This window comes from Shewanella saliphila, assembly GCF_014648295.1.
GTDB lineage: Bacteria > Pseudomonadota > Gammaproteobacteria > Enterobacterales > Shewanellaceae > Shewanella > Shewanella saliphila.
Genome location: NZ_BMQV01000026.1, coordinates 1 through 57,671, shown reverse-complemented (window position 1 = coordinate 57,671; position 57,671 = coordinate 1). Strand labels below are relative to the sequence as shown.

The 57,671-nt window shown below is 41.9% G+C and carries 46 protein-coding genes, 3 tRNA genes and 3 pseudogenes (1 of these 52 running past the window's edge); 23 read left to right on the top strand and 29 right to left on the bottom strand.

Going from position 1 to position 57,671, the window contains the following annotated elements:
- From IEY48_RS12925 to IEY48_RS12915, 3 genes are all read left to right on the top strand, one after another.
- Window positions 1-332 carry the end of a pyridoxal phosphate-dependent aminotransferase gene (locus tag IEY48_RS12925; RefSeq protein WP_188920935.1) on the top strand. 883 nt of this gene lie to the left of the window's left edge, so only the last 332 of its 1,215 coding nucleotides appear in the window; the start codon falls outside the window, past its left edge; its stop codon occupies window positions 330-332.
- 109 nt (window positions 333-441) lie between these two features.
- Window positions 442-1,029, top strand: a complete 588-nt coding sequence (gene yfbR, locus IEY48_RS12920; RefSeq protein ID WP_188920933.1) for a 5'-deoxynucleotidase — start codon at window positions 442-444, stop codon at window positions 1,027-1,029.
- A gap of 8 nt (window positions 1,030-1,037) precedes the next feature.
- Window positions 1,038-2,399 carry an anti-phage deoxyguanosine triphosphatase gene (locus IEY48_RS12915; RefSeq protein ID WP_188920931.1) on the top strand — a complete coding sequence of 454 codons (1,362 nt, stop codon included), beginning with the start codon at window positions 1,038-1,040 and terminating at the stop codon, window positions 2,397-2,399.
- A gap of 177 nt (window positions 2,400-2,576) precedes the next feature.
- Here the strand turns inward: IEY48_RS12915 and IEY48_RS12910 are convergent, their stop codons facing one another.
- The 5 genes from IEY48_RS12910 to IEY48_RS12890 form a co-directional block, all read right to left on the bottom strand.
- Window positions 2,577-3,497: a carbohydrate kinase family protein gene (locus IEY48_RS12910; protein ID WP_188920929.1), complete on the bottom strand. Its 921-nt coding sequence runs from the start codon at window positions 3,495-3,497 to the stop codon at window positions 2,577-2,579.
- A 5-nt stretch (window positions 3,498-3,502) separates the two neighbouring features.
- Window positions 3,503-5,023, bottom strand: a complete 1,521-nt coding sequence (locus IEY48_RS12905) for a mannitol dehydrogenase family protein (protein WP_188920927.1) — start codon at window positions 5,021-5,023, stop codon at window positions 3,503-3,505.
- A 126-nt stretch (window positions 5,024-5,149) separates the two neighbouring features.
- Window positions 5,150-6,865, bottom strand: coding sequence for a purine-cytosine permease family protein (locus tag IEY48_RS12900; RefSeq protein WP_188920924.1), 1,716 nt, complete (start codon window positions 6,863-6,865; stop codon window positions 5,150-5,152).
- Between the two features lie 159 nt (window positions 6,866-7,024).
- Entirely contained in the window at window positions 7,025-7,987 is a 963-nt protein-coding gene (locus tag IEY48_RS12895) for a sugar-binding transcriptional regulator (RefSeq protein WP_188920922.1), read from the bottom strand.
- 22 nt (window positions 7,988-8,009) lie between these two features.
- The gene (locus IEY48_RS12890) at window positions 8,010-8,681 is read right to left on the bottom strand and encodes an HAD family hydrolase (RefSeq protein ID WP_188920920.1); all 672 of its coding nucleotides are present in this window, start codon (window positions 8,679-8,681) and stop codon (window positions 8,010-8,012) included.
- 673 nt (window positions 8,682-9,354) lie between these two features.
- Between IEY48_RS12890 and adhE the strand changes: the two genes are divergently transcribed.
- Window positions 9,355-11,952, top strand: coding sequence for a bifunctional acetaldehyde-CoA/alcohol dehydrogenase (adhE, locus tag IEY48_RS12885; RefSeq protein ID WP_188920918.1), 2,598 nt, complete (start codon window positions 9,355-9,357; stop codon window positions 11,950-11,952).
- Between the two features lie 58 nt (window positions 11,953-12,010).
- Here the strand turns inward: adhE and IEY48_RS12880 are convergent, their stop codons facing one another.
- The 5 genes and pseudogenes from IEY48_RS12880 to IEY48_RS12860 all read right to left on the bottom strand — a co-directional run.
- Complete coding sequence (locus IEY48_RS12880) at window positions 12,011-12,703, bottom strand: aspartate/glutamate racemase family protein (protein ID WP_188920916.1); 693 nt, start codon at window positions 12,701-12,703, stop codon at window positions 12,011-12,013.
- A 97-nt stretch (window positions 12,704-12,800) separates the two neighbouring features.
- Complete coding sequence (locus IEY48_RS12875) at window positions 12,801-13,361, bottom strand: hypothetical protein (RefSeq protein WP_188920915.1); 561 nt, start codon at window positions 13,359-13,361, stop codon at window positions 12,801-12,803.
- A 438-nt stretch (window positions 13,362-13,799) separates the two neighbouring features.
- Entirely contained in the window at window positions 13,800-14,063 is a 264-nt protein-coding gene (locus IEY48_RS12870) for a hypothetical protein (protein WP_188920913.1), read from the bottom strand.
- Between the two features lie 269 nt (window positions 14,064-14,332).
- On the bottom strand, window positions 14,333-14,878 hold the full coding sequence (locus tag IEY48_RS12865; RefSeq protein ID WP_188920911.1) for a hypothetical protein: 546 nt from the start codon (window positions 14,876-14,878) through the stop codon (window positions 14,333-14,335).
- 1,554 nt (window positions 14,879-16,432) lie between these two features.
- Window positions 16,433-16,600 (bottom strand): annotated as a pseudogene (locus IEY48_RS12860) (integrase); the annotation flags it as partial.
- Between the two features lie 26 nt (window positions 16,601-16,626).
- On the opposite strand from IEY48_RS12860, the pseudogene IEY48_RS12855 reads away from it, so the two are divergent.
- Window positions 16,627-16,857, top strand: a pseudogene (locus tag IEY48_RS12855) (IS5/IS1182 family transposase); the annotation flags it as partial.
- 128 nt (window positions 16,858-16,985) lie between these two features.
- Here IEY48_RS12855 and IEY48_RS12850 read toward each other — a convergent pair.
- Together IEY48_RS12850 and IEY48_RS12845 are read right to left on the bottom strand one after the other, a co-directional pair.
- Window positions 16,986-19,232 (bottom strand): S41 family peptidase, encoded by a 2,247-nt coding sequence (locus tag IEY48_RS12850; protein ID WP_188920908.1) that lies wholly within the window; start codon window positions 19,230-19,232, stop codon window positions 16,986-16,988.
- Window positions 19,233-19,308: 76 nt separating this feature from the next.
- Window positions 19,309-19,932, bottom strand: a complete 624-nt coding sequence (locus tag IEY48_RS12845; protein ID WP_188920906.1) for an ATP-binding cassette domain-containing protein — start codon at window positions 19,930-19,932, stop codon at window positions 19,309-19,311.
- Between IEY48_RS12845 and IEY48_RS12840 the strand changes: the two genes are divergently transcribed.
- The gene (locus tag IEY48_RS12840) at window positions 19,881-20,195 is read left to right on the top strand and encodes a hypothetical protein (RefSeq protein WP_188920943.1); all 315 of its coding nucleotides are present in this window, start codon (window positions 19,881-19,883) and stop codon (window positions 20,193-20,195) included. The genes IEY48_RS12845 and IEY48_RS12840 overlap by 52 nt on opposite strands.
- Before the next feature lie 390 nt (window positions 20,196-20,585).
- Here IEY48_RS12840 and IEY48_RS12835 read toward each other — a convergent pair whose 3' ends face one another.
- From IEY48_RS12835 to zwf, 4 genes are read right to left on the bottom strand one after another with little or no spacing between them, the layout of a single operon-like run.
- Window positions 20,586-21,230 (bottom strand): bifunctional 4-hydroxy-2-oxoglutarate aldolase/2-dehydro-3-deoxy-phosphogluconate aldolase, encoded by a 645-nt coding sequence (locus IEY48_RS12835; RefSeq protein ID WP_160052430.1) that lies wholly within the window; start codon window positions 21,228-21,230, stop codon window positions 20,586-20,588.
- A gap of 19 nt (window positions 21,231-21,249) precedes the next feature.
- On the bottom strand, window positions 21,250-23,076 hold the full coding sequence (edd, locus tag IEY48_RS12830; RefSeq protein WP_188920904.1) for a phosphogluconate dehydratase: 1,827 nt from the start codon (window positions 23,074-23,076) through the stop codon (window positions 21,250-21,252).
- 11 nt (window positions 23,077-23,087) lie between these two features.
- Window positions 23,088-23,786 (bottom strand): 6-phosphogluconolactonase, encoded by a 699-nt coding sequence (pgl, locus tag IEY48_RS12825; protein ID WP_188920902.1) that lies wholly within the window; start codon window positions 23,784-23,786, stop codon window positions 23,088-23,090.
- Window positions 23,787-23,795: 9 nt separating this feature from the next.
- The gene (zwf, locus tag IEY48_RS12820) at window positions 23,796-25,265 is read right to left on the bottom strand and encodes a glucose-6-phosphate dehydrogenase (RefSeq protein ID WP_188920900.1); all 1,470 of its coding nucleotides are present in this window, start codon (window positions 25,263-25,265) and stop codon (window positions 23,796-23,798) included.
- A 339-nt stretch (window positions 25,266-25,604) separates the two neighbouring features.
- On the opposite strand from zwf, the gene IEY48_RS12815 reads away from it, so the two are divergent.
- Both IEY48_RS12815 and pyk read left to right on the top strand, forming a co-directional pair.
- Window positions 25,605-26,459 carry a MurR/RpiR family transcriptional regulator gene (locus IEY48_RS12815; protein ID WP_188920898.1) on the top strand — a complete coding sequence of 285 codons (855 nt, stop codon included), beginning with the start codon at window positions 25,605-25,607 and terminating at the stop codon, window positions 26,457-26,459.
- Window positions 26,460-26,778: 319 nt separating this feature from the next.
- Complete coding sequence (gene pyk, locus IEY48_RS12810; protein WP_188920896.1) at window positions 26,779-28,218, top strand: pyruvate kinase; 1,440 nt, start codon at window positions 26,779-26,781, stop codon at window positions 28,216-28,218.
- 832 nt (window positions 28,219-29,050) lie between these two features.
- Here pyk and IEY48_RS12805 read toward each other — a convergent pair.
- The gene (locus IEY48_RS12805; protein WP_188920895.1) at window positions 29,051-31,327 is read right to left on the bottom strand and encodes an acyl-CoA dehydrogenase; all 2,277 of its coding nucleotides are present in this window, start codon (window positions 31,325-31,327) and stop codon (window positions 29,051-29,053) included.
- Window positions 31,328-31,338: 11 nt separating this feature from the next.
- Window positions 31,339-31,980, bottom strand: a complete 642-nt coding sequence (gene psrA, locus IEY48_RS12800; RefSeq protein WP_188920893.1) for a TetR family transcriptional repressor PsrA — start codon at window positions 31,978-31,980, stop codon at window positions 31,339-31,341.
- A gap of 194 nt (window positions 31,981-32,174) precedes the next feature.
- On the opposite strand from psrA, the gene IEY48_RS12795 reads away from it, so the two are divergent.
- Window positions 32,175-34,043: a M2 family metallopeptidase gene (locus tag IEY48_RS12795; RefSeq protein WP_188920891.1), complete on the top strand. Its 1,869-nt coding sequence runs from the start codon at window positions 32,175-32,177 to the stop codon at window positions 34,041-34,043.
- Between the two features lie 56 nt (window positions 34,044-34,099).
- On the opposite strand, the gene smrA is transcribed toward IEY48_RS12795, so the two are convergent.
- Window positions 34,100-34,702 carry a DNA endonuclease SmrA gene (gene smrA, locus IEY48_RS12790; protein WP_188920889.1) on the bottom strand — a complete coding sequence of 201 codons (603 nt, stop codon included), beginning with the start codon at window positions 34,700-34,702 and terminating at the stop codon, window positions 34,100-34,102.
- 127 nt (window positions 34,703-34,829) lie between these two features.
- Here smrA and IEY48_RS12785 point away from each other — a divergent pair, with 127 nt between their 5' ends.
- Both IEY48_RS12785 and IEY48_RS12780 read left to right on the top strand, forming a co-directional pair.
- Window positions 34,830-35,432, top strand: coding sequence for a YybH family protein (locus tag IEY48_RS12785; protein WP_229786443.1), 603 nt, complete (start codon window positions 34,830-34,832; stop codon window positions 35,430-35,432).
- Window positions 35,432-35,914 (top strand): YchJ family protein, encoded by a 483-nt coding sequence (locus IEY48_RS12780; protein ID WP_188920887.1) that lies wholly within the window; start codon window positions 35,432-35,434, stop codon window positions 35,912-35,914. The genes IEY48_RS12785 and IEY48_RS12780 overlap by 1 nt, the downstream gene beginning before the upstream one ends.
- On the opposite strand, the gene IEY48_RS12775 is transcribed toward IEY48_RS12780, so the two are convergent.
- From IEY48_RS12775 to IEY48_RS12765, 3 genes are all read right to left on the bottom strand, one after another.
- Window positions 35,911-38,148: a bifunctional diguanylate cyclase/phosphodiesterase gene (locus IEY48_RS12775; RefSeq protein WP_188920885.1), complete on the bottom strand. Its 2,238-nt coding sequence runs from the start codon at window positions 38,146-38,148 to the stop codon at window positions 35,911-35,913. The two genes, IEY48_RS12780 and IEY48_RS12775, sit on opposite strands and share 4 nt — an antisense overlap.
- A 331-nt stretch (window positions 38,149-38,479) precedes the next feature.
- A complete protein-coding gene (locus IEY48_RS12770; RefSeq protein ID WP_188920883.1) occupies window positions 38,480-38,770 on the bottom strand; it encodes a DUF406 family protein in 291 nt (96 codons plus the stop codon).
- Window positions 38,771-38,871: 101 nt separating this feature from the next.
- Window positions 38,872-39,369 (bottom strand): VC2046/SO_2500 family protein, encoded by a 498-nt coding sequence (locus IEY48_RS12765; protein WP_188920881.1) that lies wholly within the window; start codon window positions 39,367-39,369, stop codon window positions 38,872-38,874.
- A gap of 125 nt (window positions 39,370-39,494) precedes the next feature.
- Here IEY48_RS12765 and IEY48_RS12760 point away from each other — a divergent pair.
- The 4 genes from IEY48_RS12760 (at window position 39,495) to IEY48_RS12745 (ending at window position 41,131) form a co-directional block, all read left to right on the top strand.
- Window positions 39,495-39,579: transfer RNA gene (locus tag IEY48_RS12760), tRNA-Tyr, on the top strand.
- Window positions 39,580-39,676: 97 nt separating this feature from the next.
- Window positions 39,677-39,761, top strand: a tRNA-Tyr gene (locus IEY48_RS12755).
- Window positions 39,762-39,789: 28 nt separating this feature from the next.
- Window positions 39,790-39,874, top strand: a tRNA-Tyr gene (locus IEY48_RS12750).
- A gap of 195 nt (window positions 39,875-40,069) precedes the next feature.
- The gene (locus IEY48_RS12745) at window positions 40,070-41,131 is read left to right on the top strand and encodes a PLP-dependent cysteine synthase family protein (RefSeq protein ID WP_188920879.1); all 1,062 of its coding nucleotides are present in this window, start codon (window positions 40,070-40,072) and stop codon (window positions 41,129-41,131) included.
- 117 nt (window positions 41,132-41,248) lie between these two features.
- Here the strand turns inward: IEY48_RS12745 and queE are convergent, their stop codons facing one another.
- Complete coding sequence (queE, locus tag IEY48_RS12740; protein ID WP_188920877.1) at window positions 41,249-41,917, bottom strand: 7-carboxy-7-deazaguanine synthase QueE; 669 nt, start codon at window positions 41,915-41,917, stop codon at window positions 41,249-41,251.
- A 204-nt stretch (window positions 41,918-42,121) separates the two neighbouring features.
- Here queE and queC point away from each other — a divergent pair, with 204 nt between their 5' ends.
- Window positions 42,122-42,838 (top strand): 7-cyano-7-deazaguanine synthase QueC, encoded by a 717-nt coding sequence (gene queC, locus IEY48_RS12735; protein WP_188920875.1) that lies wholly within the window; start codon window positions 42,122-42,124, stop codon window positions 42,836-42,838.
- Window positions 42,839-43,008: 170 nt separating this feature from the next.
- Window positions 43,009-43,590, top strand: a complete 582-nt coding sequence (gene rrtA, locus IEY48_RS12730; protein ID WP_188920939.1) for a rhombosortase — start codon at window positions 43,009-43,011, stop codon at window positions 43,588-43,590.
- A 26-nt stretch (window positions 43,591-43,616) separates the two neighbouring features.
- Here the strand turns inward: rrtA and IEY48_RS12725 are convergent, their stop codons facing one another.
- Window positions 43,617-44,111: a hypothetical protein gene (locus IEY48_RS12725; RefSeq protein ID WP_188920873.1), complete on the bottom strand. Its 495-nt coding sequence runs from the start codon at window positions 44,109-44,111 to the stop codon at window positions 43,617-43,619.
- Window positions 44,112-44,464: 353 nt separating this feature from the next.
- Here IEY48_RS12725 and trhA point away from each other — a divergent pair, with 353 nt between their 5' ends.
- The 3 genes from trhA (at window position 44,465) to IEY48_RS12710 (ending at window position 46,634) form a co-directional block, all read left to right on the top strand.
- The gene (gene trhA, locus IEY48_RS12720) at window positions 44,465-45,148 is read left to right on the top strand and encodes a PAQR family membrane homeostasis protein TrhA (protein WP_188920871.1); all 684 of its coding nucleotides are present in this window, start codon (window positions 44,465-44,467) and stop codon (window positions 45,146-45,148) included.
- Between the two features lie 100 nt (window positions 45,149-45,248).
- Window positions 45,249-45,593: an MGMT family protein gene (locus IEY48_RS12715; RefSeq protein WP_188920869.1), complete on the top strand. Its 345-nt coding sequence runs from the start codon at window positions 45,249-45,251 to the stop codon at window positions 45,591-45,593.
- Between the two features lie 42 nt (window positions 45,594-45,635).
- Entirely contained in the window at window positions 45,636-46,634 is a 999-nt protein-coding gene (locus tag IEY48_RS12710; RefSeq protein WP_229786442.1) for a DUF3108 domain-containing protein, read from the top strand.
- Here IEY48_RS12710 and IEY48_RS12705 read toward each other — a convergent pair.
- A complete protein-coding gene (locus tag IEY48_RS12705; RefSeq protein WP_188920867.1) occupies window positions 46,620-47,396 on the bottom strand; it encodes a class II glutamine amidotransferase in 777 nt (258 codons plus the stop codon). The two genes, IEY48_RS12710 and IEY48_RS12705, sit on opposite strands and share 15 nt — an antisense overlap.
- 259 nt (window positions 47,397-47,655) lie before the next feature.
- Between IEY48_RS12705 and fadE the strand changes: the two genes are divergently transcribed.
- From fadE to IEY48_RS20435, 3 genes are all read left to right on the top strand, one after another.
- On the top strand, window positions 47,656-50,103 hold the full coding sequence (fadE, locus tag IEY48_RS12700; RefSeq protein ID WP_188920865.1) for an acyl-CoA dehydrogenase FadE: 2,448 nt from the start codon (window positions 47,656-47,658) through the stop codon (window positions 50,101-50,103).
- An 89-nt stretch (window positions 50,104-50,192) separates the two neighbouring features.
- A complete protein-coding gene (locus tag IEY48_RS12695; RefSeq protein ID WP_229786446.1) occupies window positions 50,193-50,627 on the top strand; it encodes a PaaI family thioesterase in 435 nt (144 codons plus the stop codon).
- A 3-nt stretch (window positions 50,628-50,630) separates the two neighbouring features.
- The gene (locus IEY48_RS20435; RefSeq protein ID WP_229786440.1) at window positions 50,631-50,822 is read left to right on the top strand and encodes a hypothetical protein; all 192 of its coding nucleotides are present in this window, start codon (window positions 50,631-50,633) and stop codon (window positions 50,820-50,822) included.
- Here the strand turns inward: IEY48_RS20435 and IEY48_RS12690 are convergent.
- The 4 genes and pseudogenes from IEY48_RS12690 to dapA all read right to left on the bottom strand — a co-directional run bounded on the left by IEY48_RS12690 (window position 50,819) and on the right by dapA (window position 57,389).
- Window positions 50,819-53,914 (bottom strand): efflux RND transporter permease subunit, encoded by a 3,096-nt coding sequence (locus IEY48_RS12690; protein ID WP_188920862.1) that lies wholly within the window; start codon window positions 53,912-53,914, stop codon window positions 50,819-50,821. The two genes, IEY48_RS20435 and IEY48_RS12690, sit on opposite strands and share 4 nt — an antisense overlap.
- A complete protein-coding gene (locus IEY48_RS12685; protein WP_188920860.1) occupies window positions 53,911-54,993 on the bottom strand; it encodes an efflux RND transporter periplasmic adaptor subunit in 1,083 nt (360 codons plus the stop codon). The genes IEY48_RS12690 and IEY48_RS12685 overlap by 4 nt, the downstream gene beginning before the upstream one ends.
- A gap of 415 nt (window positions 54,994-55,408) precedes the next feature.
- Window positions 55,409-56,500 (bottom strand): annotated as a pseudogene (bamC, locus tag IEY48_RS12680) (NlpB/DapX family lipoprotein); the annotation flags it as partial.
- Between the two features lie 7 nt (window positions 56,501-56,507).
- Window positions 56,508-57,389 carry a 4-hydroxy-tetrahydrodipicolinate synthase gene (gene dapA / locus IEY48_RS12675; RefSeq protein ID WP_188920855.1) on the bottom strand — a complete coding sequence of 294 codons (882 nt, stop codon included), beginning with the start codon at window positions 57,387-57,389 and terminating at the stop codon, window positions 56,508-56,510.
- Window positions 57,390-57,671: the final 282 nt, after the last annotated feature.

Here is a 57,671-nt window from a genome sequence, read left to right as displayed (position 1 = left end):
CCATTAATGAGTTAATCTTACCTAATGGCCGCTTAACCGTTCAGCGCGACGCGGTTTATGAGCTATTAAACCAAATCCCAGGCGTGAGCTGTAAAAAACCTAAGGGCGCTTTGTATGCCTTCCCCAAATTGGACATGAAAAAGTTTAATTTACGTGACGATGAACGCCTAGTGCTCGACTTATTGAAGTCCAAAAAAATATTACTGGTACAAGGCACTGCCTTTAATTGGCCCGAGCCAGACCATTTGCGCGTAGTATTTTTGCCTCACAAAGAAGACCTCACCAAAGCCTTAGTTGAGTTTGGTGACTTTCTTGATGATTACCAACAATAATCATTAAGCCTCAAACATAAGCGACTGAACAGTCGCTTTTTTTTATCCTAAAGCTCAGGTAAGCTGACAATATACAGATTATTGTTGATTGAGCGCAGTAAGGAGTCTCATGAGTCATCTATTTGCCCACTTAGCCCGAATGAAGCTAATTCAACGCTGGCCATTAATGTACAACGTTCGCCGCGAAAACGTTCAGGAACATTCATTACAAGTCGCCATGGTCGCGCACGCCTTAGTGATTATCAGTAATAAAAAATTCGGCACCCAGTTAGACCCAAACCAAGCGGCTACTATTGCTATTTATCACGACGCTAGCGAAATCTTAACTGGCGACTTACCGACTCCAGTTAAGTACTTTAATAAAGAAATCGAAGCAGAATATAAAAAAATTGAAGCCATTGCTGAACAGCGTATGCTTGAAATGGTACCCGATGAATTTAAAGACGATTACCGCAGTTTGTTTATTAGCCAAGAGGCCGATCCACAGTACAAGGCCATTGTAAAAGCTGCTGATACACTATGTGCCTATTTAAAATGCTTAGAAGAACACAAAGCCGGTAACAGTGAATTTAACAGTGCTCGTAAGCGTTTAGAGCACATGCTTGATGATAACCCTAACCCAGCTGTACGCTATTTTATAGACTGTTTTATCCCAAGCTTTACCCTAAATTTAGACGAAATTAATCAAATGCTGTAAGGAAACTTATGTCCGAAACCACAACACAGCAAGACAATATTTGGCATCACCGCCTATTAGGTGAAGATAAGCAACGTCGTAATGATCACCGCAGTCCATTTCAGCGCGACCGCGCGCGCATATTGCATTCTGCTGCGTTTAGACGCTTACAAGCTAAAACCCAAGTGTTGGGTGTCGGCATGAACGACTTTTATCGCACTCGGTTAACCCACTCGTTAGAAGTGTCGCAAATTGGTACCGGTATTACCGCACAATTACGTCGTAAATATCCAGAGTTTAAGCCGTTACTTAACTCCATGAGTTTGATTGAATCGATTTGTTTAGCCCACGATATTGGCCATCCGCCTTTTGGCCACGGTGGCGAAGTAGCGCTCAATTATATGATGCGTCATCACGGTGGATTTGAAGGCAATGGCCAAACCTTCAGAATTTTATCGCGCTTAGAGCCTTACACACCATCCTGGGGAATGAACCTCACACGGCGCACCTTGCTTGGGATCATGAAATACCCAGCCATGCATTCGCAATTGTTTATCAATCTCAATAGACCTGACATTGCTAATCATAGGCAATTAAAGCCATCGGACTGGCCGCCAGTAAAAGGGTTGTTTGATGATGACCTGCCAATTATTGATTGGGTATTATCGGCATTGAGCGACAATGATAGGCAATTGTTTATTAGCAGTGAGCAAAGCAGTGTCAACACCCAATACCCTCACCTCAAAACGCGGTTTAAGTCGTTAGATTGCTCGATTATGGAATTGGCTGACGACATCGCCTATGCCGTGCATGACCTAGAAGATGCCATCGTGATGGGCATTGTCAATCAACGCCAATGGCAACATGATGTGGTCGACCAACTGCACAGTATTGAAGATCAATGGCTCAAATCAGAAATCGCCAACATTGGTGAAAAGCTGTTTTCCCACGAGCATCATCTACGTAAAGACGCCATTGGCACCCTGGTCAATGGTTTTGTCACCGCCATTAGCATCAAGACCAATGACGACTTTGAAGCCGAGCTACTCAAATACAATGCAGAGTTGCAGGCCGATTTTGCCTTGACCCTTCATGTACTCAAACAGCTGGTGTTTAAATACGTCATTCGTAAGCCTGAAATTCAAATGCTCGAATACAAGGGGCAACAAATTATCATGGAGTTATTTGAAGCTTTTGCATCGGATCCTGAACGTTTATTGCCGCTCAATACTCGAGAGCGTTGGTTAATCGCCACCGCTGAGCAAACTAACCCTATGCGTGTTATTGCCGATTATATTTCAGGGATGACAGATGAGTTTGCAGGTAGGTTACACCAACAGTTATTTGGTTCAAAAACCGCAGGCATTTTAGATTTAAACAACGAGCACTAATGTCACTGGCTAAAAAGAAAAAAAGCGCTTGGTTATTTATAACTAAAAACCAAGCGCTACTGGGTTAAATAAAGGGGAACTAACCCAAACGACACTGACACTTCACTTTTACATACAACAACTGTTTACATACAACTGGTTACATACAACTCTTTATATCACCGCCAACATCACTAATTATGCGGGTTGCATAAACGCGTTAATTTGCTCAAGCGTTAACACCGGTGTTGCACCAGCAGATTGCGCAACCATCGCACCCACAGCGCAAGCAAAATCGATAGCATATTGCGGGTTATTGTCACTGCACAATTGATACAATAACGAGCCTAAAAACGAGTCACCGGCTCCCACAGTATCAACCACATTGACCAAGTAGCCTGAGTTGTAAAACTTCTGCCCATTAACACTTAACAACGCACCATGACTGCCTTTAGTTACACACAAATACTGGGTTTGTGTTTGCGCAGCAATGTAATCTAAGTTTTGCTCTAATGAATTAAACGGCGAGCCCATTGCTTTAGCAATTTCGTACAGCTCATCATCATTTAATTTAATAAAATCAGCTTGATTCATTAGCTTAACAATACTGTCGATATCATAATGTGGCGCACGTAAATTAACATCAAACACGGTGAAATTGGCACGGTTAACTAACTCCGTTAACGTCGCTAATGACACCGGGCTACGACCAATTAGACTGCCAAATACCAATACATCAGCTTGCTTAACCTGGCTTATAATGGTGTCAGTTAATGCCACATTGTCCCAGGCGGTATCAGCCACGATGTCATATGACGCAGAACCATTTTTGTCTAGCGTCACCTGAACCGTACTGGTGCTTTTTAGCGGGTTAATCGCAATACAATCACGATTAACCCCACGCTCATCGATAAATGCCAGTAATTCATGGCCTAATTGATCATCGCCTACGGCACTGATCATTGAGCCCTTAATGCCTAACGCATTCAGCCTGACACACACATTCAATGGTGCCCCGCCCACTCGCTTACCGTCTGGGAAACAATCCCATAAGACTTCACCAAAACAGCTGATATTGATGTCAGCTTTGGCTTTATGATTAATTAATACGCTGCTCATTATCATTAACTCTTTGCTTGTAAACGGGCTTGCATTATCGCTTTAATATCGCTGTTTGGTGCATACAAATCAGCAATAGCTTTAAGATACTCTTTGCAGAATGTGGCTTGATTATTTAAATCACCAAATAAATCGGTTAGCTGTAAAAATGCCAGAGGATCTTGCTCTGTTTTACTCGCAAATTGATGCAACTGCGCGGCCATTTGATCGTTAATTTCTAATGCTTCACCTTGTTGATTAACCTGTTTATCGCTGTATAAGCACCAGGTTGCAATCACTAAACACGCTAAAGACGTATCACGATTTAACGCAATGTTTTCGTTAATTGATGCAATGATAAACTTAGGTAATTTTGCAGAGCTTTCTAAACAAATACGCGCCAAACTGTCTTTAATGTTTGGGTTAGCAAAACGCTCAATTAAGGTGTCTTTATACTGGTTTAAGTCAATCCCGGGTAATTGTTCAATCAGTGGTGTCACTTCATCGTCCATAAACTTGCGTAAATAGGTGGCAAATAATGGATCAGAAACCGCCTCATCAATCGTGGCAAAGCCATGAATTGAACCCAACAAACCTAAAACAGAGTGACCGGCATTGAGTAAACGGATTTTCATTTTCTCAAATGGGGTAACATCAGCAACAAACTGCGCGCCAGCATTATCAAACGCTGGGCGACTATCACTAAAGTTGTCCTCAATGACCCACTGAGTAAAAGCTTCACAGGTGATTGGCCATTCATCATTAATGTGTAAGGTTTTGGCCACATATTCAATATCGGCTTTGGTCGTAACAGGCGTAATACGGTCAACCATTGCATTAGGGAACGCAACATTTGCTTCTATCCATTGACCCAGCTCAGCATCAATTTTACTGACAAATGCTAATAACATTTTGCGGATCATATCGCCGTTATGTTGAACGTTGTCGCAAGACTGAACGGTAAAGGGTTTCATGCCCAATGCTTTGCGCTGCTTCAACGCAGCAGTGATATAGCCAAATGCCGTAATTGGATCATGAAAATTCGCCATATCATGGATAATTTCAGGGTTAGTATAATCAAACTCACCCGTTGCAGGGTTAAAGTTATAGCCACCTTCAGTAATGGTTAACGAGACAATTTTTGTATCTGCATTAACAAGTTTATCAATGACTTGTTGTTTGTTTTCAGGCGCAAATAAAAAATCAATCATCGAGCCAATCACTTGATGATCTATCTGACCATTAGGATGACGAACAGTAAGGCTATACAAGTAATCCTGTTTAACCAGCACATCACGTAAACCACGATTGGCTTCTAATAAACCCACACCACAAATGGCCCACGACTCTGAGCCTGGTGTTTTGAGTAATTCATTAACATACATAGCCTGATGAGCACGGTGAAAACCACCCACACCAATATGCACAATACCTGCAGTAAGTTTACTGCGATCGTATTTCGGCACATCAACATCAGCAGGTAAAGTAGAAAGAGATTGTTGGTTTAGCGTATTCAATGATGCGCTGTTAAGTTGAACGTTCTGCATGAGCATGTGCCTCATAAAAAATAAACGACGTCGTGTTAAATCAGTAAATAACACACTAAACTTAAGACGATTAATAAAAAGTATTAATACGCCTTAAGTCGTTACAGTAATGAATAAATAATAACATTAGACATTCAGTTTTTTATGGCGTTTTAATGCCACGTATGAACAACTGAAATAAATGATAGTGCAAGCAAAACATACGCTTTCGAATAATGTTTTGTTGTCTGCATAAACATCCATATCTGGACTAAAGAACATGACATTAACCGCCAACGTTGTAATGGTTATTAATGATACAAATGCAAAACCATTTAATAATTTAGTGACTTTACTGCTGTCATCAATCGTCTCTTTATCATTTATCGCCATAGCTTCTTGATACTCAGCAATTTGTTGCTGCTCATTTTCATCAGCGATGATCGCATCGGTATAATCTCGATCTGCACCGTATTTTTTAGCCAACAAGGTATAAGTCACAATGGTGAAGAACCAGGTTGGGATAAATAAGTAATAAAACGAAATAACATCTAAGCTATTTAATCCAAAACCAAAGACTAAAGCCAAAGCCCAAGTGGCAATTGCAGGTGTACTTTTAGATAAATTTTGATATTTAGCCCAATAACGCGTCAAGCCAATTTTAGGGAACAACACATGTTCAGCAAACACAATGCCGCCAACGGGTACAACAATTAGGCCTGCATAGGTTAATAGCGGCAACATTTGAGTAAATACAAATGGGAAACAGGCAATCACAACCGTAACCAGGCCAACGATGGCAGTAGTGCGTTCACGAGATTGATTGACAAAGATAGATTGCGCTGCAAGGCCTGCACGGTACAAGTTAGCGTTTGCCGTCGTCCAACCCGCAATGATAATAATCACAAAACCAGAAAACCCTAAAGCATGGTAAGCAACATCACCCGGATCGAGCTGTGTAATGGTGGTTTTTAATAATACTGCAGTACCTGCGCCCATGATGCCAGCTGAAATCCATGCAATGTAGTGACCAAAAAACATCCCAACGCCTGAAAATAAACCATAACTTTTACGTTTAGCAAAACGGAAAATAGCCATGTCGATTAAACCAAAATGGGTAATCGAGTTAGCAGCCCAGGCAAAGCCTATCACTTCAAGTAAGCCAATGCCTTTTTCGCCTTCATCATTAACCCCAGTCCATATTGAACTGTCACCAATAGTCATAAAATCTTGCCAACCACCTAAGGTTGTCGTACCTATTACATGGTTTGATAACGCAGGAAATAGACTGAATGAGCCCGCAATAAAGATAACAAACAACCAAGGAGCACAAATTTTAGAAAAATCAGCAACCGTTGAAAAACCATACATAGCGACCACGACCACAATAGAGCCGACAGCCAATACAATCATCACAAACCATAAACTGCTTGGGTACCAATTTAATTGGGCGGGAATATCAAACAAGAAACGAACCGCGGTGGATGACACAGTGATCATCGCGGCGGATATCACCGAGAAAATAACCACGTTAGCCCAGTTATAGAGCTTGGTCATTGAATCGCCGGCAATTTTATTTAAATAGTTATAGAGACTTAAACGTGTTTCTACTGCAATAGGCGCAGTTAATAGCCACCAAGAACACATGGCTAATAGGTTACCAATTAGTAACCCTAAAAGAATATCAACCGTAGATGCGCCTAAGGCAACAAAAGTGGCACCAATAACAAATTCGGTTGCGGCCACATGCTCACCGGCATACAAACCCGCAAAATGTTTCCAACCGTGGAGCTTATTTTTGGCAACTGGAAGCTGCTCTTCATTCATTTTGTCAAATGAATGGGAGTGTTGACTTGTTGTCATTATTTTTATGTTCCTGTTTTTTCTCAGGTAAATTAATCCCTCACCCAAATACGATGATAAAATTAAACAACTTACCTTTTTGACTATTTACTATTTCGTTTTATTAGAAATAATAACCCCATTTTTTCTCTTGTACTCATGTTGGTTGTACAACACAAATTATTTAATTTTTTGTAATATTTTTTCCGCAGTATATTCATTGGTGATTAATGAATTAATTAACCCACCTTTTAATGCCGCATAAATGGCATTCACTTTATTTTGTCCCGCGGCAATTCCGTATACCGGTTTACTAGCATTAATTTGTAACGGTGCACTCATCACTAATTCATTGATTGCGTTTTTAATTAATTGCCCTTGCTGGTCATACACCCAACTGATAATTTCACCTGCAGCGTTATCGTTGACTAATTCATTCGCTTTTGCCTGGTCAATAAAGCCATCAATCATTAATGGTGAGTTATCTCCCATTTGGCCAATACCCACAAACGTCGCATCGGCTTGCTGGGCTAACGCTAAAATACTTTTTACGGGCGTTATCCCATGTAATAGCTGTTTTTCAGCAACCGAATGGGCAATCACCGGCAACGGCATCGGGTAATGTTTAGCCTGTACCCTGTTAGCCATACTCACCACAATATCAAATGCAGAAGCAGACCCATCTGACATCATATTGCCGAGCAACGACACAATTTTATGTTGTGGACATTGCATTGACGGTAACTCATCAATACAGGCTTTCAGTGCCCGGCCAGTCCCAAACGCTAAGGTTTTAGGTGTGTCTGATTTTAAGTAACGCTCTAACACTGCAGCACTGGTTTGCGCTAAGCCATGGGTTGAGCTTTGGTCAGCAGGATCGCTTGGTACAATTTCGCATTCCAGTAAATTAAAGCGCTGCTTTAATTGCTCAGCTAACTCCATGCATCGACTAATTGGATGGTCGAGGCGCACTTTAATCAACCCTTCACTGACAGCCAGTGCCACTAGTCGTTGTGCTGATTGTCTTGATACTTCTAACTTTTGCGCAATTTCGTCTTGGGTGTTTTTAGCTACGTAATATAACCATGCCGCTCTTGCTGCATCTTCTAAGCGTGCTAATTCTGAATTAGACTTATTGTCCATTTTATATATATCCTATTCAGTCTTAACGCATCAATGCGGGCATAATTGCCGAAAAATCATCCCAGTGTTTCAACTCTGGTACTTGCGAAAATACCTGCAACACCGTTTGATTATCTGGGCTCATATGACCGCCACCCACATAATGTATTACCGGCATATTAGCTGCAACAGCGGCTGTTACACCAAAAAAGCTGTCTTCAATGACCAGGCAATGCTCTGGTTTAACGCCCATGCGCTCTGCTGCATGTAAAAATAAATCAGGTGCAGGTTTACCCCGCTTAACTTCACTTGCTGTAAACACACAACCACTAAACACATCGGTTAACCCAACCACAGACAACGCTTTGGTGGTTCTGGGTAAACTGCTACTTGTCGCAATACAAAAAGGGACATTCAACTGAGCCAATACCTTATTAAAGCCGGCCGTTAGGGTGAGTTGATGTTCAAAAACAGCTAACAGTTGCTCGCGATACTCTAATTCAAATTGTGGCGGTAACGTGAGTGACAATAAATCTTCAATTTTTTGAGCCACAGTGGCAAATTTGCAACCTAAAAAATGTTGCTGCACAAATGCCATATCAATCTCAGCGCCTAACAATGCCAATTTATCGATAAGCACATTAGCACTGATCACCTCACTGTCGATCACAACACCATCACAATCAAAAATCACCAGTTGTGTGTGGTTGCTCATAGATCCGCCTTAATGAATAGAGTAAAAACAATGCCCTATAGTACATTGGCTCAGTGATAATTCGGTAACTTTACTGTCGATCAGTCTGGTATGTGCAATCGTTGTACAAAATAATAACGAACGACCATACATTAACACCTTTAATTAAGCTTTTGCCCTAACCGTGAGCATATGCCCTCTTGTTGAGCATATTCCCTTTTCTTCATATTGATGTCAATCACATTTCTTCAATTAAATAAGCAAAACAAGGTTTAGCCATTGCTTATATTGAGTAGGCAGTAATAAAATATTATTTAAATTCAATTGTGTAATATTTCAATTTTGTTAAAACACTCACAATAAACTGCTAGCAACTGATTAAAAATCACTCTATCTTAAATAGAGAACAATGATAAAACCTGCTTAATATCGCGTAAATTGGCTCTCATGGTCACAGGAAAATGCACCATTGTTGCACATCACAAATTGCCGTTTTAACGCTAAAGGCTGCATAGATAAACGCTTAATTTAAACCGCTAAACGATTAATAACAGGCTTAACATGTTGTAATAAAATTACACTTATCGACAATTTGTGGCCATTATCACAACAAAACAACACAAATAGCTGTAATTTTATTAACAAAGAATATTTTGCAAAAACGATTTGTTGAATATTTTTAGAGGAAATCATTATGACTGTAACCAATACTCAAGAGCTTGACCTACTGGTAGAGCGCGTTGCCAAGGCACAAGCTGAATTTGCTAACTTTAGCCAAGAGCAAGTAGACAAAATTTTTAGAGCCGCAGCTTTTGCCGCGGCTGATGCCCGTATATCTCTCGCTAAAATGGCGGCCACAGAAACCGGAATGGGTGTGCTTGAAGATAAAGTGATTAAAAACCACTTTGCGTCTGAATACATCTATAACAAGTATAAAGATGAAAAAACCTGTGGCATTTTGTCTGAGGACTTAACTTTTGGCACCATTACGATTGCAGAACCTGTCGGGATTATTTGCGGTATTGTGCCCACAACAAACCCAACCTCAACCGCTATTTTTAAAGCCCTTATCAGTTTAAAAACCCGTAACGGCATTATTTTCTCTCCGCACCCAAGAGCTAAAAACTCAACCACAACCGCTGCAAGAATTGTATTAGATGCCGCAGTAGCGGCAGGTGCGCCAAAAGACATTATTGGCTGGATAGATCAACCCAGCGTGGCGTTATCGAATCAATTAATGACTCACGAAAAAATCAACCTCATTTTAGCCACTGGTGGCCCTGGTATGGTGAAAGCCGCCTACTCTTCTGGCAAACCCGCCATTGGTGTTGGCGCAGGTAACACGCCAATAGTTATTGATGAAACAGCAGACATTAAACGCGCTGTGAGTTCAATTCTAATGTCTAAAACCTTCGACAATGGTGTGGTGTGTGCCTCTGAGCAAGCTGTTATCGTAGTTGAAAGTATATATAAGCAAGTCAAAGAGCGCTTTGCTCACTACGGCGGCTATATGTTGTCTAAAGCAGAAACTGCAGCAATGCAAAACGTCATTCTTAAAAATGGCGGACTTAACGCCGACATCGTTGGCCAGAGCGCAGTCAATATCGCCCTTATGGCTGGCATTACCGTACCAAGCCACACCAAAGTATTGATTGGTGAAGTCACAGACATTGATGATGCTGAAGCATTTGCCCATGAAAAATTATCACCGCTTTTGGGTATGTACAAAGCTAAAGATTTTAATGAAGCCATGGATAAAGCTGAAGCATTAGTTACCTTAGGCGGTATTGGCCATACCTCTGGTTTATATACCGATCAAGATACCCAAGAAGCACGCGTGAAAGCCTTTGGTTTTAGAATGAAAACCGCGCGTATTTTAATCAACACCCCAGCCTCTCAAGGCGGCATTGGTGACTTATATAACTTCAAGTTAGCACCATCGTTAACCTTAGGTTGTGGTTCATGGGGCGGTAACTCAATTTCTGAAAACGTTGGCCCAAGTCACTTAATCAACAAAAAAATGGTCGCCAAGAGGGCTGAAAACATGTTGTGGCACAAGCTTCCATCGTCTATCTATTTCCGCCGTGGCAGTTTACCGATTGCCCTTGAAGAGTTAAGCGACAAAAAACGTGCATTAATTATTACTGATAAGTTTCTGTTTAATAATGGCTATTGCAACGAAACCTTGAAGATTTTAAAAGCACAAGGGTTAGAAACAGAAGTCTTTTACGAGGTAGAAGCCGACCCAACATTAGCCATTGTTCGTCAAGGCGCTAAAGTCGCTAACAGCTTCCAGCCCGATGTGATTATCGCATTAGGTGGTGGCTCACCTATGGATGCGGCGAAAATTATCTGGGTTATGTACGAACATCCAGATGTCGATTTTGCAGACTTAGCCTTACGCTTTATGGACATCCGTAAACGTATTTACAAATTTCCTAAAATGGGCCGTAAAGCCAAAATGGTTGCCATTCCAACCACATCAGGTACAGGTTCAGAAGTGACACCTTTTGCGGTGGTAACCGATGAAGTGACCGGTAAAAAGTACCCAATTGCTGATTATGAGCTCACACCAAGTATGGCCATTGTAGACCCAAATCTTGTGATGGACATGCCTAAGTCATTAACCGCGTTTGGCGGTATTGATGCAGTAACTCACGCATTAGAAGCGTATGTCAGTGTCATGGCAAACGAATACAGTGACGGTCAGGCATTACAAGCACTCGATTTGCTGGTGAAATACTTGCCAGATGCCTACGAGCTTGGTGCTAAAGCCCCTGTCGCCCGTGAGAAAGTCCATAATGGTGCCACCATTGCAGGTATTGCATTTGCCAACGCGTTCTTGGGGGTCTGTCACTCAATGGCGCACAAATTAGGTGCTGAGTTCCACTTAGCCCATGGTTTAGCCAATGCCCTGCTCATCTCTAACGTTATTCGTTTTAACGCGACAGACATGCCAACCAAACAAGCGGCATTCAGTCAATACGATCGTCCTAAAGCATTGTGTCGTTATGCTGCGATTAGCGAACACTTAAAATTAGGTGGTAAAACAGACGAGCAAAAAGTTGAAAAGCTAATTGAGAAAATCGAAGAGCTTAAGAAAGTCATTGGGATCCCAGCCTCTATTCAAGAAGCCGGTGTTAATGAAGCAGACTTTATCGCCAAGTTAGACGAGTTAGCAGAAGATGCGTTTGACGATCAATGTACTGGTGCAAACCCTCGTTACCCACTCATTAGCGAGATTAAACAAGTGCTACTAGACAGCTTCTATGGCCGTGCTTATAAAGACTAATTTTCTGGCTAAATATTAATACACAACGCCTTAAGTACCACCGCGCTTAAGGCGTTTTTTATGTTAAAGCCATCAATACCGCGCTATTAGCATGGATTTGAGTGGTATCGTATAACGGTACTTGGGTATGTTGCTGCTTCACTAACAAGGCAATTTCTGTACAACCTAAAATCACCGCTTGTGCGCCTTGAGCAAAGAGTTTATCGATAATGGCTAAGTAAGCTTGCCTTGATTGGGGGTTAATTTTGCCTAAACATAACTCTCGATATATCACGTCATGAACACACGTTTGATCCACTGGATTAGGTACTATCACTTCAATGGGATAATTGTCGCTAATCCGCCGTTTGTAAAAGTCTTGCTCCATAGTAAATCGAGTACCTAACAAACCAACTTTAGTGACGCCATCAGCAAGGAGAGCATTAGCGGTCGCATCAGCAATATGCAAAATCGGTATTGAGATTTGCGCCTGGATCTCATCTGCCACTTTGTGCATGGTATTGGTACAAATCAGCACAAAATCAGCACCACCTGCTTCCACCGCTACAGCCGCATCAGCTAATATCTTGGCGGTTTCATCCCATAACCCTTGATGTTGCAGAGCTTCAATTTCAGCAAAATCGACGCTGTACAAACATATCTTTGCTGAGTGTAAGCCACCTAACTCAGCCTTAATCCCTTTGTTAATCGCCTGATAATAGCTTTGCGTCGACTCCCAACTCATACCGCCAATCATACCAATGGTTTTCATGCTTATTCCTGTGATGTGAATTTGATGATGCTTAAACAGATTTCACCAAGGCTTCTTTTTATAAACTGTTACCCTGACTCGACTTAATTTTTAAAAATTACTCATCTAACCCAAACTTTTTCCGAATGCGTTTAGCCCATGACGGCCTTTGTATTTTGTAGCTGTATATACTCTCTGGCACAATGATATTCGGGTTGGCTAATACAAGTGCATCAAAAAAAGCACGTCGATCAAATCCACGATAGTTTGAGTACATTAGTTGCCTATGTTCTCCATTTTTGAGCACTATCACGTTTGACGTAAATTCATGCCCTGTATGGCTGATTTGCTTTAATTGCGTAATGTCAGAAACCTTGACTTGCCAGCTCACATCACCAAAGGTGGGATCAAAATAAGACAAAGTGGTTGGCGTGACACACACCCTAATTTGTTTATTTTCAAACCAAAACCATAATGCTAATCCAAGTAATATCGCTTCAACAACCCAAATGGCGATATCAACAACCTCAAACAGTTGTGCTAACGCATGGGTATCGTTCGTTAACCTTGGTAGATATTTGTGAGCTGCTACGTATAAAAGGAGTGCCACGACAGCATTTAAAATCAGTAACAATGCTGACGAACGTTGTTTCTTTGTATAAATGAAGTAAGTTGTCATGTTTACCCTTTATGAGAAACTAGGTTTTACTATTACCCTGACTAAATTTGGTTTTTAATTTGAGTGCAAAACAGAAAATACCTACTTTAACAATGAGTGCTCGCCTATTGACTAATAGAAGGCTCATATGTGTAATACGAAATTATCTTTTATTATTACGATGAATAAATTTATAAATTGAACTGTAACCAGTTACAGCATAAAACAAAAACAATGAGCCAATTAATATTTGAGAAATATGGCTTAACATTTCTGTTATTCCGCCAAAAATTGGAAGAATTAAACTCCATATCCCCATCAATATAAATGGTATACCTAGTAGAGCTCCCAGAAAGCGCATAATTAACTTTTTAGTTACCACAAATATACGTCCTCCGATGACGTATAAGTATCCCAACAAGCAGAGCGAGGGCATTTAGTGGTTTGTTATAAGCATATTTAGTGATTACCATCTGATCCAGCACCACTGCTATCTCTTGGACCTCCGCCAAAATTCGAATGCTTGCAGACTGCTTGATCTTGGCTTTTGTTAAACTGCCACAAAGCAATAGCAGCAAAATATGGGATTAACCAGACAAGAACAATCTGAGCAGATTTTTGCACATTATCCAAATCCCCTCTTTTAGCTAAGAAGACAGATATGACAAGGCTTAACACAAAGTAAATGGCTAGGGCAAAGTATATGATAAAAAGTAAATCCATCCCGTACTTCCTCGGCTTATTAGAAAAATAATGTCGCCCATGATTTTTAATGGCGTTTGTACTGTTTTCATCAATGCTTATTTTTATAAACGTTCACTGCCCCACTAAATTAAAAAATGGCCTACGGCCACTAACGTCGTGTCGCTTCACCCACACCAGACCAAGAGGAAACCAACGGCTGTTCCCTCTTGGATCTCCCAGCCGCCACGTCATTTTCTGCAACGACCTCAAGTTCAGAGTTGAATTTAGGCATTTCAAGCTGAGGCATCTCACTCATTTATGGACAAAAACGTTTTAGCGCTTAACCATAGATAGTTTATTGTATTTTTTTTGATTAAACAAAGAGGGATGTAGTTAGGCTGCTTTTGGTCGGCTTTTAACAAATTTATATAGCCATTATTATCGTGAATGAGTGAAGCATACGACTCATGAATTAATATATGATTATGCTTGGTTGGATGGACCTTTATTGACATTGAGACCGACTTAAAGGGGCTTGGATTTGTAGGTGCTCCCCTTACTCTCGGTCCACGTTTAGAAAAGTTAAAATTTAATATATCATCTTCAGATGGCGATGCCGTTCCATCACTTGTAGATCCCAGCCCCAAATTTAACACCCTTGGTGCGATAGCAGTATAACCTTCACTCTGAAGACCAATTTCAAGAAAAACATCGTTATTATTTATATTAGAATTTAGGGTACAGTCAACTCCTTCTGTCGCTAAATACTCCCCTTCATAATTATGATTACACCCCAATAATGACAAACCTAAGACTGACAAACCTAAGACTGTAACTGAGATTACCTTTTTCATTGAAAACACCTCAACCTGAAAATCGTATAGCATTTGTACAGTGCGCATGCGCACTTATTGGGATTAACACGCATGTGAATTTGCCACGTAAAAGAAGACTAAATACAAATTATTATTCAATATACTTACAATAACTTACTTCAAATACCCCAAATATACCAGCCGACTACATGTGCATGGGAATTCTGCTTGAAAGATTAAACATCATTGGCTGTATTTTTGGGTACTATTACTCAATATTTGATTTTGCATAATTAGGAGGGAAACAAACTTTGGGGAAATGAGTCACCACCCTAAACCGTTTATGGACAGAAACGATTTAGATGCTAAGCTCTAATTAGTGAGTTTCGGATTAAAATTTCTATGGTTTAACGTTACGAGCATGCGCTCGAACTTTTGAACGTCGCGGGGGACAGTAGGCCCCGAATGACAAATATTGTTATGTGTGAATTTGAAATAGAAGCTCCCCGCCAGATATTTTTATATTGCCAAAATTACCGGTAAGCTCAAATCCACTATCGACTACCTGCAATGTATCAATGTTGCCATAATCAATTGAACCGTCTGGATCAATTGATGGTATTACAACTGATTTGGGCTTTAAACCAGATACGGAAACTGCATTAGTGAATTGAAGTATTGCTTTTCAGTAGCACGTATATTCATTTAACTTTGGCTCGGCATAATATCTGGACTCAGGCCAGATGCTGGCCTCAAGCTCAAAGCAAAGACAGTTATTCTCATAACTCCAATCTAAAACGAAAGAGTCAGTGAGATTGATACCTTTTAATACTTCCATTTGACTCCAACCCATAGTCATTCACATATAACGCCCCGCTATTAAGTGAACTGTAAATTTAGGTACAAGGCAACTGATAATCGAGATGACTAACCATACAAGGTGAAATGTTGTTATTTCAAAGCCTCTCTCGAACGAAAACGATTCGGATATAACCAATGCTATTCCCATATAACCACCAAATGTAAATGTATAAACACTCGGTAATATCAGCGCATAAGATAACTTTTTTTGAACGATTAACGATATCGCATACGAAACAATAAAGCATATTGTAAATGGGAGCAGTCCAATAAAAATGCTATTCCTTATAATAATAAAGGTTGACGATAACGCTAAAAAAGCGCCTGCTAACACAGCAAAAAATATGGTGACTATATTTAATGTTTTAAGTATACGACTATCCATATGGTTCATTTAACGTTTAGTATTTAGGCGTTGCGTATTTATCTCGTTAGACCAGTGAAAACACGCACAGTTAACTATCTGTATGCAAATAACTTATCAGTTTTCAATTAAATACACCATACTGAAAAACGCGTATGTGAATTGACTTAAAAACCCTCAAAACTAATTAAGTTTGAATATGACGCTATACCCATCCAGTTTCGCTCACTCATGATGAACTCTATATGGATTGGATAAACTGGGTCAACTAAGGATTAGGAAAGCGAGATAACTATCCATTCCAAAAACGTATTGGGGCACAGGCTTTTCAGGAGAAAAGCCTGTATCAGCAAGCCTCAGCAGTCTGTTTACTCTGAGAGCCTCAGAGCGTCTTCCAGTTCCACTCCAAGGTAACGAATAGTGTTATCTAGCTTCGAGTGCCCCAGTAAAATCTGTACCGCTCTGATGTTTTTTGTTTTGGCATAGATCAAGGTTGCTTTAGTACGGCGCATGGAATGAGTGCCATAGTAGTCCGCATTCAATCCAAGTTTTACTGCCAGAGTTGAAGAAGCTCCCACGCAAGAACAAGCTGGCCATCCGTTACGAATACCTGAAGGCCAGTATCCAAGCCAAGGTTGAACATCCATTTAGGATAGTTAAATGTCAGTTTGGTTTCGTCAAAGCCAGGTACAAGGAACTGGTTAAAAACGACAGTCAGCTGGTGATGTTATTCAACTTGGCGAACCTAGTGGGAGTCGACCAATTAATAAGCGCACAGGCGAGATCTACCTAAAATGGGAAAATTGACTTAAAACAGGTCCAAAATCAGCCTCATAGAGACGATTTTTAGCTGAAAATAAGAAAATAGAGCCACAGGACGTCGATAATGATGGCCTTGGGGCTCATGTAGGGAGAATCTGACTACTTAATCGCAGCTTCCCTAGTTCTAATTACCTCAATAGCCTTTTCCACTAACTCATCCCTACCTTCTTTCACTCCTTCTATGGTTTGCTTCACCTCAAAATCAGGAATAATACCTACTCTTTGAGTTTCTCCACCGTCAGGATAATAAACTCCAAGACCGGAAAAAGTCGTCCTTAATAGACCCGGCAGAGCAAAGCTCACAATGTTGCCATCTGCACCTGACGTTTTACTCCCTATTATCGCAGTGTCTCTACCCGCCCGAAATGCCATCGCAGTAAACTCAGCTTGACTTTGCGTGTTTTCATTCACTAAGACAACTAGCTTTCCTTTAAAAGTCACTTCCGACGGTTTAAGAACCGCTACATTACCAACGCCAAACTCACCCGGGTTATTTATGTTTGGATAAGTGAATTTCGCGAATGCTCTTTTATCTTCCACGAAAAATGAACCCAAGCTATACATTGATGGAGTGTTAGGATAATTTCGAATATCAATTATAATGCCTGCCGCATCCTTGAATTGATTTTTTATAGAATCCACATCCTTTTTTTCAATGGTGGCCAACGTAACGTAACCAATATCCCCATCGATAGTTTCATAGCTTTTTTCACCCTTAGGTTTGCGATACAACTGGAAAACGTGCAACTCTTCCTTTTTGAATAATTTTAGCGACGTATTACCCATTAACTTGTCGCGCCTAAAGCTTATATCTATTTTAGCCTTATTCGACCTCAACAAATCAGGAGCAATATCTCTTAGCCTTGAAGCTTCATTTGATGCAGGGTAATAACGCAGCTTATCCCTAACCAACTCTTCCACGGCGACACCATCGATCTCTGTAATAACATCACCTATAGACAGGCCGCTCAGGCGGGACATATCGCTGATATCACGCTTGTTTTCTGTGTAAAAATCCACCACAACAAGCTCACCCTCAACAAACCTTGTGAAAACTGGTGGGTAAAATTCACCTCGCATTTTTTCAACTTCACCGCGACCAGCCCATAAATTAGCATGCGTATCCTTAAGCTCACCCATTAAAGATAGCGCCACTTTTTCATAATCTAACCGATTTTTTGCCCCTAGAAACAATGGAATATATTCAGCGAGAACACTACTCCACTCCTTATCAGTCAAATGCTTATACGGAAAAAAATATTGAACCAAGTTCCAATACCGGTATAAAGCTAATAATCTAAACCCATCATCTGGATACGGCATATTAGAATAAGCTTTTTCATTTGAAAAAATGACCCTCCGCCTGCTGTTTGTGGTTACATAAAAGCTCGCGCCTTGTCTCCGCCCCTCATAAACCGAGTTCAATTTTTTGATTAGTTCTTTTGATAGACCAAATTCATAAAACCATCTATGATCTGGCTTCAGAACAGACTCCTGATTTGTCACTTTACAATCAATACACGGAGTCACCTTACCTAACCGATCGATCCAACCTACCAGACTCTTGTCTCTCTCCTGAACATCCACAACTGAAAGATAATCTGGAAGAAACCTAAACAATTCATAATCCCAGTTATAATCTCCCCCTCCCACATTTGGATGGTGATATTTCAGAAACCCCCACACCCTCCCTAAAAGGTCTAAGTTTATTAGTGTTGCCTCATCCACCCCAGACAAAACCAACATTGAACCAGAATCAAATTCGTCATCCTTATATGCGCGAGGAGTCTCACGTAGTTGAGAACTTGTTAATGGTTTATCGTCTATCAGTATCTGAAGATCATCGAACCAAACTTTCCCATTACCCGATAACACACCACCAACTGTAATCGCAGAGGCATTTTTGAGTTCAACATCCAAACTAATCTCAAAATCCCTCCAATCATTGTCACCGAATAATTTCTGCTCTCGCATATTACTAAAGGCTTGATCAGGGTGAACATTAAGCATCAACCCCACCCATCCATCAGTAATACCCTCAGTTTTCACAGCCCCCCTCAACTTAATGTTTTGCCCCTTCGCTTGGAGCGCCAACCAATAACCAAAGGAGCCAGCGTTAGGTTTACTTCCTTTAAACTCAACCGAAACTGATCGCTGCCCACGTTGAAAAACCTTATCATCAACCGAAAAGCTATACCCAGCCTCCCCTCCAGATACCCTCCACCCACTACTGGGGAACTTATCGTAGGTTTCGAAATCTAGGTCAGGTAAACGAGGCTTAGCCATCCCTCCGAAAGCCGCTAACAAAGAAAGCAACAAAACCATGATACGTATATTTTTTTCCATTTTATTAACGTCCTGAATCCTTTACTTCTTCTTATACTAAAACCATAGTAATCACTTTAAGAGCAGATCAAAAAAACTATATGTTCACCACCCTATCACCAACGGTGCTCAATACACCATTGCTTAACTCGTAAATTGTATCGGCCTTAGAAAGAGTTTCCTGCCTATGGGCGATACACACTCGAGTCATATTTAACCGAGCTACTTGTTCGCTAATGCGACTCTCATTCCCCTTATCGAGGTGGCTTGTCGCCTCATCCATAAAAAGAATACTAGGCTCTCTATAAAGAGCCCTGGCTAACAACACCCTTTGTAACTGGCCACCAGATAAGCAGGACCCCATGTCTCCAACTAAGCTATTATACCCCATAGTCATACACTCAATCTCACCATGAATAGCCGCGTAACTAGCTACCTTTTCTACCTTAAGCAAGTTTGGAGAAGTGTCAAAAAACGTAATATTATCTAACACCGAACCTGCAAAAAGCGTGTCGTTCTGAAGCTCAGCGGAGATCACCTTCCTATAGTTTTTCAACCCTAATTGAGTGATATCTTTACCATCAAACAATATCTTTCCGGAGGTAGGAGGCATTAGCCCGAGCATAATCTTCATCAATGTAGACTTTCCCGAACCTGAAGGACCTGTTATTGCTATCGACTCTCCAGCGCTCACAGTTAGATTCAGGTTTTTCAACAGCATTGGAGAACCCGCGCCGTATTGAAAAGAAACGTCAATTAGTTCTAGACGACCTTCAGGAGGTCTTGTGGTTTATTCAACTGACTCTGGGGCATAAACGAGTTAGTTGTCTTGATTTTAAAATGTTCAAATTTAACTCTGAACTTGAGGACGTTGAAGAAAATAGCGTGAGTCCTGACATGGATGTCAGGCTAGCTTTCGAGGTACAGGATGTACCATCGGAAGCGTTAGCATTTTCGAATAAGGCCAAAGCTGGCTATAAATGAAGTTAAAAGCTGGATCAAACCACGTCGCGAAATTATCGCTTTTCAGATAATTTTGATGTGGCGGCTGGGAGTTCCAAGAGGGAACAGCCGTTGGTTTCCTCTTGGTCTGGTGTGGGCGAAGCGCCACGACGTTAGTGGCCGTAGGCCATGAGTACATAAGTACATAAGTACAAAACGTAAAAACTAACACCTGGATCCCGGCTCAAAAGCATTACCGTGAAGACGATTACACTACCCTGCGTAAGTTAAAAACTTACGGCCTTTGCTATGGTGTGGCGAAGCCCCAAAATATTAGTGGCTGTAGGCCATATGCTAGCGACGATATGAAACAAAAAGCCATAAAAAAACCAGCTAAAGCTGGTTTTTAGAGTTGTGTCATTACAAGGTTAATTAAAGGGCGGCTAGCGCGTCTTTACATAACTGTGTAATACGATCCCATTCTTCATTGTCTACTGCATCTGTTGGTGCAATCCAACTACCGCCAATACAATCTACATTCGGCAAAGCCAAATAGTCTTTGTAAGTGGCTGGGCTGATGCCACCTGTTGGACAAAAACGAATGTCTGCTAGTGGACCAGAGAATGACTTAAGTGCATTCACGCCGCCTGAAGCTTCAGCAGGGAAAAATTTGAAGTGAGTGTAACCTAACTCCATTCCCACCATGATTTCAGAAATACTGGCAATACCAGGGATTAATGGCACAGTGCCCTTTTTAGCCGCTTTTAATAAATCAACCGTGGCGCCAGGGGTAATAATAAACTGCGAACCTGCTGCAACCGCTTGGTTAAGCTGAGCTTCATTTAAAATAGTGCCTGCACCCACAAGGGCTTCAGGTACTTCTTTTGCGATTTTGGCAATGGCTTCAAGTGCACAAGGAGTGCGTAAGGTCACTTCTAATACACTGATCCCGCCAGCAACGAGTGCTTTAGCTAAAGGCACTGCATGTTCTAGCTTGTTTATCACCATAACCGGAACTACTGGGCTACGTTTAAACACTTCTTGTGGTTGAAGTAACCAGTTATTAGGCTCAATCATGTTACCGACTTCCTTATTTTTAATATAATTCATCAATCGCGCTAGTGCTGCGAGCACCTGTTTCTGGGCTGCTTAAGCTGCGACGTAACGCACCAAACAATTCACGACCCATGCCGTACGCTGAATGGTGTGAATCCACAATCCCTGCGGTGCGGTTAGCAAGCGTTTTCTCATCAACTAACAGAGTTAATTCACCTGTAGTGGCATCGATACGAATAACATCGCCATCTTGCACTTTGGCAATTAAGCCACCGTCTAATGCTTCTGGTGTTAAATGAATCGCGGCAGGAACTTTACCTGATGCGCCAGACATACGGCCATCTGTTACCAATGCAACTCTAAAACCTTTATCTTGTAAGGTGCCCAAGAATGGTGTGAGTTTGTGTAGTTCTGGCATGCCATTGGCTTTAGGGCCCTGGCCTTTAACGACAACAACGCAATCACGGTCTAACGAACCAGACTTGAATAACTCGTCAATTTCATTTTGATCGTTAATCACAACCGCTGGCGCTTCAATGACACGATTCCCTGCAGGTACTGCAGAAACCTTAATCACCGCGCGGCCTAAGTTACCTTTAAGTAGGGTTAAACCACCGTTACTTTGAAAAGGCGTATCAAGATGCGTTAATACTTCTTTGTCTAACGATTCAGTGACTCCATCAACCCACTTTAACTCGCCATCGATAATACGAGGCTCTTGGGTATAACGACGTAAACCGTAACCAGCAACAGTATTCACATCTTCATGAATTAAGCCGCCATCAAGCAATTCTTTAACCAATAACGCCATACCGCCAGCAGCATGAAAATGGTTAATATCAGCATGACCATTTGGATAAACACGGGCCAATAATGGTACAGCAGCAGATAAGTCAGAAAAGTCATCCCAGTTAACGATAATGCCAGCTGCACGTGCAATAGCCACAATGTGCATGGTCAAGTTAGTTGAGCCGCCTGTTGCCAGTAATGCAACGATACCGTTAACGACTGATTTTTCATTAACCACTTCACCAATGGGGGTGTATTGCGTGCCCATAGAAGTTAAACGGCACACTTGTTTAGCGGCCATTTTGCTTAACTCATCACGTAAAGGATCATCTGGGTTTACAAACGATGAACCTGGTAACTGTAAGCCCATCACTTCTAACATTAACTGGTTAGAGTTAGCTGTACCGTAGAAGGTACAAGTACCGGCACTGTGGTATGACTTTGATTCAGCTTCTAGTAATGCTGCGCGGTCTACTTTACCTTGGGCAAATTGTTGACGAATACGTGCTTTTTCTTTGTTTGGGATGCCTGATTTCATTGGGCCTGCTGGCACAAATAACATCGGTAAATGACCAAAACTCAATGCGCCAATCAACAAACCAGGTACGATTTTGTCACAAATACCCAGCAGCAATGCACCGTCAAACATGTTGTGCGATAGCCCTACTGCGGTCGACATAGCAATCACTTCGCGGCTAAGTAGACTTAACTCCATACCAGGTTGACCTTGAGTGACACCGTCACACATGGCTGGTACACCTGCTGCAACTTGTGCAACACTGCCCACATCCATACACGCTTGTTTAAGCATGTTCGGGTAGGTTTCATAGGGTTGGTGTGCAGATAACATGTCGTTAAATGCCGTCACAATACCAATGTTAGCCTTGGTCAATTGGCGCAGTGAATCTTTTTCAACTGGCTGGCAGGCTGCAAAACCATGGGCAAGGTTGCCACAGCTTAATGCGCTACGGTGAACGCCTTGAGCTTTAGCATCGTCTAGCGCAGATAAATAGCTTGAACGCGACTGTTGGCTGCGTGCAATAATTCTATCTGTAACGGCTTGTACTACTGAATGCATGGTAAAACTCCTTACGCGCTATAGAACACATCAACGGGCGTTTTACGCTGCGCTAATACGGCTCTAATGGGCATTTGGGTAACATCATCGTTTTCAAGTGCTTGATGATATACAGTTAATTTGGGCTCTCCGACAAGATGCAAATAAATCTGACGACTATTCAAAATGGCATCTTTAGATAAGGTAATTCGAGCATGTGGGGCTGTTGTCGGATTAACAGCAGCACATAAATCTTTGGTGGTCAGTGCATTGTCTAATTCTGCGCTGCACGGAAACCATGAACATGTGTGACCATCGGTACCCATACCAAGCACAACCACATCAAACGGACGTGGAAAATTGGCCAATGACTCGCTGGTCATGTCACAGCCTGCTTCTGGGCTAGCAAACATGTTTTTAAGACCACGAAATTTGGCGCTTGCTGCACGGTTTTGCAATAAATGCTCACGTACTAATCGCTCGTTTGAATCTTGCTCATCTGCATTAACCCAGCGCTCATCGGCTAATGTGATATAAACATCACTCCAGTCAACCAGCTTTTGGCTTAACAGCTTAAATAGCTTAAGTGGTGTTGAACCACCTGAAACCACTAAACTGGCTTTGCCACGAGTATCAACCGCGTCTTGCAATTGCTGTGCAATTTTGTCGGCTAACTTAGCTTCTAAGTCCGCGGGTGTATCAAATGATTTAAATACGGTTTCTTTAATCATGTCTATCCCCTACTCGTCCCAAGAACGACCGTCTTTAGTGATTAACGCCACTGACGCGACAGGTCCCCATGTACCGGCTGGGTATGGCTTTGGCTTTTCGCCGCTTTGTTCCCAAGACTGGATAATTCCGTCAACCCAAGTCCATGCTTGCTCAACTTCGTCACGACGCACGAACAAGGCTTGGTTGCCTAACATGGCTTCGAGTAATAAACGCTCGTATGCATCGGCAATACGTTCGTTTTTAAAAGTATCGGTAAAGCTTAAGTCTAGCTTAGTGGTTTGCAGACGCTGCTTTTGCTCAAGACCTGGCACCTTGTTCATCATCTGGATCTCAACCCCTTCATGAGGCTGTAAACGGATGGTTAACTTGTTAGGTGGCAGATTACGATAGCTGGCACGATATAAGTTGTGTGGTGGGTTTTTAAAATACACCACAATTTCGCTACTCTTGAACGGCATACGCTTACCGCTGCGTAAGTAGAATGGCACGCCAGCCCAACGCCAGTTATCAATATCGACACGTAATGCCACAAAGGTTTCGGTGTTTGAATTAGTGTTTGCGTCGTCTTCTTCTAGGTAACCAGGGACAGGTGAGCCTTTTAAAAAGCCTGCACTGTATTGACCACGAACAGTATTTTCATACACGTTGTCTTGGTTAATTGGGCGCAGTGACTTAAGCACTTTTACTTTTTCATCACGAATGCTGTCAGCGTCAAGATTAACGGGTGGATCCATTGCAACAAGGGTTAACACTTGTAATAAATGGTTTTGGATCATGTCACGCATCTGGCCTGCGCCATCAAAGTAACCCCAACGTCCTTCTATACCCACTTCTTCGGCAACAGTGATTTGGACATGATCGATTGTCCGGTTGTCCCACTTTGATGCAAACAATGAGTTAGCAAAACGTAGCGCTATTAAGTTTTGTACTGTTTCTTTACCTAAGTAATGGTCAATACGGTAAACCTGGTTTTCGTTGAAGAACTCGGCCACTTGATCGTTAATCACATGCGATGATTCTAAATCGGTACCAATGGGTTTTTCGAGTACGACACGAGTATCAGGCTTAATCAAATTTTGCTCGTGTAAACAACGACAGATTGCACCGAAAATTGAAGGCGGCGTTGCGAAGTAGTTCACCATGACGCGTTTACTTGGCTCAAGTAAATCATGGAAGGCTTTGTAACCCTCGGGTTCAGTAAAATTGGTGCCGATATAATGACAACGACTAAGGAAGCGTTCTAGCGTGGTTGGGCAGATTTCATCTTTAACAAAGGTTTTTAATGCTTTAGTGACAATGGCGATGAATTCGTCGTGAGTGAATGCGTCTTTTGCAACCCCAATGACCTTAGTTTCTTTATCGAGTAACTCTGCTTTGTCTAGCTGATATAAAGAAGGTAATAATTTACGCCTAGCTAAGTCACCTTTTGTACCGAAAAGTACGAAGTCACAAGCCTTGGCTCCAATTGATTTGCCCATTGCTGAAAGCTCTCCTGATTATGTGTGTGCGCCATGTTCGAATTCGGTCGATGAATAAAAACACACTTTTGTTGTAATATAACAACAGAATCTAATTTTTGCATCTTTAATTTGCAAATATTGCATCATCTACAACCTAGTCATTCATGGCTAATATCTGGTATGATTTTCAGCCTAAAACGAGGCTTAGGAACCATTTAACCGTGATCTATGTCTTGAAAAATAACAACAGGATCGTGTAAAAGGTAAAAAAATAACTTAAATCACGAAATTCCTGTAAGTTATGGTATAAAACTTACATTCCCTACTCAACTAGCTACTATAAGCGGATGCTTGCATATGAATACCCTAGAAAAGGTTCAAAAAAGCCTTACCCAATTTAGTAAATCGGAACGAAAAGTTGCCGAAGTCATATTAGCCTCACCGCAAACAGCTATACACTCTAGTATCGCGACCTTGGCCAAAATGGCTGATGTGAGTGAACCTACCGTTAACCGCTTTTGTCGTCGACTCGATACCAAGGGTTTCCCTGATTTTAAGTTACATTTAGCTCAAAGTCTTGCTAACGGTACACCTTATGTTAGTCGACATGTTGAAGAAGATGACTCGCCAGATTCATATACAACAAAAATCTTCGAATCTTCAATGGCATCGCTCGATACCGCACGTCAAAGTCTTGATACAGCGGCAATCAATAAAGCCGTTGATGTATTGACCCAAGCCAAAACAATTTCGTTTTTTGGACTGGGGGCTTCTTCTGCTGTTGCCCACGATGCGCAAAATAAGTTCTTCCGTTTTAATGTACCAGTGATTTGTTTCGATGATGTGTTAATGCAACGTATGAGTTGTATTAATTGTAACGAAGGTGACGTTGTGGTGCTTATCTCGCACACAGGTCGCACCAAATCATTAATTGAAATCGCCCGAATTGCCCGTGAAAACGGCGCAGCGGTGATTGGTATTACCGCTCGTAACTCGCCATTGTCACTTGAGTGTACGCTACCTGTCACCATGGAAGTACCTGAAGATACCGACATGTACTTACCTATGGCGTCACGTTTAGCGCAGTTAGTGACAATCGATGTGCTAGCAACAGGCTTTACATTACGCCGAGGCCCACGTTTTCGTGACAACCTAAAACGCGTAAAAGAAGTGCTAAAAGAATCTCGTATCAACAAAGATTTGACCATTTAAGCGCTAAAGGTACGTAAAAGCTGTTAAATTATTACACTTAGACGATGTATTTGATCTTCACATTTAACCGCAAAAAATGAGTTTAAAAATCAATGAAAGCCTGCTGGATAACCCCAGCAGGCTTTTTTTATTGTAGAAATCACTTATCTGTCACATAAATTACACACTAAAAAACGTGTTTTTGTTTGTAACTTTACTACATTAATTAAGAATGTCTGTTAATATATATGCATCATTTAAGTACTAAGATTACTAAGCTACTTTAATAACCAAATTCTATTTAACAAAAATCTTTCTTTTCATTTTAACGGAGTATCTCATGTTCCGCAGAACTAAAATCGTTACAACACTTGGGCCAGCAACTGACCGCGATGATAATTTACGTAAAATTATCGCAGCAGGAGCTAACGTTGTTAGACTTAACTTCTCACATGGTTCACCAGAAGATCATTTAAAACGTGCTACAGATGCACGTAACATCGCGAAAGAGTTGGGTAAGCATGTTGCCATTTTAGGTGACTTACAAGGCCCTAAAATTCGTGTTTCTACATTTAAAGATAACAAAAAAATCATGCTTAACTTAGGTGACGCATTCATCCTTGACGCTGAACTAGCAAAAGGTGAAGGCGATGAAAGCCAAGTGGGTATTGATTACAAGCAATTACCAGATGATGTGGTGATTGGTGATATCTTAATGCTTGATGATGGTCGTGTTCAATTACGTGTAGAACGTGTTGAAGGCCGTAAAGTGTTTACCACTGTGACTGTTGCGGGTCCTTTGTCTAATAACAAAGGTATCAACAAAAAAGGCGGCGGCTTAACCGCTCCTGCGTTAACAGAAAAAGACATGGCAGACATTAAAACGGCTGCAATGATTGATGTTGATTACCTAGCAGTATCATTCCCACGTACAGGTGCTGATTTAGACCTTGCACGTAAGCTTGCTGTAGAAGCAGGTAGCAACGCATTAATCGTCGCTAAAGTTGAACGTGCTGAAGCCGTTGAAACAGACGAAGCAATGGATGATGTGATTAAAGCATCAGACGTTGTGATGGTTGCTCGTGGTGACTTAGGTGTTGAAATTGGTGATGCTGCCCTAGTTGCAGTGCAAAAGCGTTTAATTCAACGTTCACGCCAGTTAAACAAAGCGGTGATCACTGCGACCCAAATGATGGAGTCAATGATCACTAGCCCAATGCCAACTCGCGCTGAAGTAATGGACGTGGCTAACGCTGTATTAGACGGCACTGATGCGGTAATGCTGTCAGCAGAAACTGCTGCAGGTGACTTCCCAGAAGAAACCGTCATGGCGATGGCAAACGTATGTTTAGGTGCAGAATCACACCCTAGTGTGAAAGTGTCTAAACACCGTATGGATCAAAGCTTCTCTTCTGTTGAGGAAACCATTGCGTTATCGACTATGTATGCCGCTAACCACTTAGCTGGTGTAAAAGCGATTATCTCGTTAACTGAATCTGGCGCGACAGCTAAATTAATGTCACGTATCAGCTCTAGCTTACCGATTTTTGCTCTATCACGTCACCAAAAGACTTTAGCCAGCATGGCGCTTTACCGTGGTGTGCAACCTATTAAGTTTGACTCAACAGCATACCCAGCTGATGAGCTAGCTAAAGAAGCGCTAAACTGCATGGTTGAAGCGGGTTACTTAGCCAGCGGCGACATGGTACTGATGACGAAAGGCGACGCGATGGAAACCATCGGCGGCACCAACACTTGTAAAGTACTTGTTGTAGCTTAATAAACCCATTACGAGCCACACAGAGCGTTTAATCGCGAGTCTGTGGGTCTAAAAACAAAGCCAACCTCGCGGTTGGCTTTTTTATTGCCCTTAATCAATGGACGTTAGTCTCTGCCGTTAGCTTCTGTCGTCATCCAGTAACGTACCCAAGCTGTTTATCAAAACAGTCAACTTGCATTGCACATTCGGCAACCTCTGTCACTCGGTTCATCGCCCTCGCCTAATCAATATGACTCAATAGCCGCCGTTAATCACTTCAGTGAAGAATATAAACCATTAATAAAATGTTATACCATTTCCATTAATTATGTGACCAATCAGAGTCACTCAGATTGTTCAGTTTGAGGCGCATTGTTGAAATAATGGTTATTCCCTTCTAAGACAATGCAACAAAGAAATGAACGGTCTGAGTGTCTCCTGCAAGGCGGGTTTCTGTGCCTTCTATGCTGCTTAATAGCATTTTGACGTACGACTGCATGGATGCAGAAGGTAGAGCAACGCAGGAGCAGTTGCCGACGACTGCATGGATGCAGGAGGTAGAGCAACGCAGGAGCAGTTGCCGACGACTGCATGGATGCAGGAGGTAGAGCAACGCAGGAGCAGTTGCCGACGACTGCATGGATGCAGGAGGTAGAGCAACGCAGGAGCAGTTGCCGAGAGCAACTATGTCTTCAATCCTATTACTTGCCTAGAAGGCACAGAATTCCCGCTGAATGACCAGATAATTAGTGGAATTGGTATTAATGCCGTGTTTTATGATCCACCGGATAGCGGCAATAAAAAAGCCCCGACTGAGTCAGGGCTTAATGTTTACCACACGATGTTACATCATTTACAGCTTTTCAAAATCATTGACGTTGATTGCTGCCAAGCGTAACTCATCTGCTTCTAGTAGTTGCTGATGTTCAGCTTGGGTAATGATGTCTTTTTCAAGCGCAACATCAAACAGCTCAAGCATGGGTAACTTAGACTTTAAGTGACCACTGCGTTGTGCTTTTTTCAGTTTTTTATACAGATCTTTAGCGGCATATTTTGCTAAGAATGCATTTTCAACTTCCGCAATACCGCTAGTGTCACCCTCAAACTCGCCGCACAAGAACGTAATTCGATTACGAGCAGGCCCAGGTTTAAGCATGCCTTTACACACATCAACGGCAGACTTGTCGCTTGGTGCATTAAAGTGATTACCCAGTGGGAAAATCAACACACGTAATAATACTCCAGCAATTTTACTTGGGAAGTTACGAATAGCATCTTCTAGTGCTTTTGCTGCTAAGTGTAAACGCTCAGTCATAGCGTAATGCACTGCCGGTAAATCATCTTGTTGACGGCCATTGTCTTCAAACAATTTCAATGTCGCTGAAGCAAGATACAATTGGCTTAATACATCACCCATACGTGCAGAAATCATTTCTTTACGCTTAAGGTCGCCGCCCATAATCAACATCGATAGGTCAGTCATAATCGCAAGTGCAGACGAAATACGCGTCATGTCACGGTAATATTGCTGAGTGGGTCCGCTAACTGGCGCACTAGCAAAACGACTGCCGGTTAACGCACTGCCCAATGAACGTAGAGCATTACCAATGGCATATCCCATATGGCCCAGCAGTAATGAATCGAAACGATCGAGTGCCGATGTTTCATCTTCCATCGCGGCGGCTTCCATTTCTGCCAATACATACGGATGGCAACGCGTTGCACCTTGACCAAAAATCATCAATGAACGGGTTAGAATGTTTGCACCCTCAACCGTAATCGAGATTGGGTTAGCCATAAATGCATGACCTAAATAGTTTTTAGGCCCTAATTGAATCCCCTTACCAGACTGAATATCCATTGCATCTTCAAGCACATCACGGCCTAACTCGGTCATGTGGTACTTAGCAATTGCAGTCACAACTGAAGGCTTCACTTTTAAATCGATACCTTGAGTGGTTAAACGACGTGCGGCTTCAAGCTGATAAGTATTGGCAATAATACGTGCCATGGCTTCTTGCACGCCTTCAAAATTACCAATAGGCATACCAAACTGCTGACGAACATAGCTGTAAGCTGTGGTGGTTTTAGTCGACACATGGCCAGATGCTGTAGCAAGTGCTGGTAATGAAATACCGCGTCCCGCTGACAAACATTCAACCAGCATACGCCAGCCTTTACCGGCATATTGAGGGCCACCAATAATCCAGTCTAACGGGATAAACACATCTTCACCGCTAGTAGTACCGTTCATAAACGCCATCATTAATGGGTTATGACGACGGCCAATTTCTACGCCTTCGTGATCGGTTGGGATTAATGCACAGGTAATGCCTAAATTTTTAACATCACCTAATAAACCATCAGGGTCGCGCATTTGGAACGCTAAGCCTAATACCGTCGCAACAGGTGCAAGGGTAATATAACGTTTGTTCCACGTTAGGCTTAAACCTAATGTTTCTTCACCTTCAAACTCACGACGACACACAATACCCAAATCAGGGATTGCGCCTGCATCACTGCCCGCTTCAGGACCCGTTAATGCAAAACATGGAATGTCTTTACCCACAGCAAGAGACGGTAACCAACGCTCTTTTTGCTCTTGAGTACCATAATGAGTTAATAACTCACCAGGGCCTAAAGAGTTAGGCACCATTACCGTTACTGCTGCACTGACACTGCGCGTGGCAATTTTAGCAACGATGGTTGAGTTGGCATAAGCAGAAAACTCGCGGCCACCGTATTTTTTAGGAATGATTAAGGCAAAGAAGCCTTGTTCTTTAAAGTATTGCCACAACTCTGGCGGCAAATCTTTGCGATTATGAACAATGTCAAAATCATCGATCATGGTTAAGGCTGTTTGAACTTGATTATCGATAAAGTCTTGTTCTTCAGCTGTTAATGTTGGTTTGCCGTAACCGTGTAAGGTATTCCAGTTTGGTTTACCGCGGAAAAGCTCACCTTCCCACCACACATCGCCCGCTTCCATTGCTTCTTTCTCGGTAGTCGACAAAGGCGGCAATACTTTTTTGAAGAACGTAAACACAGGACGCGTAATAAACTGCATCCTGATGTTACGTACACCAAAGAGGACAATGATTACGATAAGTAACAGTATGACGATACTCATTTTATACCTTCTTAATTGTTTAGCACAGGGACAGCCACACCGGCCGCCATATATGGAATAACTTTACGAATAATTGCTTCAGTGTTGTTGTGCTCACCATAATCGGCTGCTGCAATTTCATTTAACGCGTCTGCTGAAGCCATGGTGAATACGATAGTCCCCAGGGTGAAATGCAAACGCCAAAACATTTCTGCTGGCGGAATATGCGGTGCACTTGCGACAACCGCTTTCACGAATGTGGCTAAGTGTTCACCATAATGCGTGGTAATAAACCAGCGTAAATGGCCCTGGCTTTCAATGTAGCCTCGACCTAACAACTGTAAAAAGATGATTGTGCCGCCATTACGCACTTTATTCAGTTCTAATAACGGTTTAATTAAAGCAGAAAATATTTCGTTTAGTGATGCATCTTCAGGTGCATTGTGTAAACGTTTAATCTCTATAGCAGCGCTTGGCATAAACACATCTAAGTATCTTGCTAATACTGCACGGATTAATTCTTTTTTCGAACCAAAATGGTAATTGACTGACGCTAAATTCACTTCAGCTTTACTGGTGATCAGTCGTAACGAAGTTTCAGAAAAACCTCTCTCAGCAAACAACTTTTCAGCTGCATCGAGTATTCTTGTTTTTGTATCAGTACGGCTTGCCATCCCATGACCCAAGTTAATTTAAACACCCGTTTAAATTAATCATTGAGCGCACAGATGTCAATCGAAATTGTTGGATTTTTTGTGTTGAGTAAAGAAGATAAACTGCAATAACTGCAACAAATTGGTCACTATTATGCAATGTTGATCATTTTTGGGTAAACTAACGTCGATAAGAAAAACAAGGATGCCAATAAATGAACTTCCCTTTAAAACAACCGTCTCAAATTGCACTCATCGTGTCACTCGTGTTAGGTCTGAGTGCCTGTAATGACACTCAAGAATCTGTTAACACGTCAGCAGCAGATCAACCGCAAGTAACAAGTGAACCAAAAATTGACAGTGCGGCAGCGATTACCTTTATTAATCAAGCTGAAGCCGATTTAGCTGCGTTATCTGTTGAAGCCAATCGCGCGGAGTGGATTTACTCAAATTTCATTACTGATGATACCGCAGCATTGTCTGCCGCCATGGGCGAAAAAATTACCTCAACATCTGTGCGTTATGCTACTGAAGCGGCAAAATATGCTGATGTCGCACTCGATGCGGTTAACAGCAGAAAACTCAATAGCCTTCGCAGTAGCCTGGTATTACCTGCTCCGCTAGACCCTGCCAAAAACGCAGAGTTAGCCAGTATTGCTTCAGAGTTAAACGGTTTATACGGCAAAGGTAAGTATTGCTTTGCTGATGGTCGCTGTTTAACTCAACCTGAATTATCTAATTTAATGGCTGAGTCGAAAGACCCTGCGGTGTTGCTTGAAGCATGGCAAGGTTGGCGCGAAATCGCCAAGCCAATGCGACCTTTGTTTGAACGCGAAGTTGAACTCGCCAACGAAGGTGCTAAAGATCTGGGTTACGCTGACTTATCTGAACTTTGGCGTAGCCAATATGACATGAAGCCTGACGAGTTTTCTGCAGAACTGGACCGTTTATGGGATCAAATCAAACCACTGTATGACTCATTGCACTGTTATGTACGTGGTGAATTGAACGAACAATACGGTGATGACGTTGCACCTAAAACAGGCCCTATTCCAGCTCATTTACTTGGTAATATGTGGGCACAACAATGGGGCACCATATATAACAGTGTTGCGCCGGAAAATGCCGACCCGGGTTATAACGTCACTGAGTTATTGGCCAAAAATGGCTATGACGAAATCAAAATGGTGGAACAAGCTGAAGGCTTTTTCACTTCATTAGGATTTGACGCGCTACCAGAAAGCTTTTGGCGTCGTTCATTGTTTGTTCAACCGCAAGACCGCGATGTGGTATGCCACGCATCAGCATGGGATTTGGACAACCTCGATGATATTCGCATAAAAATGTGTATTCAAAAAAGCGCTGAAGACTTTACCGTCATTCACCATGAGTTAGGGCATAACTTCTATCAACGCGCTTATAAAAATCAGCCGTTTATCTTTAAAAACTCGGCCAATGATGGTTTCCACGAAGCCATTGGTGACACCATTGCATTGTCAATTACGCCTAAGTATTTACAACAAATTGGCTTGTTAGACACAGTACCTGACGCCTCTAAAGACATTGGTTTACTCTTACGTCAAGCTCTAGATAAAATTGCATTTATGCCGTTTGGCTTAATGATTGACCAATGGCGTTGGCAGGTGTTTAACGGCACGATTAAGCCAGAGCAGTACAACCAAGCCTGGTGGGATTTACGTGAAAAATACCAAGGCGTAAAAGCCCCTATTGCGCGCACTGAAGCTGATTTTGACCCGGGCGCTAAATACCATGTACCAGGAAATGTACCGTACACACGTTACTTTTTAGCCCATGTATTGCAGTTCCAATTCCACAAAGCTTTGTGTGACATTGCTGGCGACACAGGCCCTGTTCACCGTTGCAGTATTTACGGCAACGAAGCCGCTGGTACTAAGTTGAATGAAATGCTTGAAATGGGTGCGAGCCAACCCTGGCCAGAAGCCCTTAATGTTGTCACAGGCACTAAGCAAATGGACGCCAAAGCAGTATTAGATTACTTTGCGCCATTACAAGTGTGGCTTGATGAGCAAAACAACGAGGCTAACCGTCAATGCGGTTGGTAACAGCTTCATTGTTATGAGCTATCAATAAAAATGGGCGCTGATTAAGCGCCCATTTTTTATCGAAAGCCACTGCCTTTTCGATTCAACTCACTGTTTTCAAGTTTCTTTTGTTGGGACTTCTTCAACATCACAAATACAGCCCCCACACCGCCTTGATTGCGTGTAGCAGAGTGATAAGCCGTCACAGGTTCAATTTGTTGTAGCCAGTGACACACGGCTGATTTCATCAGTGCTGGATACGGTTTACTTTTATAACCTTTGCCATGAATGATTAACACATTGCGCTCACCACGTTCATAGGCACTCAATAGGCAATTAATCATGCTGTCGCGCGCCTGATGCAGCCGATATTCATGGAGATCTAACACCGTTTTAATCGGGTACTTGCCCAACCTTAATTGTTTAAATACTTCGTCTTGAATACCGTCGATTTTATAACTGACCATTTCATCTGGCTGCAAAGGATGAATCAAATGCGGATCAGTCGGTAATAACTGTAACAATTCGTGTTGCTCGGCGGCGGCTCGCTTTGCCAATTGAGCCTCTGTTACACTAACTGGGTTTGACCATGTCTGCGCAGCGATGCTTTGACGCTCTGACTTTAAGGGGGTGACGTCTGCCATTTCTTGTAAAAATAAATCATCTTCTTTTAACGACATGGTTTACCTCCTACATACTTTGTAAAGATTATGCGCTTTGGCAAAATCATTGAATAATTTATAGTGATGAAAACGGTAACGCATTACTGTAGTTTGTTTTACCTATTATAAAAAAGAGAAACACTCATTGAAGAAAATATTGATCCGTTTGAATACACTAAGAATTACTGGGGCTTTACTGGCCTTAGGGTTATGCATTACCACGTTAAACTCTGTCGCGGCAGATGCTGTATCGAATAAGACCCTGAACGCTAATTTTACCCAATTAGCCGATGCATTTGAACATTTAGATCTTTCTAGCATAGAACAAATTTATACTGAAGATGCGGTATATATTTCAGAAACCCAAGATAAAGGTATTATTCACGGTAAAGCGAATATTGTCAGTTTGTATACGCGTTTTTTTGACAAAATTAAACGCAAGCAAGCCAAACTAGAAGTCGACTTTAGGGTTGTTGTGCGTCATATAGATAAAAATACCGCAACCGACATAGGCTATTATTTAGTGCGTTTTCACCCGGGTGCAGATTCAGGCGAGCCGGTGAGTGAGTTTGCAGGTAAGTTTGTGACCATTTTTGCAAAAGACAGTGATGGCCAATGGCGTATTAGCGTTGACTCAAACACTCACGCAACCGCAAAATTTTATTATGATGCTAAACCTGTTCCTAATCTCTACTACGGTCGCCAATTTATCAACTCGCCCAACACCGAGACGAGTACAAAGCCATAATGACAACACAGATTACCCCTGCTGATTTATGCCCGTGTGGCAGCCAGCAATCTTACCAACAATGTTGCTTGCCTTTGCATGTAAACCAATTGGTTGCTCAATCTCCGGAGCAGCTGATGCGTTCGCGCTATTGTGCCTTTGTGGTGGCTCAATTTGATTATTTGCTAGTGACGCACCATCCAGATTACCGCCAAGGCTTAACCATTGAACAGTTAGCTCAAAGCAATACCCATTGGTTGGGTTTGCAAGTGATAAGCACGAAACAGTTAGCCACTACTGGCGAAGTGACCTTTAAAGCCTGGTATATCGAAGACAAGCAGATAGACGCCATATACGAGCAGTCTAGTTTTGTTTTGCAGCAAGGACGTTGGTTTTATACTGAGGGCAAACAAATGCACACGAAATTACCCGAAAGAAATGAACCGTGCATTTGTCATAGTGGTAAAAAGTTTAAACAATGCTGTGCCAAGTTAACCCATTAATGCTCGATGGGTACCCAGGTAGCATGGTGCTCAATAAATTGCGCAAATTCGTTAACACGAATAGCCGGACTGTATAAATACCCTTGAGCATGATGACAGGCACTTGAGCTTAAAAACGCTTCTTGCTCTTTGGTTTCAACCCCTTCTGCGGTCAGCGAAATATTCAATGCATTGGCCATCGCTATAATGGCGCTGACAATTTCACGGCTTTCACGGCTCGATGAAATATCCATAATAAACGAACGATCGATTTTTAACTTTGAAATGGGAAATTGTTTCAAGTATTTCATTGAACTATAACCCGTACCGAAGTCATCGATCGCCAATCCCACACCCAGTTCAGCTAATTCATGACACAAATTAATGGCATAGCGAATGTCACCCATTAACTCGGTTTCGGTGATTTCAAGCACCAAGGTTTTTGGCTTGATACGATAACGAGTCACTAAACGCCACACTTGCTCATATAAATTGCCACTAAAAAACTGTCTCGCTGACACGTTTACGTGCATCGCAATATTAACGTCTTTGTGTTGCCATAAATTAAGTTGCTTACATGCCGACTCTAGTACCCATTCACCGATTGGATTTATCATGCCCGTTTGCTCGGCAATTTCAATAAATGCACCAGGATAAAGCACGCCTTTTTTAGGATGATGCCAACGGATTAACGCCTCTGCACCTATGTATTGATTGGTTTTTAAATCCATTAACGGTTGATAATACAGCTCAAACTCACGCCCGCGGATTGCTTGATGTAAATCGCGTTCAATCTCTGCGTTAGTGGTAAATTCACTCAATAAATCTGCATTGAAGAACTGGTAATGCATTTCTGACTTATTTTTAGCGTGTTGTAAGGTAATATCGGCACAGGATAAAGGCGTAAATAATCCCGCCACCGATTTAATATCAACCACGGCAAGTGCTGTTTTCGGCTCAATTTTCTCACGTGATATCACCGATGGCGCAGCAAGGTTTAAATATAAACGTTTAATCACTTGCTCAAAATCAGATAGTGCCTGAGGATTATCATCTTCGCTTTCAGGTAATAAAATGGCAAATTCGTCGCTACCAATTCGTGCCACATCGATGGCATTGGCGGCGCTGGCAAAATGTTTTAAGCGACGGGCAATTTCAACCAACAACGCATCACCCTGCTCATGGCCGTGGGTATCGTTAAACCGTTTAAAGCTCAGTAAATCAATGAGTATTAACGTGCCATCAACGGCACGCTCTAATTGCGGAATAAAATAACTGCGGTTATGTAAACCGGTAAGATTACAATGCCAGGCCAAGCGCTCTAACTCTGCTTTATGCAAGTATTCCGCTGAATTGTCGTAGCTTGATACCAACGCATAGTGTTTACCAAGCTCAGTCACAAAAGGAGAAAAGTGATAATTCATCCAATAATCACTGCCATCGGCACGTTTTAGCTTTAAGTTACCCTTAACCACTTCATTATTGCGTATTTGGCTAATAATGCTGCTGTATAGCAGCTGGTTACTTTTGAATATATCGAGATTTTTCGCACTGTGATGTTCAATGGTATTTCTGGGTGATCCGGTCATTTTTTCATGGGCACCATTCACATACTCAACAATCCCAGTATCGGTATTGATTAGCATCACGACATGCTCAGATTGCTCTGTTGCATTACGTAATAAATATATTTGCTCATTACTGTCATAGGTGTGGCGCGTCGCCAATGTCAGCGCAAGTTGGTCAGCACATTGAATTGCAAATTGAATCGCTGATTTGAGCCATTTGGTGTCTTCACAATGCTCAATCGATAATACACCTTCAATATGGCCATTAATACGAATAGCCACATCAACACTGGTGATAATTCCATGTTGTTGGTAGTAATCTGAAAATTGATTGATAAGTAATTGCTGCTGTGGTTCGCTTGATAAAATATATCGGTGAGAACGTAATTCAGTGAAAAATTGAGGAAGCAGTTTGTCTATTTTGCGTAATGCAGGGGTGTGGTTTAATGACGGTGCTATTTGGCTGGCAACAAGGTTGTGTGAACACACAAAGTGGTCATTGGGATTTACCTCGGCCGTGTCAGTGTCAGTGTCAGTGGTCAGTAACCAAACCGACACAAAAGACGCGTCAAAGTGTTCCTGCAGCAATTGACATACCAATGCTGAAGTCTGCGAAAAATCACCTTGTTGTTTAGCACTGGAATTTACAATTAATTCCAATAAGTGCTGTTTCTCTTGTTGATTCATTTAAATCCCGAAACATGGCTTCTTTACTGATTTATCTGATTGTTAATCATTTAAAATGATTTTTATTCTTAATGGGTTATAAAACATACCAGATAAATAACAGTAAACTATGGGAGCGAAATCCGCATCAAGGCACCGATACCACTATAAATAAGTTATAGCTACTATACCTTTGTTTAATTAACGGCAGATTACACTTGTTATCCACAAACAGCAATCCATTTTGTCGTGACTTATTCCTTTTCGCTTGCGTCAGAAAAGCATAAAACATTATATACAATAGCTATTTAGCTTATATGCTTAACTAAACAAACCCACTGATTTTGTGTTTTTACAGTGCGTGTTCTAATTGAAAAATCATTTTTTCTACACTAAAAGCAAACTGCAATGACAGCGTAACGCTATCTGCTTGCTGCTCAATATTAGCTTTAGTGTCGCTAAAGCGTTCGAGTGCGGCTTGCTGCAATGCTTGCGCTTGTGCTAATGCATTGTCACCATTAAGGTTAACTTGTAATAAGGTGTCATCAGCTTCTACTACCGCGCCAATATCAACGTAGCTTCCGCAGTCGGTGCAACTATCATTAACAGAATCAGATTGTTGCTGTTTAATTTGTTTAATCATTTTGTCACCTCGGGTGCATGGTTTAATGCACACATGCTAACGTAAACTTTACGAACATTTATTTGCCAAGCTCACAAATAAGTAAAAAAAAGACTTGTTTGTTAAACATATTGCTGGGCAATGGTTTGGCTTATTTTACGCTGTGTCGCTAATTGATCAATGAAGTGCATGTCTTCAATCACAGTATGTTGTTGGTAACTGTTCAATGCTTTGCGTTTAGTTAACTCATCACAGTTGCTTAATACTTCGACCATGGTATCGGGTTGCGGCCCTCTTATCACAATGGCTTCTGGCGTTAATGCTTGTTGTAATTGAAATTGACGAGCACCCTGCTGTTGAAATAGCGGCGCGTTATCGGTGACGTGAATATCGCTTGAAACATCAGCAACTAGAGGTTGTGCTGGAGGCAATGAAAACTGTTTGCGTAATTTTTGATCTACATTAAGATCCTTGTCTAACTGAAATTGAGCCATGTCACGGGCATCTGCCGATAACATAGCCAATAGTAAACCAAATTCACCACGACGATTTTGTTCAACCGCCCCGTTTAATCGGCTGCCTATTTGTAACTCATTGACTAATGTTGACTCAATTTGCATATAAAAACATCACTACTCTTGTGCATTGATATTTTATCGACCAAATAAATCAAAACTTTAGAATTTTTTTCAATTTTAGGCTTTACATACAAAGGGTTTGTGAATACTATGGCGGCCGCAATTGAGGAGGGGTTCCCGAGTGGCCAAAGGGATCAGACTGTAAATCTGACGGCTCAGCCTTCGAAGGTTCGAATCCTTCTCCCTCCACCATTTGCGTTGTTATAAGATGTACCCGTTTTAGCGATTTCGATGACTAAAACAAAAGCGTTAAAGTGTAAAAAGAAAGTAAGTAGTAAAGAAAACGTGTGGAGGGGTTCCCGAGTGGCCAAAGGGATCAGACTGTAAATCTGACGGCTCAGCCTTCGAAGGTTCGAATCCTTCTCCCTCCACCATCTTTTCTTTGTTATCTTCTTTCGCAGTGGAGGGGTTCCCGAGTGGCCAAAGGGATCAGACTGTAAATCTGACGGCTCAGCCTTCGAAGGTTCGAATCCTTCTCCCTCCACCATTTTACATCTTGCGTTCTCTTCGTTTAATTCTCCTACATTTAATCCTCCTGTTTTTTTGTTATTCATTTATTTTTGTTCATTATCTTCTGATTTAATTCAAAATAATCTTCAACTCTCCTGTTAAAAAATTATCACTTTTTTTCGTTATTCATATTGGTTAATATCTATGCCCATTTGTAATAACGAGTAATATCATGCCGACAACTTGGGTCAATCAGGCCATCGCAAAAATTGAAGCAGATTACCAACGTTCTGCTGATACGCATTTAATCAAATTAGATTTGCCTCAATTAACCGGCATAGATATTTATTTAAAAGACGAAAGCACCCACCCCACTGGCAGTTTGAAACACCGTTTAGCCCGTTCTTTGTTTTTATACGCATTATGTAATGGTTGGATAAAACAAGGCACACCAATCATAGAGTCATCGTCTGGCAGCACCGCGGTGTCAGAAGCGTATTTTGCGCGCTTATTGGGGCTACCTTTTATTGCGGTGATGCCAAAAACCACGGCAAAAAAGAAGATTCAACAAATCGAATTTTATGGTGGCCAATGTCATTTTGTTGATAACGGCAGCCAAATGTATGCTGAGTCAGAACGTTTAGCACAAGAATTAAATGGCCATTATATTGACCAGTTTACTTATGCTGAGCGTGCAACTGACTGGCGTGGTAATAACAACATTGCCGATTCTATTTTTAATCAAATGGAAAAAGAACCGCATCCAATCCCAAGTTGGATTGTGATGAGCCCAGGTACAGGAGGCACCAGTGCGACTATTGGTCGTTATATTCGCTATCAACAGCAAACGACTCAATTATGTGTTGTCGACCCTGAAAACTCAGTGTTTTATGATTACTTTACCAGTGGCGATGCCAATATTGTCAGTGATAAAAACAGCAAAATTGAAGGGATTGGTAGACCAAGAGTAGAACCTTCTTTTATTGCCGGTGTGATAGATGAGATGTTGCAAATACCTGATGCGGCTTCTGTTGCGACTATTTTATGGTTAGAACAACTGATTGGTCGTAAAACGGGCGCGTCGACCGGGACTAACTTATACGGTGCACTATTATTGGCGACTCAAATGCGTCAAGCAGGCCAGACAGGGTCTATTGTGACCTTAATATGTGATGCGGGTGAGCGTTATTTAGATACTTATTACAATCCGCAATGGATTGACGTCAATATAGGCTGCTTTGAGCATTATCGACAAAAACTGCAGCAATTTAATGATAGTGGTTTGTTGCTTTAATAGATTAAGTCACCTCAGCTCGGGTTAAATACAACAATGCCGCAGATTATCCGCGGCATTGCTTTATCAATTTACAAGCAGTATCAATTGATGACACGAGCTTAAGTGGAATTGATATTAATCAATATTCAAATATTTGTGGGTCTGAATAGACAAACGCCAGTTACGAGCAATACAGACTTTCATCGCCAACTCTGTTGCGCGTTCTTTTTGACTAATGGGTTGTAAACAAATCGTTTTACCCGTTAGGTCAATGCCATTAAGCAGTGCATCTAATTCATCGACATGTTTTTCAGTGGCCACTGGGTGTTTAATTTCGTTGGCGCGCACTAAGGCTTGCTCAAGGACTTTATAACCGCCTTTCATATTCACTTTAGGCGACACCGTCACCCAAACCGAGTCATGACATTTAACCTCAAAAGTGCCACTGGTCTCAATTTGCACTTGATACCCAGCTGCAATAAAGTCACTGGTCATTTCGGTTAAATCATATAAACACGGCTCTCCACCGGTTAATACAATATGTTTTGCCGTAAAGCCTTTGTCTTTAAAAGCTTGAATTAAGCTGCTGCCAGTATGATCGGCCCAGCGACCAATGGTGCCGTCAACTTGAATAACTTGCTCTGCAGTGACTTTATTTTCAGGTAATACATCCCAGGTTTGTTTAGTATCACACCAGGCGCATCCAACCGGACACCCTTGTAAACGAACAAAAAGTGCTGGTACGCCAGTAAAGCTGCCCTCACCTTGTATTGTTTCAAATACTTCGTTAACTGGATATTTCATGTTTTACCTTACTTTTTTTACGCCCAGCCAAGCACCAGACAAACAACAGGCCGGCATTTATAGAGTATTTTACTTCCAGCTGCAAGTATTTACGCCGCTCGCTTTGCACTTAAGCTGACGTTAGGTAAAATATCATTTTGATTTTTTCTGAACGGCTTAGGTCATTATCTTGAGTCAACTTTCAGAACGTTAATGAGTATCCCCATGTCAGATTCATCAGTAAAAAACACCACTAAAGCGCTTGTTGTATTCAGTGGCGGCCAAGATTCTACCACCTGCCTTATTCAAGCTTTGTCGCAATATGATGAAGTTCATGGGATTACCTTTGATTACGGGCAACGCCATCGCCAAGAAATAGAAGTAGCCAAAGCGTTAGCCGTTGAACTGAAATTAGCCAGTCATAAGGTTATGGACACAACCTTACTTAACGAACTGGCGATATCTGCATTAACCCGCGATGCTATCCCGGTATCGCATGAGTTAATGAACAATGGTTTACCTAACACGTTTGTACCAGGACGAAACATTCTGTTTCTCACTTTAGCCGGTATTTATGCTTATCAACTTGGCTGCGATGCCATTATTACTGGCGTGTGTGAGACTGATTTTTCGGGCTACCCAGATTGTCGTAATGAGTTTATTCAGTCTATGCAGCAATCGCTTGCTCTCGGAATGGATAAACCACTGAAGATCATCACCCCTTTAATGTGGCTCAATAAAGCTGAAACCTGGGCATTGGCAGACAAATATCAACAACTCGCCCTAGTGCAACAACAAACCTTAACTTGTTATAACGGGATTGTCGGTGCAGGTTGCGGTGATTGCCCTGCTTGTTTGTTACGCCAACGCGGTTTAGATGATTACTTACAAAACCAGGCATCGGTGATGGCATCTCTCAATCAAAAAATGGCAACAAACTAAGTTGCGGATCCGCTAAACAGATATGGTTTTATTACTAAAAAGTGATAAAACCGTCTTTTTAAGCTAATTTGACTATACTGAACAATAGATGCAACAAAACACAAAAATGATGTTTAGAGGTAATTTTGGCCAAAAATTATAATGCTGTTGGACCCTATCATTTTTTGGTGATGATCAGTGTAGTCTGTATCGCCCTGTTTGCTGCTGACATTCCAACACCTGCATTTTTGCCTATCGATCAATATTTCAGCTACCGATATGATGATATTGCCCATGGGCAAGTGTGGCGTTTACTCACGGGTAATCTATTACATACCAATTTGTGGCATTTGCTCATGAATTTAGCGGGGTTTTGGGTCATCGTGTTTTTACACGAAGTGCATTACAAACGTCATCCCGAAAAACTCGTCTTATTGTTTTTATGCCTATGTTTATTAGAAGGCATTGGTTTGTACCTGTTTTACCCCAACCTTAAAGCCTATGTCGGATTAAGCGGTATGCTGCATGGCTTATTTGCTTTTGGCGCCATGATGGACATTCGTAAAGGTTATATGTCTGGTTATTTGTTGCTTATTGGAGTGATAGCCAAAGTGGCTTATGAGCAATACTTTGGCGCATCGACAAGTATCACTGAATTAATCGCGGCTAGAGTCGCTACCGAATCACATTTGGTGGGGCTTATTTGTGGTTTATTGTGTGCGGTATGTTGGTCAGTGATTGCCAATCGCTTCAAATACAATAAATTGTCTTAACTACCAACCTCGTAATGTCTAGATTACTACTCAGTTGATTGTGATAGCACTTGTTGCTTATCAATGGCGGGTGTTGACGGTTCTGTTTGCTGTGCGTTTTCAACCAGCTTGTTGTATTGCTCTTCGGTAATTAAATAACTCTTTAATACTGGCAAAGGCTTGGGCGCGGTTTGCTCAAGTGGAATGTCGTTTAATCCGCTAATATCCACCCGTCCAAAAATCAGTGCCATCGCAACCACTAACACATGAATCATCAATACCAGCAGCCAACTATGGTCACTTACGAGTTTGCTTACTTTGCCTTGCAAGCTTTTATTATTTTCGGTTTCAACGTCAATTAAAAGTGGCTCATTATTGTTAGGGGAAGCCGCAATTGCACCTGAAAACTGTAACTGAATCTCATTAGCCACCTGTTGTTGATGTTGCTGTAAAAGCGTGTCGTGAGTGTCATCTTTAGTGTCAACAAACGGGGTCATTGCTGGGTCAAAATCAATATGTCCGCTGTCTGTTGCAGAGTGCATACACGGCTCAGTGGGTGACTTAACGAGAGAATCATCAGAATCACACGATTGAGCGTCATGCTGATGAAGATGATTTTTCGATTGATGTTTATCAGTCATAAAAACGAATAAGCCAAGAATAATTGCCTCAGTATAACGCGATTATGCCGTTTCAATAGCATTAAATCTTACCGTTAAAGTCTCTCTAGTTGTGAATCTTTATTAATCTCATTGCTTCAATACACTGAAAATAAATAACAATTTATTAAACCACAATTTAAGCTTACACGTGTACTCTAAAATGTAGCATTTTAGTATTTAGGCTGATAGACTAACTTCGCTGAAAATCCATACAGCTTAGCAAACAGGATATTATGAACTCTTTAACAGATACATTAACGACGCCTCAAACGGAGACGACAACATCAATATCTGACTATTGTGCTAGAGAAGAATTAGCCAATGCCAGCTCACATGCCTTAGGCGTTTTCGCGGGTATTGTTGGATTGGTATTAATGTTGATCAAAGCGCCTGCACAATTAACGTTTGTACAAACCAGCGGTATTGTGGTGTATGGCTTAAGTATTATCGTGTTGTTTTTGGCTTCGACGTTATATCACTCAAGCCAAAGTATGGTGTGGCGTAAACGTTTTAAAATGGCCGACCATTGCGCTATTTATACGTTAATTGCGGGCACTTATACCCCGCTTATGCTGATCAGTTTACAAAGTCCGCAAGCTAGCATGGTACTCAGTGCAATTTGGGCTCTAGCCTTGGGTGGCATCATATTTAAAACCTTGTTTATTGGCCGCTTTAAGGCCTTTAGTGTGGTGCTTTATTTAGTCATGGGCTGGCTGTGTGTCACTGTCATGGATGATTTAAAAAGCCAAATGTCGGCGCTAGGGTTAACCTTATTATTAGCTGGCGGGTTATTTTACAGCCTCGGAGTGATTTTTTACGTAGGTAAACGCATTCCATTTAATCATGCTATATGGCATCTATTTGTACTCGGTGGCGCGTTTAGTCACTTCTTTTGTATCTACTTAACGGTACTTTAATTAACTCCATAACTATCCCTCATATATAAAATTGCGGTTGTACATTAGCCGCAGTTTTTCTATTATTTGTCGCTAATATTACCACTTTAATCGGATCCCCATGACTTCAGTTACGCCCATGGAGCGAATATGGTTTATTGTTAATCTTATCCCTCACGGCTCTGTGTTACCTTATGGAATAGTAGCGGATTTGGCGGGATTACCAGGTAGAGCTCGATATGTATCAAGAGCCTTAAAACTCGCGCCTGACTCTTTAGCACTACCTTGGCACAGAGTAATAAATAGCCAGGGGAAAATTTCGTTCGCTAAAGACACCGAACCCTATAGGCAACAACAAGAGTTACTCAGATTAGAAGGGATAACAGTGAACGCTGGCAAGATTTCGTTGTCTCAATATCAATGGAAACCAGATCTGGCAACATTAGTAATGACATTACCCTTTTAATTTCAAGTTGTTAAATATATTAACTGTTAAGGTATTTATACATTGAGCAATAAATTAACGCGATTTTGTACATTAATACTCTGCATCAGCCCAGCACTTTATGTGCAGGCTGCGGCTTCACTGCTGCCTACCGACAGTGAATCTACTGGGCAGTTGAGCAAAAAAGAAGCCCAAGTGACTACAGAAAAAGCAGCACAACTTATTCCTGCTGTACCGTTATCCGAATTTGAAAAAGCCGCAATTTTATCGCCATTAACGGCGCATAAAGCCAACTATAAAGTATTTTACGGCAGTATCGAATTAGGTGAGGCTATCTATAGTTTGCCCGCTACCGATACTGGATATTACACCTATCATTTTGACAGCAATGTCAGCTTGCTATTACTGTCTGATAAACGCCAGTTAACCAGCGAATTTACTTTAGAAAATGGCAAGCTTGTGCCGTTTAGGTATGTGCATGAACGCAGTGGCACAGGCAGCGATTACACAGAGCAAACCGCCTTTGCCAAAGCACAAGAGTTTATTCACACCATATATAAACAAGAGGCGCTTAAACTTCCTTACCAAGAGAGAGTCTTTGATCCGCTCATGGTGCAATTACAATTTAGAATGGACTTAGCGGCCAATACCCGGCCGTTAGATTACAAGATGGTCAAAGAAAAAGAAGTGGATGACTATCAATTTAGAGTATTGGGCAAAGAGCAAGTGGTATTAGACAGTGGCACTTACGACACGGTTAAAGTGGAAGTGGTTCGCGCGGCAAAGAAAGCCAAAAAACGTCAAACCTATTTTTGGATGGCGCCTGACTTAGCTTATTTACCCGTGCGGTTAAGCCATTTCTCAAAAGGCAGTAAGCAGCTCGACATTCAGTTAGCCACTTATCAATTTGAACAACCGTTACCACCAATGACCCCCATTGTGATTGACGGGCCCGCAACGGATGCTTCGACATCAATAGATGAACTCGTTGCCGAAGCTGAAAATGATGCGCAAATAACAGAATCTGAACTCGATGATATAAAACAATTAGCCGAGGACTAACTCGCCTTTTCGAAATAACTTCCAGTCGCCAGGGCTGAGCACCACCCAATTTTCATTGTTGGTTAATGGCCTTGTCGCAATCACAGTCACCACGTCATTTGGCGTGGTTTCTTGACTAAAATCAATCACCACATCGGTATCAATCAGAGTTGCCTTACCAAAGGGCGCACGGCGAGTAATATGACATAAATTGTTGGTGCAATATGCCATTAAATCGATGCCATTACTCAGTAACATATTGAACACACCTAACTCACGAATTTCATCTGCAAGCTTGGCAATATAGTCAAATACCGGCTGCATATTTTCAGGTTCTTGCTCACCAAAATGGTTAACGACGGATTCTAAAATCCAGCAAAAAGCCAATTCACTGTCAGTGTCTCCGACAGGTTGAAAACGTGATACCGTAAATTTGTCCTGATAACCTGTTAACTGTCCATTATGGGCATAAGTCCAGTAACGGCCCCACAACTCGCGAGTAAACGGGTGAGTATTGACCAGCGACACGCAACCTCGATTGGCCTGGCGAATATGGCTCACCACGATCTCACTTTTAATCGGATAAGATTTAATCAAATCGGCAATGTGCGATTTACTACTCGGACACGCATCTTTAAATGTTCGATTACCTTTACCTTCGTAAAACGTAATGCCCCAACCATCAACATGTGGTCCGGTCACCCCACCTCGTTCGGCTAAGCCTGTAAAACTGAACACAATATCTGTTGGCACATTGGCACTCATCGCCAGTAATTCGCACATTAAACTTGCCTTTATAGTTGTAAAATTGAGCCATTTTGACCGATTTTAATAAGTCGAACGTATTGTATCTACTATGCTTATTGAGTGGAACGTTTCAAACACACAAATTTTCAAACAATTGTTTGAAAAACACTTGTATTCGAGGCTAGATAAGGTTAACTTTTATGTGACACAGGTCAGACCACAACAGTTCCTGTGAATCAGATCAATAATAAATAAGCTATTTTCTGCCTATAAAATAGCTTTAAGGAGAAGTACAGTGACCACCCTACTTTGGATCATCGCGATGATCTTTGTGCTCGGCGCTATGGCATACCTTCGCGTATCGCTATTATCGACAACAATTGCTGCGGCAATTGTGATGGTCGTTGGCAGCACATTGGACATTATTGGTGTCATTTCATGGATAGTATTCCTTGTAATCGCACTGCCATTAAACATCAAATCTTTCAGACAAAATTACATCAGTCGTCCACTGTTGAAAGTTTATCGCGGCATTATGCCTGAGATGTCTTCTACCGAAAAAGAAGCCATTGAAGCGGGAACAACCTGGTGGGAAGCTGATTTGTTTGCCGGTAACCCTAACTGGAGCAAACTTCATAACTATCCAAAAGCTCGCTTAAGCGCTGAAGAACAAGCATTCTTAGACGGCCCTGTTGAAGAAGTATGTAAAATGCTTAACCAACATCAGGTTTCGCATGAACTTGGCGATCTTCCACAAGATGTGTGGCAGTACCTTAAAGACAACGGCTTCTTTGCGATGATCATTAAGAAGAAGTACGGCGGTTTAGAGTATTCTGCTTATGCGCAATCTTGTGTGTTACAAAAATTAGCCGGTGTAAGCAGTGAACTCGCTTCAACAGTGGGTGTACCTAACTCATTAGGCCCTGGTGAGCTTTTACAACACTACGGCACTAAAGATCAACAAGACCACTATTTGCCTCGTCTAGCGCAAGGTTTAGAAGTGCCATGTTTTGCACTAACCAGCCCAGAAGCAGGCAGTGATGCTGGCTCAATTCCAGATTTTGGTGTGGTATGTAAAGGTGAATTCCAAGGCGAAGAAGTCCTTGGTATGAAGCTAACCTGGAACAAGCGTTACATTACTCTAGCACCTGTTGCGACAGTATTAGGCTTAGCCTTTAAATTGCGTGACCCTGAGCAGTTATTAGGTGATAAAGAAGAATTAGGCATTACTTGTGCGCTTATTCCGACTGACATTCCAGGTGTTGAAACTGGCCGTCGTCATTTCCCATTGAACTGTATGTTCCAAAATGGTCCAACACGCGGTAATGAAGTCTTTGTACCGTTAAGCTTCATCATTGGTGGTCCTGAAATGGCCGGCCAAGGCTGGAGAATGCTAGTTGAGTGTTTATCTGTTGGTCGTGGTATCACCCTGCCATCAAACTCTGCCGGTGGTGTTAAAACCGCTGCGGTAGCAACGGGTGCTTATGCGCGTATTCGTCGCCAATTTAAATTACCTATTGGTAAGTTAGAAGGTATCGAAGAGCCAATGGCACGTATTGGTGGTAATGCTTACCTTATGGATGCCGTGTCAACATTGACCACGACTGCAATTGATTTAGGTGAAAAACCATCGGTAATTTCTGCCATCGTTAAGTACCACTTAACAGACAGAATGCAAAAATGTGTTATTGATGCAATGGACATTCACGGCGGTAAAGGCGTGTGTCTTGGCCCAAATAACTACTTAGGTCGTGGCTATCAAGCGGCACCGATTGCCATTACAGTAGAAGGCGCAAACATTCTAACCCGCTCAATGATTATTTATGGTCAAGGCGCAATCCGCTGTCATCCATATGTATTGGCCGAAATGGAATCTGCCTTTGATACTGATGCTAACCGTGGTTTAGATAACTTCGACTCAGCCATCTTTGGTCATATTGGTTTTGCAACGTCTAACTTTATTCGTAGTTTCTGGATGGGCTTAACCTCATCTTACTTCACCAATAGCCCTTATTCAGATAAAACCAAACGTTATTATCAGCAGATGAACCGTTTCAGTGCTAACTTAGCGTTATTGTCTGACTTAGCTATGGCAACCTTAGGTGGTAACCTTAAGCGTAAAGAACGTATTTCAGCCCGTTTAGGTGACTTATTAAGCCAGCTGTACCTGACTTCTGCTACGTTGAAACGTTATCAAGATGATGGCCGTTTAACTGAAGATTTACCATTAGTACAATGGGCTGTAGAAGATTCGTTATACAAGTTACAAGATTCATTAGATGACTTGCTTAACAACTTCCCAATGGGGCTTGGCATTGCACTACGTGCCGTTATCTTCCCATTTGGTCGTCCAATTAAACGCCCTAGTGATGTATTAGATCACAAAGTGGCTAAGATCATGCAAACGCCATGTGCGAGTCGTGACCGTTTAGGTAAAGGCCAGTTCTGGACCCCATCAGAGTTCAACGTTGTGGGTATTCAAGAACAAACCTTTAAAGATATTCTTGCAGCCGAACCGCTTTATGACAAAGTCTGTAAAGCTGCCGGTAAGCGTCTACCATTTATGTGGTTAGACAAAGTTGCTGCAGAAGGTAAAGCGCTTGGTGTGTTAAGCGACAGCGAAATCGCTTTACTTGAACGTGCTGAAATTGGTCGTCTGAAATCAATCAACGTTGATGACTTTGACACCGAAGAGTTACGTGCACAACTTGCGCCTAAAGCCAAGCAAGGAAAAGCAGCTTAATCACTAAGCTGAAGTCAAAAAAGGTAAAGCATGAGCTTTACCTTTTTTTATCGCTAAAAATTGTGAATGTGTAAAATAAACCGTCAAGGATAATGATGAAAAATCTCACTGGATTACAACAAATGCAAGCCATATTAAATGGCGAGATCCCAGCCCCTTCAATTAGCAAAGTCATCCCGATGAAGCCCCTCGATGTCAGTGAAGGCAACGTGATGTTTGAAGCCTTTGCAAATGAACACCATCTTAATCCAATGGGCGGTGTACACGGTGGCTTTGCGGCGACAGTACTAGACACGGTCACAGCCTGTGCTGTGCATTCGGCATTGCCAGCCGGTGTAAGTTATTCAACCATTGATTTAAATATTAAAATGGTGCGCCCTGTACCGCAAAATCAGCGCTTAATTGCCAAGGGGAATTTAATGAACTTGTCTAAATCTTTAGGTATTTCAGAAGGAACTTTAAGTACTGAAGATGGCAAGTTACTCGCGACTGCAACCGCAACATGTTTGATTATTCGCCCATAATTTATGTGTTATACCATTCCAAAAGAGAACAACTATTCATTCAGTCATACGCCTTGTTTAAGCCCTTTTAAATTCTCGCTGAGAGATCGTTTACTAACGCGGAATGGTACTCATACGTTCCAAGGCGAGACAATACAAACAGAAAAGCCAGTCATTGACATGACTGGCTTTTTTATTGCTGTGAGTAGTAATTAATCTTCTGCTAGTTCAGCTTCTAAACGTTTTGCCACCGCTTCTGGTGAGCTGCTATTACGGGCAAATAGACTGTATGCCACCGGAATAACAATCAGGGTAAAGAAGGTTGCCAATAAAATACCCGACAACACCACCACACCAATCACAAAGCGAGTTTCAGCCCCTGCACCAGAGGCTATCACTAACGGAATAGCGCCAGCAGCAGTGGTGATACCTGTCATTAAAATAGGCCTTAAGCGTTGAGAAGAAGCCTGCAAAATGGCTTGTTGAAACTCAACTCCGCGGTCACGGAGCTGATTAGAGAACTCTACAATCAAAATACCGTTTTTAGCCGCCAGCCCCACCAACATGATGATACCAATTTGGCTATAAATGTTGATACTTTGGCCCGTCACCCACAATCCGATTAACGCACCTAAGGTCGCCAATGGCACCGTAAGCATAATCACCATCGGGTGAATATAGCTTTCAAACTGCGCTGCTAACACTAAAAACACAATGCCCAGCGCCAGTAAAAATACAAAGTTCATCGAGTTACCAGATTCTTGATAATCCAATGACGGCCCTTTGTAACTAATCACGGCTTCAGCAGGTAAATAAGTGCTGGCTAAGTTATTTAGATAATCAAGCGCTTCACCTAGGCTGTAATCGGCAGCAAGGTTAGCCTCTAGGGTAATCGAGCGCATGCGATTATAACGATTAAGCGAACTGGCATCGGCAAACTCTTCAATCGTGACTAAGTTTGATAATGGTATTAGCTCTTGTGAGCGATCAGAGCGCACATAGATGTTTTCCATATCAGTGGCCGTATTTTGATTATCGCGGTTACCTTCAACGATCACGTCATACTCTTCGCCATCACGCATAAAGGTAGTGACTAGGCGTGAACCTAACATTGACTCTAAAGTACGCCCAAGATGCGAAATAGACACCCCTAAATCGGCAGCGCGTTCACGGTCAATGATCACTCTTAATTGCGGTTTGGTTTCTTGGTAGTCATGATCTAAGCCAATGATATTTTGATTGTCTTTGGCTTTCTCAAGCATGGTGTCTCGCCAATCGGCCAGTTCTTCATAACTTGGGCCACCAATGACAAACTGCACTGGTTTACCGACGCCACGACCAAAAGCTTGCCGCATGATGGGGAACGCTCTTATGCCAGCCAAATCGGCTAATCGAGCGCGTATATCAACAATAATCTCATTGGCACTACGACGCTCGGCCCAATCCTCTAAAACAATGATCGCCATACCATTTGAGAAATCTGCTCCTGCACCAAAACCACGGGGAGCACGAATAAGTAAACGTTTAATATCACCGGCTTCAACCAATGGCATTAAGCGCCCTTCCACTTCATCCATGTATTTTTCAATGTACTCAAAACTGGCACCTTGCGGACCATTAACAATCAAAAACATTGAACCACGGTCTTCTTGCGGGGCAAACTCTTGCGGCACTTTGTTGAGCAAATAGCCACTCAAACCAAACGCAATTAACACCACGAGCGAGACCATAACAGGACGCTTCATCCCAGTATTCAGTGTAACTAAGTACCAGTCAGATAATTTGTCCATCATCTTGTCGACTTGCTTAACGAGCCATGGGTCTTGATCGGCTGGTTTAAGTAATTTAGAGCACATCATTGGAGTCAGCGTTAACGCAACAATACTTGAAAATATCACCGCGGCGCTCATGGTCACTGCAAACTCTTTAAATAGCTTACCTAAATCGCCCTCTAGGAAGGTAATAGGCATAAAGACCGCTACCAGTACCAATGTGGTTGCTACGACGGCAAAGGCGACTTCTCGAGCACCTAAGAAAGCAGCTTTTAATGGTGAGTCACCTTCTTCGATACGGCGGTGAATGTTTTCTAACATCACAATCGCGTCATCAACCACCATACCAATGGCTAAAATCATGGCCAGTAAGGTCAGTAAGTTAATGGTGTAACCTAAGGCATAAAGCACGATAAACGTCGCCAATAACGACACTGGTACCGTAATTGCCGGAATCAACATTGCCCTAACTGAGCCTAAAAACAGGTAAATCACGATAATGACCAATACCATGGCAATAAACAGGGTTTGGTACACTTCATCAATCGAGGCTTCAATAAATACCGAGCTGTCGTATGAGCGTTTAATTTCCATACCTGCTGGTAATGTTGGGTTTAATTGATCAACCAAGGCATTAGCAGCACGGGCAACTTCAAGTGTATTCGCCGTTGATTGCTTGCTTACACCTAAACCAATCATCGATTCTTTGTTGCCTCTAAAGATAATCCGCTCTTCTTCTGAGCCAATTTCAACTTTGGCAACATCAGCAAGTTTGACTAAGTAACCATCAGCACCTTGAGTGATCACCAAGTTAGAAAAATCTTCTGCGGTTTTGAACACCCGATCTAAGCGAACCGTAAAGTGACGGTCTTTAGATTCAATTGAACCTGCGGGTAATTCAACGTTTTCAGAGCGTAATGCATCTTCAACATCAGACACGGTAAGGTTGCGTGAAGCCAAAGCTTGACGGTCAATCCAAATCCGTAAGGCATAAACCTTGCCACCACCAAGGCGTAGCGTTGACACCCCGTCGATGACCGAGAAACGGTCAACTAAGTAACGGCTAGCGTAATCTGTTAACTCTAGTGTATCCATTTGATCAGAGACCAAATTTAACCACATAATAACTTCATCACTGCCGTTAGCTTTGTAAATAGACGGTGAATCGGCTTCTTCTGGTAACTGTTCTAATAACCCCGAAATTCTGTCGCGTACATCGTTGGTCGCGGCTTCAATATCACGATTAATATCAAACTCAATCGTCACGTTTGAGCGGCCATCGCTGCTTGATGAACTGATTTGGCGGATACCTTCAACACCACTGATTTTATCTTCAATCAGCTGGGTAATACGGCTTTCTACCACTGAAGCACTCGCCCCACGGTAGCTGGTTTCAACCGACACAATCGGTGGGTCGATATTGGGGTATTCGCGCAGCGGCAACTTACCAAATGACACTAAGCCCAATACAATTAATAAAATGCTGATTACAGATGCAAAAACTGGCCGTTTAACAGATAAGTCAGTTAATATCATGCTGACTTCTCCATATCTTCGACTTGGGCAAATTTAAAGTTTTCTGCTTGTTGAACTTTAACTTCATCACCCGGACGTACTTTTAAAATACCGCGAATAATCACTTGTTGGCCAATCTCGAGCCCTTCAGTAATTTCAGCCCAACCTTTTGAACGGATCCCTAGTGTCACTTGCTGCTGAACCACTTTATTGTCTGCACCAACAACATAAACAAAGTGTTTACTTTGAATTGGAATGATGGCCGCTTCAGGTAATAAAAGTGCTTCGCGGCTTTGTTTAATCAGCTTCACTTTCATTAGCATACCTGGAAGTAAGCTAAGATCTGAGTTTGGTAGCACGGCACGAACAATCACCGCACGAGTTTGAGGATTGACTCGACTGTCTATCGAAGTCACAACCCCTTTGAATATACGATCAGGATAAGCAACTGCGCGTGCTTCGACTAATTTGCCTGGTTGTAACTCTTGAATAAACCGCTCAGGTACAGAGAAGTCTAATTTGATTTTACTGACATCATCTAAGGTGCTTATTTGCTCACCTGGAGTGACCAAACTGCCCATACTGACCTGACGTAAACCGAGACGCCCTGCAAAAGGTGCTGAAATAATCCGATCGTTTAAGGCCGCTTTCGCTTGCGCAACTTCAGCACGGGTGGTGTCAATAAGGCTTTGTAAACGGTCACGCTCTAATTCTGCAATGGTTTTACTGCTTACCAATGAACGAATACGGTCAAGTTCGCGTAGGTTTTCCGTTAATTTAACTTCTGCCGCAACCACTTTGGCTTTTTGTTCATCGTTACGTAACCGCACTAACACGGCACCTTTTTTAACGATGTCACCATCATCAAAATTAATTTCATTTACGATTTCAGACACTTTAGATGTCACGATAATCGATTCATATGCTCTGCCAGTACCTAAGGCTTCAACTTCATCACGGATCGGCATCACTTCAACTTTTGCCACCACTACGTTTGGTATTGGTCTTGGCCGTTGAGTTTGAGTCTTTTGAGGCACAAATGAGTTGTAACCTAACAGCGCAATTACAACTATGGCGATCAGTAAGAGTATTTTTTTCATTGTTTGTCCGTAACCATCCAGGGAAAATGAATATTTATTATTAATAACAGAGATTGTACTCAGCAAACCGCGTGCTTCAAGGCGTTTTACTTGCGCCAACATATTACGAATTTACGTTAAAACCGGTTCACCATGTTGATTTATGCAACAAAAACACACGTTACGCAACATTAACGCATAAATGTTGCATAAAAACGCATAAACCTTGATTTGACGCCCATAATTACAGGTCAACTTGTTACAAATAGCTTACAATCGACACATATTGTGACAATTAGCTCAAAAAAAAAGACGCATAACTGCGTCTTTTTTAATCTATTGATTAAATCACTTAAGGTCTTTGACCGCCCTTCTTACCACCTTCACCACGCTCTTCACGTTGAACAGGAGCTTGTTGTTGGCTATCACCAACTGGCTTACGATCTTCTTGCATTAAGTCAGATAGCACCTGATACACTTCGGTGATTGCTTCATTGCTTAGTTCATTATCTTCTACATCGTGTAGTAAGATTTTTGTTTGCTCTGGATTATCAGTCTCTTCAAGCAATAAGCGATAGTTGCCCTTTTTCAATGTAAGCTTTTCTTCGGCCCATAACGAGCTCCAGAAACCACCGCTTTCTTCTAAACTAATGAAGAACAAGCCTTTGCTGTTATCCATATCGACAATATCAAAGCCCATTTCTGGCAGCACTATACGTAAACGATTCCAAACAGAATTATAATTCGCATCCGCTAACCAATATGCTGGGTCATCAACACCGCCAGTGATTAAATCAACTTTAATCCCTAGGCTTTGTTTAATACGTGCAGCACGGATTGCTCGGTCACGCTCAATGCTCATATAACTAATGGCATTGTTAAGCATATCGGTGGTGTAACGACGTTTATCGTCACCGCTCAGTAAGATTTTTTGATCCTCACCGTTATAGAACTCTTCATGTTCGAGCAAATTAATCATCACACTGCCTGAGCGACCATGCGGTTTAACATCAATGTTATAGCTATAACGTTGACGCAGTGTGTAGACTTTATCACTGCCCCACCAGTTTGACTCGATCACTTCTTGGTGTTCAATCCAATCAGTTTCAATTACACCTGATCCGTAATCTTCAGTACGAATAGCCATATTGTTCTTCAATAAGTAACCTTTGATAACATCAAAGACTTCCTGCTTTAGATCTGTAGTACTTTCAATTGAATCAATCACAACACGGATATTGTCACTGGTTTCTTCAATATGAGTGCCTTCAGCCATAGGTAAAACCTGCAATGGCGCACGAATATCAAGTTTTTTACCAATTATCGATTTATCTGACTTAGTGCCAACAGATGGAATGTCATACTCTTTGCTGTAAGTTGGTGAATTTAAGCCTTCAGGGATCGTTAATTTGGGTGTGGTTTCGGCATTGAGAAAATCGTCAGTGCCATTGGCCTGACGACGCTCAATTGGGGTACTGCAAGCTGAAACAGCTGCAACAAGAAGTAACGGAGTGACTTTCTTTAACATGAATTTATTATACCTTTATCTGGGCTTGTTTCATTGTTTCTATTAACAGACCATGAAACTGCTCAGAAAGTTCAGTTAAAGGCAAACGAATATGACCATGAGAGATTAAGCCCATGTGGTGAACAGCCCATTTCACTGGGATTGGGTTGGCTTCACAAAATAAAGAACTGTATAACCCAGTTAACGGCTCATCTATCGTTTTAGCTAATTGGGCATCTTTGGCTAATGCAGCATCACACATGGCTTTAAACGCACGTGGAACCACATTGTTTGCCACCGAAATAACACCATTACCGCCAAGTAATAAAAACTCACGAGCAGTACCATCGTCGCCGCTGTAAAGCAAAAAGTCTTCGCCACACAGTTCACGTAAACGTGCAACACGGCTGACATCGCCAGTGGCTTCTTTTACGCCAATAATGTTACTTACGCCGGCTAATTCAGCCACGGTTTCTGGTTTCATGTCCACGGCAGTACGCCCTGGTACATTGTATAAAATCTGCGGAATATCAGTACACGCAGCTACGGCCTTGTAATGGGCAATTAATCCCTTAGGCGTAGGCTTGTTGTAATATGGGGTTACACCGAGCATTGCAGCAACACCGGTATCTTGCAGAGACTTTGTTAATTCAATGGCTTCTGCGGTCGCGTTAGCGCCGTTACCGCCAATTACAGGAACTCTACCTGAGGCAAATTTAACGGTTTGAGCCACTACAGCAGCATGCTCTTTCATTGGCAACGTCGCCGACTCACCGGTCGTACCGACTGCCACGATGGCATCTGTGCCTTCTTCGATATGAAACTCAACAAGCCGTTCAAGGCTTGCATAATCTATTGTGCCATCACTATTCATTGGTGTGATTAAGGCTACGATGCTTCCGTTTATCATCTATCTTCCCCAAGTTTTCAGGATTCGCTATGTTACTGATGCCAACCACTAATGACAAGCACTACGGCAAGCAATCTCCGAAATAACTCACTTCAGTTCTTTATACTGGGGCCTGTTGTTCTTTGCTAGTTAAATTTTGTTCGAGTTAAACACGTGTTAATCGAGGCGAATGGATTGATGCCTAGTCATCTAAGCAAGATCCTTTCAACAAAGAGTAAAACGTTTTTAGCCGAACCCTTCGGGTAGCGTTTGTTGGCCATTTTTACTGCGTTATCGACTTTT

What these genes read in the sequence shown, in the direction of transcription:
- yfbR (WP_188920933.1), top strand. Translation starts at nt 442, where the DNA reads ATGAGTCATCTATTTGCCCACTTAGCCCGAATGAAGCTAATTCAACGC.
- IEY48_RS12915 (WP_188920931.1), top strand. Translation starts at nt 1,038, where the DNA reads ATGTCCGAAACCACAACACAGCAAGACAATATTTGGCATCACCGCCTA.
- IEY48_RS12910 (WP_188920929.1), bottom strand. Translation starts at nt 3,497, where the DNA reads ATGAGCAGCGTATTAATTAATCATAAAGCCAAAGCTGACATCAATATC.
- IEY48_RS12905 (WP_188920927.1), bottom strand. Translation starts at nt 5,023, where the DNA reads ATGCAGAACGTTCAACTTAACAGCGCATCATTGAATACGCTAAACCAA.
- IEY48_RS12900 (WP_188920924.1), bottom strand. Translation starts at nt 6,865, where the DNA reads ATGACAACAAGTCAACACTCCCATTCATTTGACAAAATGAATGAAGAG.
- IEY48_RS12895 (WP_188920922.1), bottom strand. Translation starts at nt 7,987, where the DNA reads ATGGACAATAAGTCTAATTCAGAATTAGCACGCTTAGAAGATGCAGCA.
- IEY48_RS12890 (WP_188920920.1), bottom strand. Translation starts at nt 8,681, where the DNA reads ATGAGCAACCACACACAACTGGTGATTTTTGATTGTGATGGTGTTGTG.
- adhE (WP_188920918.1), top strand. Translation starts at nt 9,355, where the DNA reads ATGACTGTAACCAATACTCAAGAGCTTGACCTACTGGTAGAGCGCGTT.
- IEY48_RS12880 (WP_188920916.1), bottom strand. Translation starts at nt 12,703, where the DNA reads ATGAAAACCATTGGTATGATTGGCGGTATGAGTTGGGAGTCGACGCAA.
- IEY48_RS12875 (WP_188920915.1), bottom strand. Translation starts at nt 13,361, where the DNA reads ATGACAACTTACTTCATTTATACAAAGAAACAACGTTCGTCAGCATTG.
- IEY48_RS12870 (WP_188920913.1), bottom strand. Translation starts at nt 14,063, where the DNA reads ATGGATTTACTTTTTATCATATACTTTGCCCTAGCCATTTACTTTGTG.
- IEY48_RS12865 (WP_188920911.1), bottom strand. Translation starts at nt 14,878, where the DNA reads ATGAAAAAGGTAATCTCAGTTACAGTCTTAGGTTTGTCAGTCTTAGGT.
- IEY48_RS12850 (WP_188920908.1), bottom strand. Translation starts at nt 19,232, where the DNA reads ATGGAAAAAAATATACGTATCATGGTTTTGTTGCTTTCTTTGTTAGCG.
- IEY48_RS12845 (WP_188920906.1), bottom strand. Translation starts at nt 19,932, where the DNA reads ATGCTGTTGAAAAACCTGAATCTAACTGTGAGCGCTGGAGAGTCGATA.
- IEY48_RS12835 (WP_160052430.1), bottom strand. Translation starts at nt 21,230, where the DNA reads ATGATTGAGCCTAATAACTGGTTACTTCAACCACAAGAAGTGTTTAAA.
- edd (WP_188920904.1), bottom strand. Translation starts at nt 23,076, where the DNA reads ATGCATTCAGTAGTACAAGCCGTTACAGATAGAATTATTGCACGCAGC.
- pgl (WP_188920902.1), bottom strand. Translation starts at nt 23,786, where the DNA reads ATGATTAAAGAAACCGTATTTAAATCATTTGATACACCCGCGGACTTA.
- zwf (WP_188920900.1), bottom strand. Translation starts at nt 25,265, where the DNA reads ATGGGCAAATCAATTGGAGCCAAGGCTTGTGACTTCGTACTTTTCGGT.
- IEY48_RS12815 (WP_188920898.1), top strand. Translation starts at nt 25,605, where the DNA reads ATGAATACCCTAGAAAAGGTTCAAAAAAGCCTTACCCAATTTAGTAAA.
- pyk (WP_188920896.1), top strand. Translation starts at nt 26,779, where the DNA reads ATGTTCCGCAGAACTAAAATCGTTACAACACTTGGGCCAGCAACTGAC.
- IEY48_RS12805 (WP_188920895.1), bottom strand. Translation starts at nt 31,327, where the DNA reads ATGAGTATCGTCATACTGTTACTTATCGTAATCATTGTCCTCTTTGGT.
- psrA (WP_188920893.1), bottom strand. Translation starts at nt 31,980, where the DNA reads ATGGCAAGCCGTACTGATACAAAAACAAGAATACTCGATGCAGCTGAA.
- IEY48_RS12795 (WP_188920891.1), top strand. Translation starts at nt 32,175, where the DNA reads ATGAACTTCCCTTTAAAACAACCGTCTCAAATTGCACTCATCGTGTCA.
- smrA (WP_188920889.1), bottom strand. Translation starts at nt 34,702, where the DNA reads ATGTCGTTAAAAGAAGATGATTTATTTTTACAAGAAATGGCAGACGTC.
- IEY48_RS12780 (WP_188920887.1), top strand. Translation starts at nt 35,432, where the DNA reads ATGACAACACAGATTACCCCTGCTGATTTATGCCCGTGTGGCAGCCAG.
- IEY48_RS12775 (WP_188920885.1), bottom strand. Translation starts at nt 38,148, where the DNA reads ATGAATCAACAAGAGAAACAGCACTTATTGGAATTAATTGTAAATTCC.
- IEY48_RS12770 (WP_188920883.1), bottom strand. Translation starts at nt 38,770, where the DNA reads ATGATTAAACAAATTAAACAGCAACAATCTGATTCTGTTAATGATAGT.
- IEY48_RS12765 (WP_188920881.1), bottom strand. Translation starts at nt 39,369, where the DNA reads ATGCAAATTGAGTCAACATTAGTCAATGAGTTACAAATAGGCAGCCGA.
- IEY48_RS12745 (WP_188920879.1), top strand. Translation starts at nt 40,070, where the DNA reads ATGCCGACAACTTGGGTCAATCAGGCCATCGCAAAAATTGAAGCAGAT.
- queE (WP_188920877.1), bottom strand. Translation starts at nt 41,917, where the DNA reads ATGAAATATCCAGTTAACGAAGTATTTGAAACAATACAAGGTGAGGGC.
- queC (WP_188920875.1), top strand. Translation starts at nt 42,122, where the DNA reads ATGTCAGATTCATCAGTAAAAAACACCACTAAAGCGCTTGTTGTATTC.
- rrtA (WP_188920939.1), top strand. Translation starts at nt 43,009, where the DNA reads ATGATCAGTGTAGTCTGTATCGCCCTGTTTGCTGCTGACATTCCAACA.
- IEY48_RS12725 (WP_188920873.1), bottom strand. Translation starts at nt 44,111, where the DNA reads ATGCACTCTGCAACAGACAGCGGACATATTGATTTTGACCCAGCAATG.
- trhA (WP_188920871.1), top strand. Translation starts at nt 44,465, where the DNA reads ATGAACTCTTTAACAGATACATTAACGACGCCTCAAACGGAGACGACA.
- IEY48_RS12715 (WP_188920869.1), top strand. Translation starts at nt 45,249, where the DNA reads ATGACTTCAGTTACGCCCATGGAGCGAATATGGTTTATTGTTAATCTT.
- IEY48_RS12705 (WP_188920867.1), bottom strand. Translation starts at nt 47,396, where the DNA reads ATGTGCGAATTACTGGCGATGAGTGCCAATGTGCCAACAGATATTGTG.
- IEY48_RS20435 (WP_229786440.1), top strand. Translation starts at nt 50,631, where the DNA reads ATGTGTTATACCATTCCAAAAGAGAACAACTATTCATTCAGTCATACG.
- IEY48_RS12690 (WP_188920862.1), bottom strand. Translation starts at nt 53,914, where the DNA reads ATGATATTAACTGACTTATCTGTTAAACGGCCAGTTTTTGCATCTGTA.
- IEY48_RS12685 (WP_188920860.1), bottom strand. Translation starts at nt 54,993, where the DNA reads ATGAAAAAAATACTCTTACTGATCGCCATAGTTGTAATTGCGCTGTTA.
- dapA (WP_188920855.1), bottom strand. Translation starts at nt 57,389, where the DNA reads ATGATAAACGGAAGCATCGTAGCCTTAATCACACCAATGAATAGTGAT.